We start from the raw sequence: 55374 nt of genomic DNA on the forward strand, positions 1-55374 counted from the left end.
ATCGCGAGCCGGCTGCTCGATGCGAAGGCATTGGCCATGGCCGAACCGGCATTGCGCGCCGGCCTCGCGGGCGCGCTCGAGGTGCCGGGCGACGGCATCCTCTATGCGCCCAACGCGGCGCGCTGGCTGCTCGCGGATGCGGGCGCCGCGGTCGAATTCGAGCAGGCCCAGGTCGCGGCCATCGAGGACGACGGCACGCTGCTTCTGGCCGACGGCGGCCGGCGCCGCGCCGCGCAGGTCGTGCTGGCCGCCGGCCTCGAGGCGGCCGCGCTGTGCCCCGAACTGCCGCTGCGGCCCAAGAAGGGCCACCTGCTGATCACCGACCGCTATCCGGGCACCGTGCGGCACCAATTGGTCGAGCTCGGCTACGTCACCAGTGCGCACCATGCCGAGGGCGACTCGGTCGCCTTCAACGTGCAGCCGCGGCCCACGGGGCAACTGCTGGTCGGCTCCTCGCGGCAGTTCGACACCACCGATCCCGCGGTCGAGTCCGCGATGCTCGCGCGCATGCTGCGGCGCGCGATCGACTACCTGCCGGGCCTGGGCGAACTCAATGCCATCCGCAGCTGGACCGGCCTGCGCGCTGCCACGCCCGACGGCCTGCCGCTGCTGGGCGCGCATCCATGGCGCGAGAAGCTGTGGCTCGCGCTCGGCCACGAAGGCTTGGGCGTGACCACCGCGCCGGGCAGCGCCGAGCTGCTGGTGGCGCTGATGACGGGCACTGCGCCGCCGTTCGATGCGCGGCCCTTCGCGCCCGGGCGGCTGCTGGAGACGGTGGCATGAACGCCGCGCCGCAGGTTCTGTTGCAGATCGACGGCCGTGAGGTGCGCGTCGCGGCCGGCAGCTCGGTCGCCGCCGCGCTGCGCATCGCCGACACGACCCCGGCCATGGGCGTCGCGCGCGTCTCCGTCACGGGCCAGCCGCGAGCGCCCCTCTGCGGCATGGGCATCTGCCAGGAATGCCGCGTCGCCATCGACGGCCGCCGCCGCCTCGCCTGCCAGACCGTCTGCGGGGAAGGCATGCGCGTGGAGACCCTGCGATGAGCACCGACGCCGTCGGCCTCGAGCACTGCGACCTGCTGATCGTCGGCGCCGGTCCCGCGGGCATGGCCGCCGCGCTGGCGGCCGCGCCCAGCGGCGCGTCCATCGTCGTGATCGACGACAACCCCGTGCCCGGCGGCCAGATCTGGCGCGACGGTCCCGGTGCCACCCTGCCGCCGGCCGCGCGCCGGCTGCGCGAGGCGCTGGCCGCCCGCGCCAACGTGCGCGTGCACAGCGGCACGCGCGTGGTGGCCGCCAGCGCGCCGCGCGAACTGCTGCTCGAGGAGGCAGAGCGCGCCTGGCGCCTGCGCTGGGGCAGGCTCGTGCTGTGCACCGGCGCGCGCGAACGCCTGCTGCCATTTCCGGGCTGGACCCTGCCGGGCGTGACCGGCGCGGGCGGCCTGCAGGCGCTGATCAAGGCCGGCCTGCCGGTGGCGAGCGAGCGCATCGTCGTCGCCGGCACCGGCCCGCTGCTGCTGGCAGCCGCGGCCACCGCGCGCCAGGCCGGCGCAAAAGTGCTGCGCATCGCCGAGCAGGCGGCCTTCGGCGCGGTCGCGGGCTTCGTGCTGGGGCTCGCGCGCTGGCCGGGCAAGGCGGTGCAGGCACTGACGCTGGCCGATGCGGCCTACCGCACGGGCTCGCACGTGGTCGAGGCACTGGGCACGACACGGCTCGAATCGGTGCGCCTGAACCAGGGCGGCCGCATGCGGGAGATGGCCTGCGAGCGCCTGGCCTGCGGCTTCGGCCTCGTGCCCAACACCCAGCTCGGCCAGATGCTCGGCTGCGCGCTCGCGCCCTTCGGCGACAGCGGCACGCTCGCGCTGGCCGTCGACGAGCGGCAGGCCACCAGCCTGGACGGCGTCTACGCGGCCGGCGAATGCACGGGCTTCGGCGGCAGCGAACGCGCGCTCGCGCAGGGCGCCATCGCGGGCCATGCGGCCGTCGGCGACGAAAAGGCCGCACGGTTGCAATACGCCGAGCGCGCGCGCTGGAACGCTTTCGCCACGCGCCTGCACCGCAGCTTCGCGCCCGGTCCCGCGATCCGCGCGCTGGCCCGGCCCGACACGCTGGTGTGCCGCTGCGAGGACGTGCCCCTCGCGGCGCTCGCCGGCTGCGGCGGCTGGACCGACGCCAAGCTGCACCAGCGCTGCGGCATGGGGCCGTGCCAGGGGCGCGTGTGCGGAGACGCCGCGCAGTTCCTGTTCGGCTGGACGCCGCCCGCGCCGCGGCCGCCGCTGTCGCCCGTGCGCATCGCGACGCTGGCCGGCCTGGGCGCGCGCGACCCGGACTGATCCACACTACGCAGATCCGCGTCCCCGAACCTCCATGGCTGCTCCGATTCCCGCCCCTGCCCCCGCGTCCGCCCCGAAGCGCCGCGCCGCCGACATGGCCTACGACGCCATCGAGACCCTGCTGTCCACGCTGCAGCTCGAGCCCGGCAGCCAGATCGTCGAGGCCGAGCTGGCCGAGCGCACCGGCCTGGGCCGCACGCCGGTGCGCGAGGCGCTGATGCGCATGGTGTCGATCGGCCTGGTGGTGCAGCAGGCGCGCCGCGGCCTGCTGGTGTCGACCATCGACCTCGCCGACCACCTCGACGTGGTGCAGACGCGCCGCGTGCTCGAGCAGCTGATCGCCACCTGCTCCGCGCGCCGCGCCACCGCGCCGCAGCGCAAGGAGATCGTGCGCTGCGCCGAGCAGATGGTGGAGGCGGCCACGCGCGGCGACCTCGACGGCTACATGCGCGCCGACCATGCGCTCGACCTGGTGAACCACCAGGCCAGCCACAACGACTCGGCCGTCAAGGCCGTCACGCCGCTGATCGTGCAGTGCCGCCGCTTCTGGTACGCCTACCAGCACCAGGGCGAGATCGTCGAGGGCGCCAATGCCCACCTCGAATTGGCGCAGGGCATCGCCACCGGCGACGAGGCCGCCGCCATCGCGGGCGCCGACCGGCTGATGGACTACCTCGAGCGCTTCGCGCGCAAGATCATCGACCGCTAGGCGTCTGCGGGGAAGTCCGCGTGCATCGCCCGAACCCGCGGCGCATACTGGCCCGATGGCCGCCGCACCCCGAGCCCGCCCCGAGGATTTCTTCAGCACCGACGAATGGCAGGCGCTGACCGCGCGCTCGTCGTGGAAGGGGTTGTGGCTGGTCGCGCACTGCTGGGGCGTCATCGGCCTCGCGATGCTGGTGGGCGTCGTCTGGCCATGGACCCTTCCGCTGATGGTGCCGATCGTCGGCGCGCGCCAGCTCGGCCTGTTCATCCTGATGCACGACGCGGCCCATGCGGGGCTGCACCGCAACCGGCGCGTCAACGACTGGGTCGGCCACTGGCTGTGCTCGTCCACCCTGCGCGACTACCGGCCCTACCACCTGCAGCATCACCGCTTCGTGCAGCAGACCGAGGACCCCGATCTCGTGCTGTCGGCGCCGTTCCCGATCTCGCGCGCCTCGATGTGGCGCAAGGTGGTGCGCGACCTCAGCGGCCAGACTTTCTACAAGCAGCGCTTCGGCCATGTCGCCGAAGGCATCCGCCAGCGCGCACCGGGCGAATCGGCGCTGAAGGCGTTCGGCCGCGAACTCGCGAAGGACCGCCGCTTCTTTCTCGCCAACGGCCTGGGGCTGCTGGCCTTCGCGCTGGCCGGCTACTGGTGGGCCTGGGTCCTGATGTGGCTGCTGCCCATGGCGACCTGGCTGCCGCTCGTGAGCCGGGTGCGCAACATCGCCGAGCATGCGCTCGTGGCGCAGAACGAGGCCGATCCGCTGCGCCAGGCGCGCACCACGCATGCCAATCTGGCCGAGCGCATCTTCATCGCGCCCTACTGGGTCAACTACCACTGCGAGCACCACATGTTCACCAGCCTGCCGTGCTGGAGCCTGCCGCAGGCGCACCGGCTGTTGCAGCGCGGTGGCACCACCGCGCGCATGGAGGTGCAGCCCGGCTACCTGAGCCTGTTGAAGCAGGCCACGGCGGCCTGATCCATCAGCGCGTCGCAGGTCGCGCCGCCGTGGGCAGCGCCCCGCGCTGCGCATGCTGGCTCAGCCATATGCTCGCGATCACGATGGCGATGCCCGCCACCTGCAGCGGCGACAGCCGCTGGCCCAGCAGCACCCAACCGAGGATCACGGCCGTCACCGGGCTCAGGAAGGCCAGCGAGGCGATGGCGGCCGGCTCCAGCCGCGCCACGCCACGAAACCACAGGATGTAGGTCAGCGCGGCGCCCACCAGGCCCAGCCAGCCGAAGCCCAGCCAGTTGGTGGCCGTGAGCGGGGGCAGCGCCGGTTCGAGCCACAGCGCCACCGGCAGCAGCAGCAGGCCGCCCGCGGTGAGCTGCCAGGCGGTGAAGGTCAGCGCCGAGACCGGCGGCTGCCAGCGCCGCGCCAGCACGGTGCCGAAGGCCATCGACACCGCGCCCGCGAGCGCCGCCGCGATGCCCACCGCGTCGAGCCTGGCCTGCGGCGTGAGCACCAGCAGCGCCACGCCGCCGAAGCCCACGGCGGCCGCCACCACCGACAGCGCGCGCACCCGCGTGCCGAGCAGCGCGCTCGCGAGGAACACCACCATCAGCGGCTGCAGCGAGGTGATCGTGGCCGCCACCCCGCCCGGCAGCCGGTAGGCCGCGATGAACAACATCGCCCACAGCAGCGAGAAATTGAGCGCGCCCAGCACCAGGATGCGGCCCCACCAGGCGCGTTCGGGCAACTGCCGCACGATGGCCAGCAGCAGCAGGCCCGCGGGCAGCGCGCGCAGCATCGCGACCGTGAGCGGGTAGTTCGCGGGCAGCAGCTCGGTGGTGACGATGTAGGTGCTGCCCCAGATCGCGGGCGCGGCGGCGGTCAGCAGGATGTCGGCGCCCCGGGCGGGAGGGCGGGCGCTGCGGTCGGTGGTATCGGTCATGGAGGCTTGAATCTATTTCAATTGACCGTTGGTTGTGAATGTCTGAATAATGAATTGATTCATTACCAATGGTTGTGGATCATGGACCATCTCACCGCCCTCCAGGTCTTCCGCACCGCCGCCACCAGCGGCAGTTTCGCGGGCGCGGCGCGCCAGCTCGGGCTGTCGGCCGCCGCGGTCAGCAAGAACATCGCCGAGCTCGAGGCGCACCTGAAGGTGCGGCTCATCAACCGCACCACGCGCAGCATGAGCCTCACCGAGGCCGGCGCCGCCTACCACCAGCGGCTCTCGCGCATCCTCGACGATCTGAGCGAGGCCGACGCCGCGCTCGCGCCGATGGGCAGCAGCCCGTCGGGCGTGCTGCGGGTCAGCGCGCCGCTGACCTTCGCGCTGACCTGCATCTCGCCCGGCATCCCGGCCTTCATGGAGCGCCATCCGAACCTCAGGCTCGAGCTCGACCTGCAGGACGCGCGCACCGACCTGATCGGCGGCGGATACGACCTCGCGATCCGCGGCAGCGACCGGCTCGAGGACTCGAGCCTGGTGGCGCGCGAGCTCACGACCATGACCCACGTGCTGTGCGGCGCGCCGGCCTATTTCGCCGCCCGTGGCCGGCCCGCGCGGCCCGAGGACCTGAAGGCCTTCGACTGCGTGCAGTTCACGCTCTCGGGCCATGCCCACAAGTGGACCTTCCGGCGCGCCGGCCGCAGCGTGGCGGTGCCGGTCGACGGGCGCTACAAGGTCAGCTCCAGCCTCGCCGTGCGCGACGCGCTGCTCGCGGGCTTCGGCCTGAGCCTGATCCCGCGCATCTACGTCGCGCACGAACTGGCCGCGGGCCGGCTCGAGGCGGTGCTGGATGACTGGGAGGCCGACCGCACGCCGGTCTATGCCGTCTATCCCTCGCGTCACCTGGCCGCGAAGACGCGCGCCTTCGTCGACTTCCTGCTCGAGCGCTTCGCCTCGCGCTGACCGTTGAGCAGCCGCCCGATGGGCGTGCGGCGCGCCAGCAGCTCGTAGCTCGCGAGCGCGGCGAGCGAGGTGGCGGCGATGTTGAGGCCCATCTTCGCGAGCGCGCCCAGCGGCGCATGGAACAGCAGCACGCCGAAGCCGACGGTGCCGAGCATGTGGACCAGGTAGACCCAGTACGAGCTGCGCGAGAGGTAGTCGAGCACGCCGTTGCGCCGCGGCAGCCAGCGCACGAAGGCGCCGATCAGCGCCAGGCTCCAGAGCCAGCCGGCGGTGCCGTAGGCGAAGGCGATCCAGAAGGCGGCATGCGGCAAGGGCGCCGTGCCGCGCGCGGCGCCCAGCAGCACGAGCGTCGCGCCGAAGAAGCCCAGGCCCGCGAGCGCCAGGAGCTGGCAGCGCGCGGCGAAGCGGGCGAGCAGTTCCTGCCGCCCGTGCAGGCACAGGCCGAACACGAAGAACAGGCCGCTGTGCACCCATTCGCCCCAGGGCGGCAGGAAGGAGCCGCTCTGCGGCGCCAGGCCCGTGGGATGGAAGGACCCGGCCACCGCCAGCGGCAGCGCCAGCACCAGGACGCCCCAGGGCTGGCGCGCCAGCAGTTCGAAGCCGCGCGAAAAGCCCGCGCGCAGCCGCGCCGGCACGAAGCGGCCCAGCTTCGCGCCGGCCCAGGCCAGCACGCAGAGCCAGAACAGCTGGTAGATGAACCACAGGTGCAGCGTGTTGAATGGCGAGCCGCCCGGCGGGCGCGGCGGCGCCAGCGCCGCGTCGAGCCCCGGCACGCCGCGCACCGTGAGGTGGATGTAGACCATCGCGAGCAGCGTGGTCAGCGCGAACAGCGGCGGCCAGAACAGCGCGAAGGGCAGGGCGAGCCGCAGCGCGCGGTGGCGCAGCATGGCGCCGGCGCCGCGCCGCTCGACCAGCAGCGCGACGAAGAAGCCCGCGAGCACGAAGAACACCGGCATGCGGAAGCCGTGGATGAACAGCAGCAGCAGGTCGGCGACGCGCGAAGTTTGCGGGTCGCGCCAGGGCAGCGGCGAGGCGACGGTGAGGTGGTTGAGGGCCACGTGCAGCACGATGCCCAGCCACATCATGAGGGCGCGCAGGTTGTCGAGCGCGTGCAGGCGTTGCGGGGCGGAAGGAGGGGTGTTGGCGTTGTTCATGCGGCCACTGTTGGGCCTCACGCAACGTCAGGGTCAAGCGGGGACGAGCGGGTTTTTTCAGGCCGCGCGCAGCGTCGCCATGGCGCGCAGCAGCAGCTCGCGCACCGGCGGCGCGGTCACCGCCGCGGCCTGCAGCACGGGCTCGGTGGCCATGGCCCGCATCAGCCGGGCCGCGATGCCCGGGTCGTGGTCGCAGAAGGCATCGAACAGCGCGGCCCATTCGCGCGCGATCGCCTGCACGGCCGGATCGCCGGGCGCCGCGCCCCGGGCCTGCAGGGCCTCGAGTTCGCCCGAGAGCCGGCGCCAGGCCGCGTCGGGCGGCGTGCCCAGGCGCGCGAAGTCCTCGGCGTCGAGGTGGCGCAGCAGCGCGGCCATGCGCAGGCCGATGGCCTCTTCGATGTAGCCGATCAGCGCGGCCGAGGGGCCGTCGTCGCGCCGCGCCACCGGCTCGCTGCGGTACATCTCGCCCCAGCGCTCGATCAGGTCGTAGTTGCCGTCCATCCACTGGCCCATCAGCGTCATCCAGCGCGCGGCCAGCGGCTGCAGCTCGAGCGCATCGGCCGGCACGCCGCGCGCCATGCGCTCGCTCACCTCGGCGATCAGCGGCGGCCACTGGTCGGCCACCGCCTTCCAGTTCGCCATCAGCGCACGGATCTCCTCCGGGCTGAAGTAGCGGCCGTAGGTGCTCATCTGCTCGAGCGTCGCGAGCCAGTCGCCGGTGTCGGGGCGGCCGCCCTCGGCCAGCCGCTGTTCGAGCAGCGCGAGCCGCTCGCGCAGCGCCGTGGCCTGCGCGATCTGCCGGTCGAGCGCGGCGATCTGGCGCTCGACGATCGCGGGCAGCGATTCGCCGCCGGCGCCCAGCAGCCCGCCGATCTCGGCCAGCGGCAGCCCGAGCAGCCGCAGCGCCTGGATCGCATGCAGCCGCGCGATGTCGTCGGCGCCGTAGAGCCGGTAGCCAGCCTCCGAGCGCGCCGAGGGCGCGAGCAGGCCGATGGCGTCGTAGTGATGGAGCGTGCGCACCGTGAGCCCGGTGCGCCGCGCGAGTTCGCCGACCTGGAGCAGCATGGCGGCGGCGCCGGGTTCAGTCCCCGGACGGCACCGGTTCGGGCCCGGGCCAGCCCAGCAGCTCGGCCAGCCGCTGCACCACCCAGTCGGCCTCGCCGGGCTGCAGGCCCGCCTCGGGCGCGGCCAGGCCGGCGTGGATGCGCGCCAGGATCTCGTTCTCGACCGGCACCTCGGTGTGGTGCTGGATCTGCGCATGGCCCACCAGGTGGCTGGCCAGGTCCTCGCAGATCTCGTAGCGCGCGCGCACCACGCCGATGGGCTCGCGCAGCCGCTGCCGCGCGTCGGTGTAGACGGCGAAGAACGAGGGCGGGATCAGGATCTGGTTGTCGTCGGACATCGAAGCCTCATAGCCCCGGCAGGGGGCCCTCAACGACGAAACGCGCCCGCGGGCGCGTTTGTCGGGGTTTCGCGCCACCGGCCCGGCGGGCCGTGGCGGCGAAGGCCGGATCAGCCGCCCTTCTTGGCGCGCTTGCCGGGGTTCTTCTTGCTGCGCGTCGCGGTGCCGCGCTCGAGGCTGACCTTCTGGCCGCCACCGTTGCGCGGCAGGGTGAAGCCGGGCAGGGGCACGGGCTTCGGGCTGGCGAGACGGTCGGCTTCGGTACGGATTTTCTTGGGCATGGAAAGCTCGGGTAAAAGTGAAGTTCGAAGGCGTAATTAGGCCACAGCGAGGATTTTGCATGCCAGAAAGCGCAATGGGGGGAGACATGGCCCGGCCGAGGTTCGTCACGGGCTCGCTGCTGCGGCATGTCTGCGTGATGGCGGGCACCGGCGCCATCGGCCTGATCGCGGTGTTCGCGGTCGACCTGATCAACCTGTTCTACATCTCGCTGCTCGGCGAGAAGGCCATCGCCGCGGCCGTGGGTTTCGCGGGGGTGGTCGGCTTCTTCCACACCTCGCTGTGCATCGGGCTGATGATCGGCATCGCCGCCGTGGTCTCGCGCACCGTGGGCGCGGGCCGCGCGCACGACGCGCGCCGCATCGCCACCGCGAGCCTGGTGCTGATGGCGGCGATCTCGCTGGTGGCCGGCAGCGGCACCGCCTTCTTCCTCGGCCCGGCCGTGCATGCGCTGGGCGCCGAGGGGGAGACCGCGCGCTTCGCGCAGCGCTACCTCGCGATCACGGTGCACACGCTGCCGCTGCTCGGCCTGGGCATGGCCTGCTCGGCGCTGCTGCGCGCGGTCGGCGACGCGCGGCGCGCGATGATGGTCACGCTGGTCGGCGCCTTCGTCACCGCGGTGCTCGACCCGATCCTGATCTTCGGCTTCGGCATGGGGCTCGACGGCGCCGCCGTGAGCGCCGTGTTCTCGCGGCTGGCGCTGGCCGCGGTCGGGTTGCACGGCGTGGCGGTGCGGCACCGCATGCTGGGCCGTTTCGAGCCGAAGCAGCTGGGCGCCGATGCCCGCGCGATGGCCGCGGTGGCCGGGCCGGCGGTGCTGACCAATCTCGCGACGCCGGTGAGCGCCGCCTTCGTCACCCACAGCATCGCGCAGTTCGGGCCGGCGGCCGTGGCCGGCGCCGCCACCATCGACCGCGTGAGCCCGGTGGCCTTCGGGCTGGTCTACGCGCTGAGCGGTGCGGTCGGGCCGATCCTGGCGCAGAACCTCGGCGCCGGGCAGTACCGGCGCGTGCGCCAGGGGCTGCGCGACAGCCTGCTGGTCATGGGCGTGTCGGTGGCGGTGGCCTGGGCGGTGCTGGCGCTGGGGCAGGACCTGCTGATCCGCGCCTTCTCGGCCGACGGCGTCTCGGCCGAGCTGATCGCGCTGTTCTGCAGCTGGCTGGCGGCCAGCTTCTTCTTCGCGGGCGGCCTGTTCGTGGCCAATGCCTCGTTCAACAACCTCGGCCATCCGCTGCTGTCGACGGTCTTCAACTGGGGCCGCGCGACCGTGGGCACGGTGCCCTTCGTCTGGTGGGGCGCGCAGTATGGCGCGGCCGGCGTGCTGATCGGGCAGGCGGTGGGCGCCTCGATCTTCGGCGTGCTCGCCGTGACGGTGGCGTTCCGGCTCGCGAACCGGCTGGCGCTGCGCGAGGATGTCGCGCCGGCGCCGCCCGAAGACGTGGTACCGGTGCTCGACGCGCCGGTCGCGCCGACCTCGGCGGCCGGCGGCGCCGCCGCGCTCGCGGGCGACCTCAGAGATCCAGCAGCCGGACCTTGACGCTCTTGCCCTTGATGCGGCCGTCGTTGAGCCGGCGCGTCGCCTCGGCGGCGATGCCGCGCTCGACCGCGACGTAGGTCGAGTATTCGTTGACGTTGATCTTGCCGACCTGCTCCTTCGCATAGCCGCAGTCGCCGGTCAGCGCGCCCAGCACGTCGCCGGCGCGGATCTTCTCCTTGCGTCCGCCCACGATCTGCAGCGTGGCCATCGGCGGCGCGAGCGGCGCGCCCTGGCCGGGCGTGAGCTCGGCGAGCGGGTGCCATTCGGACTCGCGGCCCTGCAGCTGCTCGATCTTCCCGACGAAGCCCATCTCGTCCATGCTCGCGAGGTTCAGCGCCAGGCCCTCGGCGCCGCCCTGCTGGCCGACGCGGCCGGTGCGGCCGATGCGGTGCACGTGCACCTCGGCATCGGGCGTCACGTCGACGTTGATCACGGCTTCGAGCTGCGCGATGTCCAGGCCGCGCGCCGCCACGTCGGTGGCCACCAGCACCGAGCAGCTGCGGTTGGCGAACTGCACCAGCACCTGGTCGCGTTCGCGCTGCTCGAGCTCGCCGAACAGCGCGAGCGCGCTGAAGCCCTGCGCCTTGAGCACCTCGACCAGGTCGCGGCACTGCTGCTTGGTGTTGCAGAAGGCCAGCGTGCTGGCCGGGCGGAAGTGGTCGAGCAGCCGGCTCACGGTGTGCAACCGCTCGTTGTCCTTGACCTGGTACCAGCGCTGGCGGATCGCGCTGCCCGTGTGCTGGGCCTGCACCGCGATCTGCTGCGGGTCCTTCATGAACTGCTGCGCGAGCTTGGCGATGCCTTCGGGATAGGTGGCCGAGAACAGCAGCGTCTGGCGCTCCTTCGGGCACTGGCGCGCCACGGTCACGATGTCGTCGAAGAAGCCCATGTCGAGCATGCGGTCGGCCTCGTCGAGCACCAGCGTGTTGAGCGCGTCGAGCGCGAGGTTCTCGCGCTCGAGGTGGTCCATGATCCGCCCCGGCGTGCCCACCACCACGTGGGCGCCATGCGCCAGGCTCGCGGTCTGCCCGCGCAGCGCGACGCCGCCGCACAGCGTGACCACCTTGATGTTCTCTTCCGCGCGCGCCAGACGTCGGATCTCGGTCGTGACCTGGTCGGCCAGCTCGCGCGTGGGGCACAGCACCATCGCCTGCACCGCGAAGCGGCGCGGATTGAGGTTGGCCAGCAGCGCCAGCGCGAAGGCGGCGGTCTTGCCGCTGCCGGTCTTGGCCTGGGCGATCAGGTCCTTGCCGAGCAGCGCGACCGGCAGGCTCGCGGCCTGGATCGGCGTCATGCGCGCGTAGCCGAGCTGCGCGAGGTTGGCCAGCACCTGCGGCGCGAGCGGCAGGGTGGCGAAGTCGTCGGGGGAGGTGGTGGTCATGGCGTGGCCGCCAGCAGGCCCGGCGGAAGCTTGGAGAAGAGTCGGAGGAGCAAAAAAATCAGGGCCTTGCAGCCCGCCGCCAGGGCGACAGTGCTGCAAGGCCCTCGGGGGCTGCGACGGTCGGCGCTTGCCGGTCGTTCAGCGGCGCTGGGCGCCGCCGTTGTTGCCGCCGGGACCCGTCGGCGGAGGACCGCGGCGTTCCAGGTGGCGGAAGGTGATGCGGCCCTTGGTCAGGTCGTAGGGCGAGAGCTCCAGCGACACCTTGTCGCCCGCCAGGATGCGGATGTGGTGCTTGCGCATCTTGCCGCCGCTGTAGGCGATCAGCTGGTGACCGTTGTCGAGCGTGACGCGGTAGCGCGAATCGGGCAGGACTTCGGTCACTGCGCCGTTCATTTCGATCAGTTCTTCCTTCGGCATGCTTTATTACCTCGAATCTTCGTTGTCTGTTGGATATGAATGAAATCCGTCGTGTTTGGTTTCAGGCGCGACGGCCGGCCGACACACACGGCGCAGCGGGGACGCGCTCTGCTCGCTTCAACATGAACGAAGACCGTGGTGGCAATCATGGGCGCCGGAACTGGCGCTCCAACACACGGCAAGAACCGGCGTGCCTGGCGGGGGAGGTGCGGAACCCGGGGATTTCAAATCGGGTTCAGGGGGCCTCGGTGCCAATCGGCCAGCCGGTGGGGTGACGAGAAAAGACTTCGTCGTAGTATCGAAACGAACCCGGCATTGTAACCGGACTGGCATGACTGTTGCTCAGGTTTCGGTCGGGACTGGCGCGAACGCGCGACAAATCGGCCGATATTGCTATTAAAAGAGGAGCTGAAAGCCCTCAGGCCGTCGCAGGCTCCCCGACCCGCGCGAGCGCACCGCCGCGCTGGCGGCCCCGGGCCAGCAGCAGCACGCCGGCCAGCTGGCAGGCCGCGCCCACCCAGCCGACGGCGCTCACGCCGAACCACGCGATCGCCACGCCACCGAACAGCGAGCCGGCCGCGATCCCGAGGTAGATCGCCGAGGCGTTGAGCGACAGCGTCATCGGCGCGCGCTCGGGCGCCAGCCGGATCAGCCGCACCGCCTGCGCCGGCCCGAAGCCCCAGCCCGCGAAACCCCACAGCGCCGCCAGGCCCACCACGGCCGGCAGCGCCAGGCCGCCGGGCAGCGCCTGGGCCGCGAGCGACAGCCCGCCGAGGACCGCCACCAGCAGCAGCGCGAAGCCGCGCGCCACCCGGTCGGCGCCGAAGCGGTCGGTGGCCCAGCCGCCGGCCGCGGTGCCGAGCGCCGCCGCCACGCCGATGGCGACGAACACCGCGCCGATACCTTCGGGGCCGATGCCCACCGTGCGCGAGAGGAAGAGGGCGATGTAGGTGTAGAAGCTGAAGCCGCCCGTGGTCCAGAGCACGCTGGCGCCGAGTCCGGCCAGCACGCCCGGCGCGCGCAGCACGGCGAAGGCCGCGCCGCCCGATGCGGCGGGCGCCGCCACCGCGAGCCGGCGCGGCAGCCCGGCCGCCAGTCCCACGGTCGCGACCAGGCCCAGCGCGGCGATCAGCAGGTAGGCCGTGCGCCAGCCGCCCCAGCCCGCGATCCAGGCGCCCAGCGGCACGCCGAGCGCCACCGCCAGCGTGCCGCCGCCGGTGACGATCGCCAGCGCACGGCCGCGCAAGGCGGGCGACACCAGCGAAGCCGCCACCGCGCTCGCGGTCGGCACGAACACGCCCGCCACCAGGCCCAGCGCCAGCCGCGCCAGCGCGAGCTGGCCGAAGCCCTGCGCCATCGACGCCAGCAGCGTGAGGCCGCTGAAGGCCGCGAGGCTCGCGACCAGCAGCGGCCGGCGGCCGAAGCGCGCGCAGGCCGCGGCCATCAGCGGCGAGCCGATCGCATAGCTGAGCGCGAACAGCAGCACGAGCTGGCCCGCGTGCGTGGGGCTGATTCGCAGGTCGGCCGCGAGCACTGGCAGCAGGCCGGCGACGATGAAGCTCTCGGTGCCGATCGCGAAGGCGCCGAGCGCGAGCCAGGCGAGGCTCGGCGGCAGGCGTTCCGGCGTGGCGGGAGCGGTGGAAGAGGGGGCGGGATCGTGGTGCATGGCGGGTTCTCCATCGAGCATTCCAAGGACTCCAGCGTAGGCTTGCGATTGGTTCCTCAAAAGAACCACAATCTGCCAATTCCATGGAGCCACTTTTCGAGCTGTCCCTGCAGCTGCCCGCGACCGGCTCGCGCGAACTGCTGCGCGAGCTGCACCGGCAGCTGCACGCCGCCATCCTCGACGGCCGGCTGCGGCCCGGTGCCCGCCTGCCCGCCACGCGCGCGCTCGCGCAGCGCCTGGGCGTGTCGCGCAACACCATGCTGGCGGCCTACGACCTGCTGCTCAGCGAGGGCTACCTGGTCGCCCGCCCCGGGGCCGGCACCTACGTGGCCGACACCCTGCCGGCCTCGCGCCGCGGCCGGTCGCCACGGGTCGAGGCCGGCACGCCGCGCCGCGACCCGCGCCTGGCCCCGCCGCGCGTGCCCGGCGCCAACTTGCCGCCCACGCTGCAGCAGCGCCCGGCGCGCGACGATTTCCGCATCGGCCTGCCCGATGCGAGCGCGCTGCCCTTCGACATCTGGCGCCGGTTGTCCGACCGCGCGCTGCGCCGCATCGCGCGCGGCGGCGGCGAAGCGGCGCAGTACGCCGATCCACGCGGCCAGCCGGCGCTGCGCGAGGCGATCGCGCGCCACGTGTCCTTCACGCGCGCGGTCGGTTGCGGTGCCGACGACATCGTCGTCACCGCCGGCGCGCAGCAGGCCTTCGGGCTGCTCGCGCGCATCCTCGTCGTGCCGGGGCGCACGGTGGTGGCGGTCGAGCAGCTGTCCTATCCCTCGCTGCGCGAGGCCTTGTCGGCCGCGGGCGCGAAGGTGGTGCCCGTGCCCACCGACGCCGAGGGCCTGTGCGTCGAGCGGCTGCCGGCCGAGGCGCGCGTGATCTGCGTGACGCCCTCGCACCAGTTCCCCACCGGCGTGGCCATGTCGACGCCGCGGCGCGCCGCGCTGCTGGCCTTCGCGCGCGAGCGCCAGGCGGTGGTGATCGAGGACGACTACGACAGCGAATTTCGCTTCGCCGGCCGCCCGCTCGACGCGCTGCAGACGCTGGACCGCGCCGACTCGGTCTGCTACGTGGGCACCTTCTCGAAGAGCCTCTTTCCCGCGTTGCGCCTGGGCTTCGTGGTGGCGCCGCCGTGGGCGCGCGCGGCGCTGGTGCGCATGCGCGAGCTGGCCGACTGGCACAGCCCGGTGCTGGGCCAGGACGCGCTGGCCGACTTCATCGCCGAGGGCCACCTGGCGCGCCACATCCGCAGGATGCGCAAGGTCTACGGCGAGCGCCGCCGCCTGCTGCTCGAGGCGCTGGTGCGCCATGGCGCGGACCTGTTCGAGGCCATTCCCTCGCAGGCCGGCCTGCACCTGTCGGCCTGGCTGCATGCGCCGCTGCGCGCCGAGGCGCTGGCGCGGCGCGCGGCCGAGGCCGGCATCGCGCTGGCGCCGCTGTCGCGCTATGCCTTCGACCCGCGCGTGGCCGACGCGCCCGAGGGCCTGGCCTTCGGCTACGGGCTGATCGAGGCCGCGCGCATCGACGACGCGATCCGGCGCGTGGCGCAGCTCGCCCGCGCCGGCTGACGCAGCCTCTCGTGCAGGCGGTCGAGCGCAGCCACGGGAGCCGACGGCCTACATCGCGCGCCGGTCGTGCCGCGCTCAATGGCTCGGCCCACGATGCCCAAGGAGCCTCGACCATGAACGACACCGCCACGCCCACATCCACGCTTGCCCCCGTGCGTTTCGATCCCTCCGTGGAGACCGAACGCGAGGACGAGGCCCAGACGCAGATCGAGCTGGTCGCCACCTTGCGCGAGATGGCGCAGACCATGGCCGAGCACACCGGCCATGCCATGCGCGCCGTGCACGCCAAGAGCCACGGCCTGCTGCATGCCGAACTCGTCGTGCCCGAAGGCCTGCCGCCCGCCTACGCGCAGGGCCTGTTCGCCAGGCCGGGGCGCCATCGCGCGGCGATGCGGTTGTCGACGCCGCCGGCCGAGGTGCTCGACGACCGCATCTCGCTGCCGCGCGGCATGGCGCTCAAGGTGTTCGACGTCGAGGGCGAGCGCGTCGAGGGCTCCGAGGGCCACACCACGCAGGACTTCCTGTTCGTCGACGGCCCGGTGTTCGTCGCGCCCGACGCGCGCGGCTTCCTGCGCAGCCTCAAGCTGCTCGCGGCCACCACCGACCGCGCGCCGACCGGCAAGCTGCTGCTGTCGGGCGTGCTGCAGAGCATCGAGAAGCTGATCGAGGTTGCGGGCGGCTCGAGCGCGAAGCTGGTCGCGCTGGGCGCGCATCCGCTGACCCATCCGCTGGGTGCCACCTTCTTCACGCAGGTGCCGATCCGCTTCGGCGATCACATCGCCAAGCTGCAACTCGCGCCGGTGTCCGAGGCGCTCGTGGCGCTCGAGAAGGCCGAACTGCATCTGGACGGCAAGCCCGACGGCACGCGCGAGGCGGTGATGGACTTCCTGCGCACGCACGGCGGCGAGTGGGAGCTGCGGGCCCAGCTGTGCGTCGACCTTGAGCGCATGCCGGTCGAGGACGCCTCGGTCGAATGGCCGCAGGAACTCAGTCCCTACGTGACGGTCGCGCGCGTGCTGGCGCCGCCGCAAGCAGGCTGGAGCGAGGAGCTGTCGCGCGAGATGGACGACGGCATTGCCTTCAGCCCCTGGCAGGCGCTCGCGGCGCACCGGCCGCTGGGCGGAGTGATGCGCGCGCGCAAGGCGGCCTACGCGGCCTCGTCGGAATTTCGCGGCGAGCGCAACGGCTGCCCGCTGCATCGCTGAGCGGCTGCGTCAGTCGAGGCCGAGCACGCGCCGGTTGGCCGCCACGTCGACACCGCCGGCTGCGAAGTCGTCGAAGGCGCGGTCGGCCACGCGGATGATGTGGTCGGCGATGAACTTCGCGCCCTCGCGCGCGCCGTCCTCGGGGTGCTTGATGCAGCACTCCCACTCGAGCACCGCCCAGCCCGGGAAGTCGTACTGCGCCATCTTTGAGAAGATGGCCTTGAAGTCGACCTGCCCGTCGCCCAGCGAGCGGAAGCGCCCGGCGCGGTCGATCCACTTCTGGAAGCCGCCGTACACGCCCTGCTTGCCGGTCGGGTTGAACTCGGCGTCCTTCACGTGAAAGATCTTGATGCGCTCGTGGAAGTGGTCGATGTAGGCCAGGTAGTCGAGCTGCTGCAGCACGAAGTGGCTCGGGTCGTAGAGCAGGCAGGCGCGCGGATGGTTGTTCACGCGCTCGAGGAACATCTCGTAGCTCACGCCGTCGTGCAGGTCCTCGCCCGGATGGATCTCGTAGCCCACGTCCACGCCCGCGGCGTCGAAGGCGTCGAGGATCGGGCGCCAGCGCCGCGCGAGCTCGTCGAAGGCCTCCTCGATCAGTCCCGGCGGGCGCGGCGGCCACGAGTACAGGTAGGGCCAGGCCAGCGCGCCCGAGAAGGTCGCGTGCGCCGTGAGGCCTAGGTTCGCCGAGGCCTTCGCCGCGTAGTGCAGCTGCTGCACCGCCCACTGCTGGCGCGCCGCCGGATTGCCGCGCACCTCGGGCGCTGCGAAGCCGTCGAAGCCCGCGTCGTAGGCCGGGTGCACCGCCACCAGCTGGCCCTGCAGATGGGTCGAGAGCTCGGTGATCGAGAGGCCGTGCGCGGCGAGCGTGCCCTGGATCTCCTCGCAGTAGGTCCTGCTCTCGGCGGCCTGCTTCAGGTCGATCAGCCGCGCGTCCCAGCTCGGGATCTGCACGCCCTTGTAGCCCAGGCCCGCGGCCCAGCCCGCGATCGCGTCGAGCGAGTTGAAGGGCGCGGTATCGCCCGCGAACTGGGCCAGGAAGATGGCGGGCCCCTTGATCGTCTGCATGCGGTGTCTCCTTGTGGGCCCGACAGGATACTTCGCGGGTTCGGCTGACACACGACCGAAGTTCGGTGGGCGCAGAATGAATTTCGCTCACAGGGAACCCATCGAGATGCCCCAGCCCGTCTCCGCCCGACTCAAGATCGGTTTGTCCGCCTGCTTCTCGCACGCCGATCCGGCGCGCTCGCTGTTCACCAACAAGACCCTGCAGTACGTCGAGCAGTCGATCGCCCACTGGCTGATGTCGGCCGGTGCGATGGTGGTGATGGTGCCCTGCCCCACGGGCGAGACCGCGCGCGGCGACACCAAGCTCTCGCACTACGCCGAGTGGCTCGACGGCGTGGTGATGCACGGCGGCGCCGACGTCTGGCCCGGCAGCTATGGCGAGGTGCCGCTGAAGGACGCCTGGATCGGCGACCGCATCCGCGACCTCTACGACCTCGCGCTGGTCGAGGCCTTCGAGCAGGCCGGCAAGCCGATCTTCGGCGTGTGCCGCGGGCTGCAGCTCATCAACGTGGCCTTCGGCGGCACGCTCTACCAGGACATCGAGGAGCAGCACGGCCATCCCGAGACGCTGCGCCACCGCGACCCGGTGACCTACGACCAGAACTTCCACCAGATCGGGATCGTGCCGGGCACGCGGCTCGCGAAGCTCTATCCCGAGGTGCAGACCGCGCGCGTCAACAGCATCCATCACCAGGGCGTGAAGGACCTCGCGCCGGGTTTCGAGGTCGAGGCCTGGAGCCTGCCCGACCGCGTGCCCGAGGCGATCCGCCGCCGGCCCGACCGTGGCCGCAGCTACATCGCGGCCACGCAGTGGCACCCCGAATTCCACAAGTACGGCAGCACCGAGACCGTGGACGACACGCCGATCCTGCACGACTTCCTGTGGGCCTGCGCCACCGCCAAGGTGGCGCCGAAGACCACGCTGCGCGGCGCGCCCGGCAAGATCCGCGACCGCGCGGCGCGCGTGCTGCAGCAGGCGCTGCTGCGGCGGCGCCGCTGAGCGCCGCGCCGGTTCAGCGGCGCTCGGACTTGGTCGAGTAGCCGCTGACGCCGGCGTCGATGGTGCCGAACACCGTCACGCCGCTGCCCGAGGAGGCGGTGCCGCCGGCATCGGCGGTGCGCGAGGACGAGGCACAGCCCGCGAGCGAGAAGCCCATGGCGAGGGCGAAGGCGGTGGCAATCAATGACTTCATGGAATCTGTCCCAGGGTGGATCGAACGACTATAGGCCGCGGGCCGTGGCGGCCTGTAACAAGACCCTGGAGATCGTGCCGGGTTCCCGTGGCGACTATTCGGGCTTCGCGCCCGAGGCCTTGACGGCCGCGCCCCAGAGCCCGATCTCGCTCGCGACGAAGCGGTCGAACTCGGGCCCGGTGGTGGGCGCCGGCTCCGAGCCGCGCTCGCGCATGAAGCGCGCCATCTGCTCGCTCTTGAGGATCTCGGTCACCTCGCGGTTCAGGCGCGTCACCACCTCGGCGGGCGTGCCGCGCGGCGCCATCAGGCCGAGCCAGCCCACGGCCTCGAAGTCGCGCGTGCCGGCCACGCCGCTCTCGCGCACGGTGGGCACCTCGGGCAGCTGCGAGGAGCGCGTGGCCGAGGTCACGGCCAGCGGGATCGCCTTGCCGGCCTTGATGTGCGGCAGCGCGGCGGTCACCGAATCGATCATCAGCGGCACCTGGTTGCCGAGGAAGTCGGCCTGCGCGGGCCCGCTGCCCCGGTACGGAATGTGCGTGACGAACACATGCGCCGCCGACTTGTACATCTCGCCCGACAGATGCTGCGTGCCGCCGATGCCGGCGCTCGCGTAGCTGAGCCGGCCGGGCTCGGCCTTCGCGCGCGCGGTGAGCTCGCCCAGCGTGCGGATGCCGCTCTCGGGCGTGGCGAGGAACACCAGCGGCACCTTGGCGATCAGGGAAATGCCCACGAGGTCGCGGCGCGGGTCGAAGCCGGGCTTGGCGTAGAGCGTCTGGTTGACCGCCATCGCGCTGCCGGCCACCACCAGCGTGTAGCCGTCGGGCTGCGAGCGCACCACGAACTCGGTGCCGATGTTGCTGCCGGCGCCGGCCTTGTTGTCGACGATCACCGGCTGGCCCAGCCGGCGGCCGAGCTGCTCGGCGAGCGCGCGCGCGAAGATGTCGGTGGCCTGCCCGGGCGGGAAGGGCACCACCAGCTTGACGGGCTTGTCGGGCCAGTCGGCAGCCCGGGCCGGAGCCCAGGCGGAAAGCAGCGCCAATGCAAGGGTGCCGGCCGTGCCCGCGAAGCGTCTGCGCCGCATGGCTCAGGGCGCCGTGAGGTGCTTGCCCACGATGCCCGCGAGCTCGAACATCGTCACCTGGTCCTTGCCGAACACCGGCTTGAGCTTGGCGTCGGCATTGATCGAGCGCTTGTCCTTCGCGTCCTGCAGGCCGTTGGCCTTGATGTAGTCCCAGAGCTTCTTGACCACCTCGGTGCGCGCCACCGGCTCGTTGCCGATCACCGCGGCGAGCGCGTCGCTGGGCTTGAGGCCGGCGCCGGTCTTGCGCGGCGTCTTCTTCTCGGCCGGTGCCTTCTTGGCCGCGGGCGCCTTCTTCGCCGCCACCTTCTTGGCGGCCGCGGTCTTGCCGGCCGGCGCGGCCTTGCCGAAGGTCTTGCGCGGCGGGAATTTGCTGCCGCCCTCGCGTGGCGCGAACTCGAAGGTCACCTTGCCTTCTTCGGCGTTCCAGGTCAGGAAGGCCTTGAAGGCGCGGCGAGTGCGCATCGAGACGAACTTGTCGAGCAGGTCGGTCTTGCCGGTGGCCAGCAGCTTCTCCATCTGCGCGCGTTCCACCGGCTGCTGCAGGATGATCTTGCCGGTCTTGAAGGTGCAGCTCGGCGTGGGCTGGGCCTGGGTCGGCACCGACTTCTCGCAGACGTAGTTGCTGCCGTGCTCGAACACGGGCGCGCCGCAGATCGGGCAGGGTCCGACCGTGTCCTGCTCGCTGAAATCGATGATCTCGCCGCTGTCCTCGTTCTTGTCGTCGCCGAAGTCGAACTCCAGCTTCCAGTTCTTCGCCTCCTCGTCGTACTTGAGCACGATCTCGGAGGTGAAGGGCCAGCCGGCCTTGGAGCGGAAGCCCTCGAGCGGGCCGATGTGCTTGTCGCGCAGCAGCGCCTCGGCCTCGGCGACCTCGAAGGTGCGTCCGGCCGGCGACTTGCCGAACGAGAAGCCGCAGGCGTCCTCGCCGGTGCCGCTCTTGCCGGTGCAGCCGTAGCGGCGGTAGTTCTCCTTCACCACGCCGCCGCAGTTGGGGCAGGGCGTGGCCAGCGTCGTGTAGTCGCCCGGCACCGTGTCGCGGTCGTACTCCTTGGCCTTCTTGACGATGTGCTCGGTCATCGCCGCGATCTCGCGCATGAAGGCGTCGCGGCTGAGCGACCCCTTCTCCATCTGCGCGAGCTTGTATTCCCATTCGCCGGTGAGCTCGGCCTTGGAGAGTTCCTCCACGCCGAGGCCGCGCAGCAGCGTCATGAGCTGGAAGGCCTTGGCGGTCGGGATCAGCTCGCGGCCCTCGCGCAGCATGTACTTCTCGGCGATCAGGCCTTCGATGGTGGCCGCGCGCGTGGCTGGCGTGCCCAGGCCCTTCTCCTGCATCGCCTCGCGCAGTTCCTCGTCGTCGATGGTCTTGCCCGCGCCTTCCATGGCGCCGAGCAGCGTGGCTTCGGAGTAGCGCGCCGGCGGGCGGGTCTTCAGGCCCTTGGTGTCGACGCTCTCGGCCAGCACCATCTCGCCGGGCTTGACCGGCACCAGGTTCTTGCCGTCCTTCTCGTCGTCGTCGCTGACGGCTTCCTTGCCGTAGATCGCGAGCCAGCCCGGCTTGACCAGCACCTTGCCGTCGGAGCGGAAGGCGTAGTTCTTGCCGGCCTGCGCCACCGTGCTGACGCGGGTCGTGACCTGGTATTCGGCGCTCGGGAAGAACACCGACAGGAAGCGGCGCACCACGAAGTCGTAGAGGCGCTGCTCGGCTTCCGACAGGCCGCTGGGCGCCTGCAGGGTCGGGATGATCGCGAAGTGGTCCGACACCTTCGCGTTGTCGAAGATGCGCTTGCTCGGCTTGACGTAGTTGTTGTCGATCGCCTGCTGCGCGAACGGCGCGAGGTGGCGCATGCCGCTGGTGGCGAGCATGCCCAGGGTCTGCTTGACCACCGGCAGGTAGTCCTCGGGCAGGGCGCGCGAGTCGGTCCGCGGATAGGTCAGCGCCTTGTGGCGTTCGTACAGGCTCTGCGCCAGCGCCAGCGTGGTCTTGGCCGAGTAGCCGAAGCGGCTGTTGGCCTCGCGCTGCAGCGAGGTCAGGTCGAACAGCAGCGGCGAGGCCTGGGTGGTGGGCTTGCTTTCCTCCGTGACGCTGGCGGGCTTGCCGCGCGCGGCCTCGGCGATGGCCAGCGCGTCGCGCTCGTTCCAGACCCGGTCGGCGCGTTGCTCGGGGTCGGGCTCGCCGTTGGGCAGCAGCGGCGCGTTGGCCTTCTTCCAGGCCGGGTCGAACCACTTGCCCGGGTAGTGGCCGGCTTCGGCCAGGAAGCTGGCGTGCACTTCCCAGTAGTCGCGCGAGACGAACTTGCGGATCTGCTCCTCGCGCTCGACCACCACCGACAGCGTGGGCGTCTGCACCCGGCCCACGGTGGTCAGGAAGAAGCCGCCGTCGCGCGAATTGAAGGCCGTCATCGCGCGCGTGCCGTTGATGCCCACCAGCCAGTCGGCCTCGGAGCGCGAGCGCGCGGCGTCGGCCAGGCCCTGCATCTGCTTCTCGGTGCGCAGCGAGTCGAAGCCGTCGCGGATCGCCTGCGGCGTCATCGACTGCAGCCACAGCCGGCGCACCGGCTTGTTCAGGCCCGTCTTGCCGCCGGCGTACTGTTCGATCAGGCGGAAGATCAGCTCGCCCTCGCGGCCCGCGTCGCAGGCGTTCACGAGCTGGGTCACGTCCTTGCGCTTGGCCTGCTTGACCACCGCGTTGAGGCGGGTCTTGGTCTTGTCGACCGGCTTGAGGTCGAAGTGCGGCGGGATCACCGGCAGGTTGGCGAAGCTCCACTTGCCGCGCTTGACGTCGAACTCCTCGGGCGCCTGGATTTCCACCAGGTGGCCGACGGCACTGGTCACGACGTACTGGTCGTTCTCGAAGTGCTCGTCGTGCTTGTCGAACTTGCCGGCCACCGGCGTGAGCGCACGCACGATGTCCTGCGCCACCGACGGTTTTTCTGCAATAACCAATGTCTTCGTCATCTGTGCTCTCTCAACTGTTTCGCCAAGCCGGCTCGCGGGCCATGCGCGCAGCGCCATGGGCTCTCTCTATACTCGGCGGCTTCTCGCGTGCGCACACGCGCACGCGCATGTGTGCATATTCAAACTAACAGACTTCGGCGATGCCTTCCAAATCCCCACTTTCCAACGCCCGCCGAATCCAGACGCGGCGTTCCTCCGTTCATGGGAACGGCGTGTTCGCGGTGCAGGACCTGGCCGAAGGCGAGCGGATCATCGAATACAAGGGCGAGATCATCACGTGGAAGGAGGCCCTGCGCCGCCATCCGCACGATCCGGCCCAGCCGAATCACACTTTCTACTTCCACATCGACGACGGGCGCGTGATCGACGGCAACGTCGACGGCAATGCGGCCCGCTGGATCAACCACTCGTGCGAGCCCAACTGCGAAGCCGACGAGGTCGATGGGCGCGTTTATATCAAGGCGCTGCGCAACATCGCGGCCGGCGAGGAACTCAACTACGACTACGGTCTGATCATCGACGAGCCGTACACCGAGAAGCTGCTGTCCGAGTTCCCGTGCTACTGCGGCTCCGAGCAATGCCGCGGCACGCTGCTCACGCCGAAGGACGACGACGAGGACGACAAGAAGAAAAAGAAGAAGGCGAAGAAGAAGGAAGCGAAGAAGGCCGAAAAGAAGAAGGCCGACAAGAAGGCGGAGAAGAAAGCCGAAAAGAAGGCCGACAAGAAGTCGGACAAGAAGAAGGACGGCAAGAAGAAGGACGGCAAGAAGAAGGACAAGGAAGCGAAGGCCGACAAGCCGGCCAAGCCGAAGAAGGCCGAGGCGGTCGCCGAGACCGCCCCCGTCGCGGCCGGCAACGGCGGGCTCTGAGCATGGCCGCCGGCGGCAGCGCCCTGCGGTGGCACGAGGAGCGGATCGCCGCCGCGGTCGCCCCGCTGCTGCCGGGCTTCGCGGCCGAGGTGGTCGCCGAGGTCGATTCCACCAACACCGAACTCATGCGGCGCGCGCGCGCCGGGCGGACCGAGCCCGTGCTGCTGGTCGCCGAGCGCCAGACCGCGGGCCGCGGCCGGCTCGGCCGGCCCTGGCAGAGCGCGCAGCAGCCCGGCGACGATGTCGCGCCGTCGCTGACCTTCTCGCTGGGCCTGCCGCTCGCGCCGGCCGACTGGTCGGGCCTCTCGCTCGCGGTCGGCGTGAGCCTGGCCGAGAACCTCGATCCCACGGGCGCGGCCAGGGTCGGGCTCAAGTGGCCCAACGACCTCTGGGTCGACGAGCGCAAGCTCGTGGGCATCCTGATCGAGACCGCGCTGCCGCATGCCGGCGGTGCCGCACCGGCGCCGCGCTACGTGGTGATCGGCATCGGCGTGAACATCGGCACGCGCGAGGCCGAGGGCATGCGCACGCCGCCCGCCTGGATGCGCCAGTGGCGCCCCGACGCCACGTCTCCCGCGGTGCTGGCCGAGCTGATCCCGCCGCTGGTGCGCGACGTGCTCGCCTTCGGCGCGCGCGGCTTCGCGCCGTTCGCCGAGCGCTTCGCGGCGCGCGACGTGCTGCGCGGGCGCGAGGTGGTGCTCAGCGACGGCCGCGCGGGTCTGTGCGAAGGCGTCTCGTGGACCGGCGAGCTGCAGGTGCGCACGGCCGAGGGCCTGCAGGCCATCGTCAGCGACGAAGTCAGCGTGCGGCCGCGCGGCATGGCCCTCTGAGACCGGACGCCGCGATGCCGCTGCGCCTGCTCGTGATCGCCCTGCTGGTCCTCAACGGCGGCTACTGGCTGTGGTCGCGCGGCGACCTCGCGGGCATCGGCCTCGCGCCGGCGGGGCTCGACGAGCGCGATCCGCAGCGCCTCACGCGGCAGATCCATCCCGAGTACTTGCAGATCCGCGCCGAGCCGCCGAAGGCCGGCGCGTCGGACGCCAGCGCCCGATAGGCCAGCCGTTCAGGCCGGCGCGCTCTCGAAGCGCACCGTGAAGCGCGCGCCCGGCGGCTGCCGCTCGGGATGCGCGTCCTCGAGCGTCACCTGCGCATGGTGCTGGTTCGCGATCTCGCGCACGATCGGCAGTCCCAGGCCCGAGCCGTCGGCCTCGTTGCCGAGCACGCGGTAGAAGGGTTCGAACACGAGCTCGCGGTCGGCTTCGGAAATGCCCGGGCCGTTGTCCTCCACCTGCAGCAGCAGCACCCGGCCGAAGGGATCGGCCAGCACCCGCGCGGTGATCACGCCGGCGCGTTCGGGCCGCGAGGGCGTGTAGTTGATCGCGTTGTCGACCAGGTTGCGCACCAGCTCCTTGAGCAGGGTCGGGTTGCCCTCGAGCACCACGCCGCGCGAGCCGGGATCGACACCGTCGTAGCCGAGGTCGATGCGCTTCTCGATCGCGCGCGGCACCGCCTCGCGCACCACCTCGATCGTGAGCCGCGCCAGGTCGCAGGGCTGGCGATGGACGCCGGCGCTGTTGCCCTCGGCGCGTGCCAGCGACAGCAGCTGGTTCACCGTGTGGGTGGCGCGCACGCTGGCGCGGCCGATCTGCTTGAGCGACTGCTTGAGCTCGTCGGCGTTGGCGTTCTCGCGCTGCGCCAGGTCGGCCTGCATGCGCAGGCCCGCGAGCGGCGTCTTGAGCTGGTGCGCCGCGTCGGCCAGGAAGCGCTTCTGCGTGTCGATGGAATCGTTGAGCTTGTCGAGCAGCTCGTTGACCGAGGACACCAGCGGCACCACCTCCAGCGGCACCGAGGATTCGTCGAGCGGGCTCAGGTCGCCCGGGCGGCGCTCGCGGATGCGCGCCTCCACCACCGACAGCGGCTTGATGCCGCGCACCAGCGCCAGCCAGATCAGCAGCACCGCGAGCGGCAGGATCGCGAACTGCGGCAGCAGCACGCCCTTGATGATCTCGGCCGCCAGCAGCGACTGCTTCTGGCGCGTCTCGGCCATCTGCAGCAGCGCGGGCGGCGCGTCGGGATGCTCGCCGGCCAGCCAGACCGAGGCCACGCGCACCGGCTTGCCGTTCATCTCGCCGTCGCGCAGCGAGACCTGGCCGATCACCGGCGGCTCGTCGAGGCTGGGATGCGGCACGTCGCGCTCGCCGCTGAGCAGCGCGCCGTGGCTGTCGAGCACCTGGTAGTACACGCGGTCGGCATCGTCGCCGCGCAGGATCTCGCGCGCCGACTGCGGCAGTTCGAAGCGCGGGCCGCCCTTCTGCGTCGTGACCATGCGCGCCAGCGTCTCGACGTTGTGCTCGAGCGCGCGGTCGAAGGGCGCGTTGGCGATGCCCTGCGCCACCAGCCAGGTCACGCCGATGCTGACCGGCACCAGCAGCAGCAGCGGCGTGAGCATCCAGTCGAGGATCTCGCCGAACAGGGAGCGCTGCGCGCGCTGGAAGAGTTTCATGGGGCCGGACCCGCCGCGCCTGGCGGCCGCGCGGGCGTCACTGGATCTTTTCGAGGCAGTAGCCGAGCCCGCGCACCGTGGCGATGCGCACCGGGCCCTTCTCGATCTTCTTGCGCAGGCGGTGGATGTAGACCTCGATCGCGTTGAGGCTCACCTCCTCGCCCCATTCGCACAGCCGCTCCACCAGCTGGTCCTTGCTGACCAGCCGGCCCGCGCGCTGCAGCAGCACCTCGAGCAGGCCCAGCTCGCGCGCCGACAGCTCGACCATCTTGCCGTCGAGCGTGGCGACGCGGCCGGCCTGGTCGTAGACCAGCGGGCCGTGCTTGATCGCGTTGCTGGTGGTGCCCATGCCGCGGCGCGTGAGGGCGCGCACGCGCGCCTCGAGCTCCTGCAGGCTGAAGGGCTTGGCCATGTAGTCGTCGGCGCCGTTGTCCAGGCCCTTGACGCGCTCCTCCACGCTGTCGGCCGCCGTCAGCACCAGCACCGGCAGCTGCGAGCCGCGCGCGCGCAGGCGCTTGAGGATCTCGATGCCGTGCAGGCTCGGCAGGCCGAGGTCGAGGATCAGCAGGTCGAACTCGCTGTGGGTCATGAGCGCGGTGTCGGCCTCGGAGCCGTTGGCCACGTGGTCGACCGCGGCGCCCGAGGTGCGCAGGCTGCGCAGCAGGGCGTCGGCCAGCACCTGGTCGTCCTCGGCAATCAGAATCCGCATAGCCCACCTCCAGCCCGGTTCGCGCCGCGGGGCGGCGCCGTTGCACGTTCGTTGTCTCCGCTCGGCAGGGAGTCTAGCCCGCCGTATAGGCTTCCAGACCGATGGTTACCACGGTGGCGACCTCGTCGCCCACGCTGGCGCGGAACTCGCGCTCGGCCTGCGTCACCGCCTGGCGGAAGGCCTCGAGCCAGGCCAGGCCGTCGGCCGTGAACAGCACGCGCCGCGCGCGCGCATCGAGCGGATCGGGCCCGCGCGTGACCAGCCCCCAGGCCTCGCACTGGTCGACCAGCGCGCCCATGGCCTGCTTGGTCATGCCGGCGCGCTCGGCGAGCTCGGTCAGGCGCGAGCCCTCGCGCGCGAGGTGGCGCGTGATGTGGACGTGGGCCGCGCTGACCTGCGCGCGCGCCGCCAGGTTCGACAGCGCGAGCGGCACGTCGACGTCGTGCGCCATCAGCGCGAGCACGCGCTCGTCGAAGCGCCGCATCGCGTGGCCGAGCAGCCGGCCCAGGTGGGTCTGGCGCCAGGCATCGGGGTCGAGGGGAAAAGGGGTGTCGCTCACGGCGTCAAATGGTAAAGCAAACTGACCAAAAAATGGGTTTACTCGAATCCATCTGCCCCTACACTACTGTTCAAGCATCCAGGCTGTAATTAAAAGCAGATGGATCCGGCAATACACAACCCGTTGATCTTCAAGGAGTTTTTCACATGGACGCAGTCGTCAAGGGCTCGAGCATCGCAGGCGCCAACAGCGAAAAGGCCAAGGCCCTCCAGGCCGCGCTGGCCCAGATCGAGAAGCAGTTCGGCAAGGGCACGATCATGCGGCTCGGCGAAGGCGAGGCGCTCGAGGACATCCAGGTGGTCTCCACCGGCTCGCTGGGCCTCGACATCGCCCTGGGCGTCGGCGGCCTGCCGCGCGGCCGGGTGGTCGAGATCTACGGTCCTGAATCCTCGGGCAAGACCACGCTCACGCTGCAGGTCATCGCCGCCATGCAGAAGCAGGCCGGCACCTGCGCCTTCGTCGACGCCGAGCACGCGCTCGACGTGCAGTACGCCCAGAAGCTCGGCGTGAACCTGTCCGACCTGCTGATCAGCCAACCCGACACCGGCGAGCAGGCGCTCGAGATCGTCGACTCGCTGGTGCGCTCGGGCGCCGTCGACCTGATCGTGGTCGACTCGGTCGCCGCGCTCACGCCCAAGGCCGAAATCGAAGGCGAGATGGGCGACTCGCTGCCCGGCCTGCAGGCCCGCCTGATGAGCCAGGCGCTGCGCAAGCTCACGGCCACGATCAAGAAGACCAACTGCATGGTCATCTTCATCAACCAGATCCGCATGAAGATCGGCGTGATGTTCGGTTCGCCCGAAACCACCACCGGCGGCAACGCGCTGAAGTTCTACGCCTCGGTGCGCCTGGACATCCGCCGCATCGGCACCATCAAGAAGGGCGACGAGGCCATCGGCAACGAAACCAAGGTCAAGGTGGTGAAGAACAAGGTCTCGCCGCCGTTCAAGACGGCCGAGTTCGACATCCTGTTCGGCGAGGGCATCAGCCGCGAGGGCGAGATCATCGACATGGGCGTGACCGCCAAGATCATCGACAAGTCGGGCGCCTGGTACGCCTACAACGGCGAGAAGATCGGCCAGGGCCGCGACAACGCGCGCGAGTTCCTGCGCGAGAACCCCGAGCTGTCGCGCGAGATCGAGAACAAGGTGCGCGAGTCGCTGGGCATCCCGCTGCTGGCGGCGGACGCGGCCGGCGCGGCCGAATAACCGGCCGATGCCTGCGAGCGGGGCGCCTGCGGCCGCCCCGCTTTCCTTTTCCGCCCCTGCATTTCCGATGGCATTCGATGCTCCTTCCCTGAAAGGCCGCGCGCTGCGTCTGCTGAGCCAGCGCGAGCATTCCCGTGGCGAGCTCGAGCGCAAGCTGGCGCGCTACGAGGAAGAGCCGGGCACGCTCAAGGCCGCGCTCGACGAGCTCGCGGCCAAGGACTTCATCAGCGAGGAGCGCGTGGTCGCCTCGGTGCTGCACCAGCGCGCGGGCCGGCTCGGCGCGGCGCGCGTGCGGCAGGAACTGCAGGCCAAGGGCATCGGCGCCGAGGCCATCTCGCAGGCGGTGGCCGGGCTGCAGGGCAGCGAGCTCGAACGCGCGGCCGCGCTCTGGCGCCGCCGCTTCGACGCCCCGCCCGCCGATCCCAAGGAGCGCGCGCGGCAGGCCCGCTTCCTGATGGCGCGGGGCTTTTCGGCCGCGGTGGCGGCCAAGGTGCTGAGGAGCGACATCGATGAACTCGAATGAACTCTCGCGCGTGATCACGCAGCGCGTGGCCTGCGATTGGCGCGCGGCCTATGCGCTGGCGGCCGATCCCGCGCGCCTGCCCGAATGGGCCAGCGGCCTGGCCGACGGCGCGCTGGCGCGCGAGGGCGAGGGCGAGGGCGAGCGTTGGGTCGCGACCACGCCCGGCGGTCGCGCGGTGCTGCGCTTCGCGCCGGCCAACGAATTCGGCGTGCTCGACCACTGGGTGGCGCCCGAGGGCGTGCCCGAGGTCTACGTGCCGTTTCGTGTCGTCGGCGTGGCGCCCGGCGCCTGCGAGCTGCAGTTCACGCTGCTGCGCCAGCCGCACATGGACGACGCCGCCTTCGCGCACGACGCCGAATGGATCGCGCGCGACCTGCGCGCGCTGCGGGCGCTGCTCGAGGCGCCGGCCCGCTGAGCGGCCGGGCGGCCGGGGCCGCGCCAGACCGCTGGCATGATCCGCGGCTTCGAACAACGAGGAGGAGCCGCGCCATGTCATCGAACCCCGCCAACCCATCCGAGCCTCCCTCGTTGATACGCACCGGCGCCCGCGCCGGCGCGGCCTTCGTCGCTTCGGTCGCGAAGGGCATCTTCTTCGGCGCGCTGCTCGGCGGCGGCGCCTTCTTCTACTACCTGGGCCAGCTGAGCGGGCCCGGCTATCCCGGCGCACGCGCGGGCGGCGTCGGCGCGGCGCTCGCGCTGCTGACCTCGCCGCCGCTGCTGGTGGCCGTGCTGCTGGCGCTCTTCATGGGCGTGTACGTGATCCTCGGCGTGTCGCAAGGCCGCACGCGCGCGATGCAGCACCTGGTGGCCGCGCGCGGCGAAGCGGTGGCGCAGCGCCTGGGCGATGCCATCGCCGGGCGCATCGAATCGATGCCGCGCACCCACGGGGCACTGCGGCGCGCGAGCGACTGGCTCTCGGTCGATGCGCTGAGCGCGCAGCTCGCGCCGGTGCTCGGCGACGGCAAGGCGGTGCGGGCGGTGATCGCCTTCGTGCTCGACCGGCTGCCGCTCAACGAGATGCTGGCCGAGTGGCAGCAGGACCGCGCCGCGCAGGGCGAGCCGCCGTTGCCCGTGGCGCCGCGCGGCGCGGCGCCCGCGCAGGATCCGGCCTTGCGCGCGCTGATCGCGCGACGCATCCACGAGACGCTGCAGGAGATGTCGACGCCCTCGCGCATGCCGTTCTGGATCGTGCTCGCGCTGCATGCGGCGCTGTTCGGCACGGGGCTCTGGCTGGTGGGCTGAAAACGAAAAAGGCGCCGGGGCCGGCGCCTTTTGAGCGGGGAAGCCGCGCCTCAGAGCGACAGCATCAGCTTGAGGTTCTGTACCGCGGCGCCGCTCGCGCCCTTGCCGAGGTTGTCGAGGCGCGCGATCACCACGGCATGGCGGTGGTCCTCGTTCGGGAACACGCGGATCTCGAGCTGGTTGGTGTCGTTGAGCGCCAAAGCGTCGAGCTTGCCGTCCTCGGTGGGCGGCAGCACCTTCACGAACTGCTCGGGCGTGTTGCTCTTCGCATAGTGCGCGGCCAGCGCCTCGTGCAGGTCGCCGGCCTTCGGCTTGCCGGGCAGCAGGTCGAGATGCAGCGGCAACTGCACCAGCATGCCTTGCTTGAAATTGCCGACCGAGGGGATGAACACCGGGCGCTGCGTGAGGCCGGTGTATTTCATGATCTCGGGGATGTGCTTGTGCTTGAGGCCCAGCGCGTAGGTCTCGAACAGCGGCGCCTCGCCCTTCTCGTAGGCCTCGATCATGGTCCGGCCGCCGCCCGAGTAGCCGCTGACCGAGGGCAGCGCGATCGGGAAGTCGGCCGGCAGCAGGCCCGCATCGACCAGCGGACGCACCATGGCGATCGCGCCGGTGGCGTAGCAGCCGGGGTTGCCCACGCGGTCGGCCCGGGCCACGGCCTGCCAGTGTCCTTCGACCAGTTCGGGGAAGCCGAACACCCAGCCCGGCGCCACGCGGTGCGCGGTCGAGGCATCGATGATCTTGGGCTTGCTGCCCGACAGCTGGTCGATCAGCGCGACCGATTCGCGCGCCGCGTCGTCGTGCAGGCACAGCACGACGAGGTCGACGCCGGCCATGAGTTCACGCTTGGCGTTCACGTCCTTGCGCAGCTCGGGCGCGATGCTCACGAGCTCGATCTGCGGCATGTTCTGCAGCCGCTCGCGAATCTGGAGGCCGGTGGTGCCGGCTTCGCCGTCGATAAAGACCTTGGCCATGGTGGGGTTGCCTGATAGAGAGGGGCCTAGAAGAAAGTACGTATTGACCGCACACGCCCGTCAGTATTGATGCGGCGCACCATGATACAGTCCGCGATTGTCCGCCGCCCCCAGCCGTCAGGCTGCCGTCGCCTGTGGACAACAGAGCCAACACCAGCCTGCCTCGATCTCCCGTTTTTCAACCTCTTCCTTCCGAGAGACATCCCTCATGAAGATTCACGAGTACCAAGGCAAGGAAATCCTTGCCAAGTTCGGCGTGCCGGTGCCGCGCGGCATTCCGGCCTACACGGTCCAGGAGGCGGTCGAAGCCGCCCAGAAGCTGGGCGGCCCGGTCTGGGTGGTCAAGGCCCAGATCCACGCGGGTGGCCGCGGCAAGGGCGGCGGCGTGAAGGTCGCCAAGACCATCGAGGACGTGAAGAAGCTGGCCGGCGAGATCCTCGGCATGCAGCTCAAGACGCACCAGACCGGCCCCGAAGGCCAGAAGGTCCGCCGCCTCTACATCGAAGACGGCGCCGACATCCAGAAGGAATACTACGTTTCGGCCGTGACCGACCGCGCCACCCAGAAGGTGGCCTTCATCGCCTCGAGCGAAGGCGGCATGGACATCGAGGAAGTGGCCCACTCCTCGCCCGAGAAGATCATCACCGTGTTCGCAGACCCGCAAAAGGGCCTGACCGACGAACAGGCCAAGCAGATCGCCGACGGCATCGGCATGCCGGCCGATTCGACCGCGCAAACGGTCGACATCCTCAAGAAGCTCTACACCTGCTACATGGAGACGGATGCCTCGCTGGTCGAGATCAACCCGCTCAACCGTGACAGCAAGGGCAACGTCATGGCGCTGGACGCGAAGTTCAACTTCGACAGCAACGCGCTGTTCCGCCACCCCGAGATCGTCGCGCTGCGCGACCTCGACGAGGAAGATCCGGCCGAAGTCGAAGCCTCGAAGTTCGATCTCGCCTACATCTCGCTCGACGGCAACATCGGCTGCCTGGTGAACGGCGCCGGCCTCGCGATGGCCACGATGGACACCATCAAGCTGTTCGGCGGCGAGCCGGCCAACTTCCTCGACGTGGGCGGCGGCGCCACCCCCGAGAAGGTCACCGAGGCCTTCAAGATCATGCTGAAGAACAAGAACGTGGAAGCCATCCTCGTCAACATCTTCGGCGGCATCATGAAGTGCGACACCATCGCCACCGGCGTGATCGCGGCCTGCAAGGCCGTGAACCTGCAAGTGCCGCTGGTCGTTCGCATGAAGGGCACCAACGAAGCCGAAGGCAAGAAGCTGCTGGCCGATTCGGGCCTGCCGATCATCAGCGCCGACACCATGGCGGAAGCGGCCCAGAAGGTCGTGGCAGCAGTCAAGAAGGCCTAAGGAACAGAGTCATGTCGATCTACATCAACAAAGACACCAAAGTCATCACCCAAGGCATCACCGGCAAGACGGGCCAGTTCCACACCGAGAAGTGCCAGGAATACGCGAACGGCAAGAACGCCTTCGTGGCCGGTGTGAACCCCAAGAAGGCCGGCGAGTCGATCTTCAACATCCCGATCTTCGGTTCGGTGAAGGAAGCCGCCACGCAGACCGGCGCCACCGTGTCGGTGATCTACGTGCCGCCGGCAGGCGCGGCGGCCGCGATCTGGGAGGCCGTCGAGGCCGACCTGGACATGGCCATCTGCATCACCGAAGGCATTCCGGTTCGCGACATGCTCGAAGTGCGCAACAAGATGAAGGCCAAGGAAGCCGCCGGCGGCAAGAAGACGCTGCTGCTCGGCCCGAACTGCCCCGGCCTGATCACGCCCGACGAGATCAAGATCGGCATCATGCCCGGCCACATCCATCGCAAGGGCCGCATCGGCGTCGTGAGCCGCTCGGGCACGCTGACCTATGAAGCCGTGGCGCAACTGACCGAGATCGGCCTGGGCCAATCGTCGGCGGTCGGCATCGGCGGCGACCCGATCAACGGCCTCAAGCACATCGACGTGATGAAGGCCTTCAACGAAGACCCCGACACCGACGCCGTGATCATGATCGGCGAAATCGGCGGTCCCGACGAAGCCGACGCCGCCCGCTGGTGCAAGGACAACATGAAGAAGCCGGTCGTCGGCTTCATCGCCGGCGTGACGGCGCCTCCCGGCAAGCGCATGGGCCATGCCGGCGCGCTGATCTCGGGCGGTGCCGACACGGCCGAGGCCAAGCTCTCCATCATGGAAGAGTGCGGCTTCACCGTGACGCGCAACTTCTCGGAACTGGCCAAGCTGCTCAAGGGCAAGCTGTAAGCCTAGGCGTTCGCGCCCGGCAAGGTCCGCAAAGAGACCTCACGCGCAAGAAAGAACAAGACGCCCGCAATCCGATTGCGGGCGTTTTTTTCACAAAAACAAAGCGGGATCAGAGACATGGAACTTCTTCAAAGCACGGACTTCTGGATCGGCCTGATCAAGATCGTCTGGATCAACATCATCCTGTCGGGCGACAACGCCGTGGTGATCGCCATGGCGGCGCGTTCGCTGCCGCCCGAGCAGCAGAAAAAGGCGGTGCTGTTCGGCTCCGGCGCGGCCGTCGTGCTGCGCATCGTGCTGACGGTGGTGGCGGCCAAGCTGCTGGCGCTGCCTTACCTGCAGATCATCGGTGGCCTGCTGCTGCTGTGGATCGGCCTGCAGCTGCTCGGCGAGGACGACGAGGGCGAAGGCGACTCCAAGGAGTACGGCAGCATGATGGCGGCCGTGCGCACCATCCTGCTGGCCGACCTCGTGATGAGCCTGGACAACGTGATCGCCGTGGCGGCCGCCGCGCAGGGCAGCATGGTGCTGCTGGTGCTGGGCTTGGCGATCAGCATTCCGCTGGTGATCTTCGGCAGCACGCTGATGATCAAGCTGATGGAGCGCTTCCCCATCATCGTGATGCTGGGTGCCGCGCTGATCGGCTGGGTCGGCGGAGAGACCATCGTGAGCGACGTGTCGCTGCGCGAGGTGCTGGCGGCCAACCCCTGGCTGCACTACGCCGCTGCCGCGGCCGGCGCGCTGTTCGTGGTGGCGGTGGGCAAGCTGCTCCAGCGGCGCGCTCACGCGGCCGCGGCGCAGCACTGACGGCGGAAGCCACCACCGGGCAGCCGCTTCGCCGACACTTGCGACCATGGTAGGTGTCGGCACTTCCCTCTTCTCGACCCGTCCCCCGCTCTCGTGGGAGTTCGCGGCGCTGACCGACGTCGGCCGCGTGCGCGCCCACAACGAGGACGCGGTCCATGTCGATCCCGTGCTCGGGCTGGCGGTGCTGGCCGACGGCATGGGCGGCTACAAGGGCGGCGAGGTCGCCAGCGCGATGGCGGTGTCGCTGGTGCACGCGAACTTCCGGCGCTGGTACGTGCAGGCCGGTCCGCAGGCACCGGCCCGCGTCGTGCGGCGCGCGCTGCAGGCCGCGACCGACGAGGCCAATGCCGCCATCCTCGACGGCAGCCTGACCAATCCCCACCTGCAGGGCATGGGGACCACGCTGGTCCTGGCGGCCTTCGGGCCGCACCGCGTGATGGTGGGCCACATCGGCGACTCGCGCTGCTACCGGCTGCGCAACGACAAGCTCGAGCAGCTCACGCGCGACCATTCGCTGCGCCAGCAGCAGCTCGACGCGGGCGCCATCACGGCCGAGGAAGCGCTGTCCTCGCCCAACCGCAACCTCGTGACCCGCGCCGTCGGCGTCGAGGCCCAAGTCTTGCTGGAAATGCATGAACACACGGCCAGGCCCGACGATCTCTATATGCTGTGCTCGGACGGGCTCAGCGAAATGGTCCCGGACGCCCAGCTTTTCACGCTTCTGACGAGACAAGACGGTGGTATTGAGTCCAAGGTATCACTTTTGGCAAACATCGCCAACGAAAATGGCGGACGGGATAACATTTCTGTCATCCTGGCCCGGGCCAGCCTGCCTCGCACGGCAGCCTGACGAAATCGGCGGGGTGGCAAGTCCATCCGCCATGTCGTTTCGGGTCTCGCGACAATTGCAATCAGGGAGTCGGCAGTGCCGAGAATGAGTATCTCGATCGATGGTGTCGTCATCCGGGAAGTGACGCTCGCGAAGGACCGTACCACCCTCGGGCGGCGCGCCTACAACGACATCGTGGTCGACAATCTCGCGGTGAGCGGCGAGCATGCCGTCCTGACCTTGCGCGGTGGCGATGTCCAGATCGAAGACCTCAACAGCACCAACGGCACCTACGTCAACGCAGTGGCGGTGCAGAAGCGCACGCTCAAGGACAACGACGTCATCGAGGTCGGCGGCTGCCGCATCCACTACCGCGCGCGCAGCGTCGCGCCCGCGGCCGGCGTGCCGGTCCACGTCGCTGTCGCCAGCGAATCTTCCGCACCCATTCCCCTGTCGGCCGCGCCCACCGAATCGGGGGCGCTGGTCGAGCTCGGCGTGCCGGTGCTGCGCGTGCTGGCCGGCGAGAACGCCGGGCGCGACCTGCCGCTGCAGAAGGTCGTCACCACCGTCGGCAAGCCCGGCGTCGCGGTGGCGGTCGTCACGCGCCGGCGCCAGGGCTACGTGGCCGCGAGCGTCATGGGCGCCGTCCTGCTCAACGGCGAGCCGCTGGGCGCCGAGGCCGTGGCGCTGCACGAGAACGACCTGCTCGAACTCGGCACCCTGCGCCTGCAGTTCCAGCGGGTCTGAGCCGCGGGGCTTCCGTCGGCGAACCGGCTTCGATTCCCGTCCCGGTTCCGGTCGATCATGAGTGCACTGCGGCGCCATTGGGCGCGCATCGCCGTCACCCTGCTGCCCGTGCTGCTGGCGCTGGCGCACGCCACCGGGCTCTGGCATGCCGGCATGCTCGAGCGCCTCGACCACCTGATCTACGACGTGCGCCTGCGCGCCACCATGCCGGGCACCTTCGATCCGCGCATCGTGATCGTCGACGTCGACGACGCGAGCCTCGCGCGCCAGGGGCAATGGCCGTGGCCGCGCGACAAGGTGGCGCGGCTCGCGAGTGAGTTGCTGTCGCACCAGCAGGCCAGGGTCGTCGGTTTCGACGTCATGTTCGTCGAGCCCGACCGCAGCTCGAGCGTGGACCGCCTGCGCGAGCTGGCGAGCGGTCCGCTGCGCGGCATCCCCGGCTTCGCCGCCGAAGTCGAGAAGCTCGCGCCTTTGCTCGACAACGATGCCGTGCTGGCGCGCACGCTCGCGGGCCAGCCCGTGGCGCTCGGCTACTACTTCACGCAGGCCGAGACGCCGCGCGCCCGCGGCGCCTTGCCCGCCACGCCGCTGTGGCCCGCCGGTGCCCTGCCCGCGAAGGAGGGCTATACCACGCACTGGAACGGCTTCGGCGCCAGCCTGCCGGTGCTCGCGCAGGCCGCGCCCCGCGGGGGTTTCCTCAACACCCTGGTCGGCGAGAGCGACGACGGCGTGATCCGCAGCGTGCCGCTGATCGCGCGCTACGACGGCGACCGCGCCCAGCCCGGCTACTACGAGTCGCTCGCGCTGGCCGTCTACCGGCTCGCCAACGGTTCGCCGCCGGTGCTGCCCGCGCTGGTGCCCGGCAGTCCGGTCGCGCAGCTCGAGTCGCTGCGCATCGGCGAACTGCGCGTGCCGGTCGACCGCAATGCCAGCGTGCAGGTGCCGTTCCGCGGCCCGGGCGGCAGCCGCGGCGGCTCGTTCCGCTACGTGGCGGCCGCCGACGTGCTCGAGGGCCGGCTCGCGCCCGAGGAGCTCAAGGACAAGATCGTGCTCGTCGGCGCCACCGCGCCCGGCCTGCAGGACCTGCGCGCCACGCCCGCGGCCCCGTCCTTCGCCGGCGTCGAGGTGCATGCCAACATCGTCTCGGCGCTGCTCGACGACCGCCTGCTCGCCGTGCCCGACTACGCGCCCGGCTACGAAGTATTGAGCGTGTTCGTCGCCGGCGTCGTGCTGGCCATTGGCCTGTCGCTGCTGCCCGCGCTGCGCGCCGTGGCCTTCATGCTCGCCGTGGCCGCGGCGCTGGTCGGACTCAACACCTGGCTCTACGTCGCGCATGGCCTGGTGCTGCCGCTGGCCTCGGCGCTCGCGATGGTTGCGCTCGCCTTCCTGCTCAACATGAGCTGGGGCTACCTGGTCGAATCGCGCGCGCGCCGCGGCCTGGTGCAGCTCTTCGGCACCTACGTGCCGCCGCAGCTCGTCGACGAGATGCTGGAGCGCCCGGGCCGCTACAGCATGCGTGCCGAGAGCAAGACCATGACCGTCATGTTCTGCGACATGCGCGACTTCACGCGCTTCTCGGAGCAGATGTCGCCGGCCGAACTGCAGGCCTTCCTCAACACCGTGTTCAGCCGCCTCACCGACGTCATCACCGCGCACCGCGGCACCGTCGACAAGTACATGGGCGATTGCGTCATGGCCTTCTGGGGCGCCCCGCTCGAGACGCCCGAGCACGCCAGCCTCGCCGTGAATGCCGCGCTCGACATGGCCGAGGCGGTGCACGACATCAACCGCATCCACCGCGCCACCGGCCGGCCCGAGATCAGCATCGGCATCGGCATCAACAGCGGCGTCATGAGCGTGGGCGACATGGGTTCGGCCGCGCGGCGCAGCTACACCGTGGTCGGCGACGCGGTCAATCTGGCCTCGCGCCTCGAGGGGCTCAGCGGCCACTACGGCGTCGAGATCGTCGCCAGCGGCGCCACGCGGGAGCTCGCGCCGGCCTATGTCTGGCAGGAGCTCGACAGCGTCTTCGTCAAGGGCCGGGCCCAGGCCGTCGCCGTGTTCACGCCGCTGGCCGTCGCCTGGGACGAGGCGGCCGTCATCGCCGTGCGCGAGGCGCACCGGCTCGAGCGCTGGGCCGAGGTACTGGCCGCCTACCGGCGCCAGGACTGGGCCTTGGGCCGAAACTTGCTGGACCCCCTCCTCGTGGCCGATGCCAAAAAAGTCCTTTACCAGCTCTACGCGCAGAGATTAGCCTCGATGGCCTTGCGCCCGCACGACCCGTCGTGGGACGGTGCAACCCGGTTCGAAACCAAATGACAGACACAGACAAGGGGTCTCTCACAATGCAGGTTCGTGTGCTGGGTTGCTCGGGCGCTATCGCCAAAGACTGCCGCACCACCTCTTTCCTGGTCGACACCGACCTGCTCGTCGATGCCGGCACCGGCGTCGGCGACCTCACCCTCGACGAAATGGCCGGCGTCGACGACATGGTGCTCACGCACTGCCACCTCGATCACATCGCCGCCCTCCCCCTGATGCTCGACGCCGTCGGCGGCCGCCGCACCCGGCCGCTGCGCGTGCATGCGCTGCGCGCCACCATCGAGGCGCTGCGCGCCCACGTCTTCAACAACATCATCTGGCCCGACTTCGAGAGCATCCCGAGTCCCGAGACCCCCTTCGTCACCTTCCACGACATCGCCGTCGGCCAGACGCTGCTGCTCGGCAGCGCCACGCCCAAGCGCATCGAGGTGCTGCCGGCCGTGCACACCGTGCCCGCCTGCGGCTTCGCCGTGAGCCGTGCCGATGGCGGCGCCCATTGGGTCTTCAGCGGCGATACCGAGCGCAACGCGCCGTTCTGGGACCGGGTCAATGCCCTTGAGGTCGCGATGCTCGTCATCGAGACGGCCTTCAGCAACCGGGAGCAGGCGCTGGCGGAGCGCAGCCTGCATCTGTCGCCGACTATGCTGGCCGACGAACTGGCCCACATCGATCCGGGCAAGGACTATCCGATCTACATCACGCACACCAAGCCGGCCGAGACCGAGGAGATCATGAGCCAGATCGAAACCTTGGCGGGGCGGAAGGTGCGGGGATTGGCGCAGCGGGACATCCGCTGGCTGAAGGCGGATGGGATCCTGACCTTCTGAGTTCGGACGTTGCGCGACGCGGGTGACATGACAAATTTGTCGCCATGTGTCGCATCTTGATACACCTTCTGTCACATGCAGTAACGCGAATGTGGTCTGGGGTGACGCGTTAGGTCGCCGATGGGGCGGGAAATCGGGTGGCACGGATGCTGCGGAAGCTTCCTCGCTCCGGGGGGAGGACTCCCGGGAGTGACAACCAACCCAACCAACCTGGAGTTAGTGAAATGAACCGTCGTTCCATCGCACGCAAAGCGCAGAAGGGTTTCACCCTTATTGAATTGATGATCGTTGTGGCGATCATTGGCATCTTGGCTGCAATTGCTATTCCTCAGTATTCGAACTACACCTCGCGTACGCGTTCCGCGGCGCTGGTGGCAGAACTCGCTGCTTACAAAACAGCTGTTTCCGTTTGCTATAACGATACCCTTACCTTGACGGGTTGCAGCGCTGGTACAAATGGAATTCCGCCTGCAATTGCTGCTGGTGGCGCGGGTGCAACTAAGAATCTCTTGACTGTCGGTGTAACCGATGGCGTTATTTCGGGTACTGGCGGCGGTACGACTGCTGCGGGTGCGGCAATGGGCTTCACTGATACGCCCACCATCACTGCTGGTGCATCAGCAATGACATGGTCTATGGGCACGTCGACTATTTGCGATGCCACTCGCGGTCTGAAGCCTGGCCAGGGCGATTGCCCCTAATCTTTTCTTCATCAGAAAGCCGCCTTCGGGCGGCTTTTTCAATGAAGTCATCGTGAATCGCTACTTTCAAGTCATATGTCGCGGATTCACCTTGGTCGAGTTAATTGTGGTGATCGCTGTTATTGGGATTCTCACTTCCATAGCGGCGGCTCAGTATTCCAACTACGTATCAAGGACTCGGGCAAGTTCGGCTGCCATCGAATTGAAAAAAATGAAACAGGCGGTGAGTCTATGTGCCATGGAGACCGATATTTCAAATTGTGATGGTGGTAGCTTTGGCATTCCCTTGGCTGCTAGCTTTGCTACGACCAAAAATGTGCTGTCGCTCGATAGCATCGTTGGAGGAGTCATCACTGCGACCATTGGGGCAACGGATTCGGCTGGAGCGCCGTTAACAGTCATTTTGACTGGCAGTATAAACCCAGTAGGTGCGAATATCCTTTGGGTTAATAGTGGAACCAGTTGCGAATCTCCTCGTGGATTTCGTTCTGGAACTGGCGACTGTTCGTGAGTGGTGCAAATTAAATGATTGATTTTCGCCGAAATGTAATTTACTAGGGCAAAAAGAGATGAGAGAACTCTGAGGGGGAAATTCGAGAAATGGCCCGAGAGCAATTTTGAGCATCTGAGGAGAGCGCTCGCTAGCTCGAAGAACTGTCATGGAAGGGGAGCTACGGTTCGGATCCAGATGAACCTGCGAGTAGACGACGTTCATTCCGAACGCTTTCGGACGAACGGCTACTTAAAGGTGCGTGAATGGTGTCGTTAGGAGGAGGACAAACGTTACCATCGGAAACATTCATCACTTACGCGAACCACTGTGGACCAATGGTTTCTCGCTCGCCCTACGAGCGCACGTATTTCCCCAAAAAGAGCCTATCAAGGCTTTTCCCTGATCGAAGCCATTGTTGTTGTGGCTTTGGTAGCCATTCTCGCTTCGTTGGCCGCCCCCATGTTCACTGGCGCAATCGCCAATCAGCGCGTGAGATCTGCTGCCCAGGAACTGCAGACGTTGCTCCAGTTTGCCAGAGCTGAGGCAGTCTACAAACGCAAACAGATCACTGTCGTGCCTAGCGCTAGTCAGAAGTGGCAGGCGAGAGACAGCATCGCCGTTCTTCGGGAGGTCGCTTTGCCCGAAGTTGTCAGCGTCGAGCCTGTCTCTGACAACGGGGTAGTGTTCTCTGTTGAAGGCCAAGCCAAGCCCGTCTCGGGTACCGCCCCCTACAAGATTTCGATCTCTGCCACCAATGCCTCACGCATGCAGTGTCTTAGCGTGATCGGCACCGGCTTGGTTCGGCTGGAGAGCATTGCAAGCGGGCAAACCTGCTCTTGAAGTCTCCAGGCTTTCTCGGATTTGCCCATGCGTACCCATCAGCTTCAATCGTCTTCGTTCCAACAGTCCGGCCTAAGCCTTATCGAGGTCCTGGTCGCCGTCCTGCTGGTCAGCATCGGCCTGCTCGGTGCCGCTGGCATGCATGTGCGCGCCATTGGTTTTACCGCCGACACCGAACGACGACAGATGGCGGCCATGGTCGCTTCCGAGCTGATGGAGACCATGCGCGGCGACACGCTCACGGTGCTGGACGTCACCGGAACGCCGAAGGCGGATCTCGGCGGTTACCTGAAAGCGGGAGGGACCGAGTTGGCGGTCGTCACAGCGGCGGACTGCAAGCCGCTGGCGGCGGAACCCGCCAAACGGTTGGGCTGCTGGGGTGCGCGCGCCAAGCAACTCATGCCCGAGTTGCCGAATGCCCTCATTACAAGCAATTTCATTGTCGGCTTGACCTCGGGCACTGGCGTGATCTCGGTCACCGTGGCCTGGCCGGCCAAGAAGGGTCAATGTCTGGATGGAACCGACAATGAGTTTTGCTCCTACACGCTGCGGTCGAGGCTCTGAGGCCATGGCACGCACATGTCCGCAGACGCGTGGCCGCGCCATCCGTCGGCCTCGAATGGCTGAGCGTGGACTTTCGCTGGTGGAGGTCATGGTGGCGATGGCCGTCGGGCTCATCATCGTGCTGATCGCCACCACGATCTACGTCGAAGGACTGCGAAACTTCGGCTTCCGTACCGGCCAGAGCGAGAACCTCGGCAATAGCCGCTATGCGCTGGGTACGTTGGACAGCGAATTCACCAAGGCAGGTTACCGCCGCGACCCGACGCAGCCGATGGATGAGGCCTTTCCGGCCGATGCGGCCGCGCTCGCCAATGGCTGCCAGTTCGCGGTGGGCCAAGCCATGTATGCGGTCGACGCAAGCACTTTGTGCATCCGCTATCAGCCGCGCGACAACAACGAAAAGGACTGCGCTGGCTCGGCCGCTGGCATTGGCGGTCTCAAGGCTTATGAAGCGCCGCCCGCGCCGGCCTTGGGCGCAGGAATGTTTGCCGAAAAATTCTTTCTCGATGGCGGCAAGCTGGTTTGCCAGGCCGGTAGCCAGTCCACGGACAAGCAGGAAGTCGCCGACGGCGTGCGCGGGGTGCACTTCGAATTCGGTGTCGGCAAAGGCAGCGATTCTTTCGCCGAGCGACGAGTCGAGGAATACAAGACAGGCACGCTTGCGACCGACGACGTCATCCGCTCGCTGCGCTACGCGATCCTGCTGGCGAGCACCGCCGAGAAGCTGACGGGGGGCATGGACTCCTCCGCCTGCGCCAGTTGGGAAAGCGTGGGCGGTGCCGCCGCCAACTGCGACACCAGCAAGGGCCAGCTTTATCAGCTTGCCAGCGGCTCCCTTACGTTGAGAAACCTGATGCCATGAGCGCACCACGTCACTTCCTGCTCACTTCACCACGGAAGCGCCAACGTGGGGCTGCATTGTTCGTTGCCATGATCATGGTGCTGCTGGTGCTGATCCTCGCCGTGGTCGGCATGCGCACCATCACGCTGGAGTCGCGCATCGCCGGCAACATGCTCGAAAGTCAGCGCCTGCAGGAAACGGCGGACGGCGCGTTGCGCGAAGGCGAGCGCATTATCCAGAAGTACGGAATTTCGTTGTCCAAGTGCGCCACTGGCACGACGAATCCCGTTGACGTTGCCAAGCCTTGCTATGTGGGCGAGGCGCGTACCGACACGCTGGGCCTGAACACCTCGTTCACCGTCAAGAAGGCGGCCGATGGTTTTGCCGATCCTTATGGCTTCTGGTACCCGCGTTATGTCTCCACGGTCTGTCCTCCGGGATCGAGTGCAACGTCGGCGCTGGAGTCCGCAACCACCGGCTGCACCGAGTTCTACGAGCTCAATGCGCAAGCTACCGCCAGTACCTCCGTGCAGGCTTGTGGGCCGGATGCTTATTGCCTGCGTTCCACGGTCAACCTTTTCGTCAAATAAATCCTCGAGGAGGGCTGTGATGGCTCGTTCCACCCGTACCGATCGCTCGCCTTTTCGCGTTTTCCACACCGTTGGCCTGTTGACGGCGGGCGTAGCCATGCTGTTCGGCCAGCACCTCGCCACCGCGCAGGATGCCGGCGACACGGGCCTGGCGCAGACGCCGCTGTTCGTGAGCGAAAGCAATCCGCCGCTCAACATGCTGGTGATGGGGCGCGACCACAAGCTCTATTACGAGGCCTACAACGATGCTTCCGACCTCAACGGCGACGGCGTGATCGACGTGGGCTACAAGCCCAACCAGATCGACTACTACGGGTATTTCAACAACAACGTCTGCTACCAGTACAGCACCGACAAGTTCACGCCATCCGCGGCCGCCACCGGAGCCAAGAGCAAGATCTGCAACGGCACCACCTGGAGCGGTGACTTCCTCAACTACCTGGCCACGTCGCGCATGGACGCCATCCGCCGGGTACTCTATGGCGGCACGCGTGTGGTCGACACCACGACCAGCACCGTGCTGCAGGGAGCCTACGTACCGCGGGACGCGCACTCTTGGGGCAAGGCTTACGATCCCGCACGCGACGGCACGGTCTACAACATCAGCGACTACGCGCCGCTGACCCAACCGGCGCGCGGGACCCGCCACCTCTTTGCAGTGACCACCTTGGGGGAGAGCGACGACAACGCGATCCCGCGACTGCGGGTCCTCAACGATTCGAAGTTCCAGATCTGGGACTGGGTTTCCAAGGAGGGCACGGCGGGGCAGGACCTTTGTTCCGGCGGGGTGGCGTGCGCCGCGAATGCCGGTTCGTCGTTCGACATGGTGCCCAGCACCTCGTTCCGCAATCTGACCATCACGACCTGGAGAAGGACATCCGGAGCGTCGATGCCGGGCGATGTGACCCAGATGAACACCGCATTCAACAGCAGCAATACGCCTGACAGCCGAAAGTGCGGGACGGGGTCCATTGCCGCGATCAACATCACGGGCGGCAACAACAATCCCTTCGCCGGAACCAACAGTTGCACGCATGAGAACTATCAGACCCTGATCACGGGGGAGATCTACATTCCCGCGGCAGGGGCATACACATTTGGCGTCGATGGCGACGACGCGGTGGATGTGACTTTTGGAGACGGGGCGACCGCCCCGGACAACACCTCGAGCAACAGCGCAGGCTGGTATGGCGGTCATGGCAGCAATCGAAGCCAGGACAACCTGCAGACCTACTCTCGACAGTACAACTTCAGCTCAGCGGGCTGGAAGGCCGTCAAGTTTCGGCATGTGGAAGGCTCAGGGGACGACAACTGGGGCCTGGCACTGAAGGCCACCTGGCCCGCCAGCGCCATCACGACCTACAAGGTCCGGGTGGAAGCCTGCTCCAGCACCAACGCGGCCCTGCGCGAGGCCAGCTGCAAGTCCTACCCGAACAGCGGTGGCACGGCCATCTTCAAGCCCACCGGCCTACTGCACGACTTCGGCGAGAACAACAAGATGTACTTCGGCCTGCTCACGGGCTCGTACCAGAAGAACATCGCGGGCGGCATTTTGCGGCGCAATGTGAGCAGCTTCGCCGACGAGGTGAATCCGCAGACGGGGCAGTACAAGACCGACGTCGCAGGCGTCGTGACCAACATCGACCGCCTGCGCCTGATCGGCTTCAACGGCAGCACCTACGACAATTGTGGGTGGATCACCGACGGCCCCATCAGCGCCAAGACGGATCCTTCGATCTGCGCAATGTGGGGCAATCCGGTGGGCGAGATGATGTTCGAGACGCTGCGCTACTTCGGTGGGGCGTCCGGCGCTCACAGCGTCTACGACTACGGCAGCGGTGCCAAGGACAGCGCGAGTCCGTTGAACCTGTCGAAGCCCGCCTGGATCTCGCCCTACGCGGCCAAACCCAACGGCGGCGGCTACCAGCGTTGCGCCAAGCCCGTGATGACGGTCATCAGCGACATCAACCCTTCCTACGACACCAAGATCCCGGGCAGCCGCTTCTCGACCGTCGACGTCAATGCGAACGCGCTGACCAACTTCAATGTCGCGAACGAGGTGCAGGCCATCGGCACTGCCGAAGGCATCAACGGCAAGAACTTCTTCATCGGACAGTCGAACGCGTCCAACGCGAACGGCGCGCCTTCGGTGAAGACCATCGCCGACCTTTCCTGGGCGCGCGGCCTGTCGCCGCAGGAGCCCAGCAAGGAGGGTAGCTACTACGCCGCGGGGGTGGCGCGCTATGCCGCCACGAACTCCGTCTTTGGCGTGGCGACGGAAAAGAACCGCCTGATGACCTATTCGGTGGCGATCGCCTCACCGCTGCCTGAAATCCGCTTTCCCGTGGGCGGCGACAAGTACGTGACGATCTCTCCGTTCGCCAAGTCGGTGACCGGCTCCAGCATCAATCCCGCGACCTTCGCTCCGACCGACCAGATCGTGGACTACTACGTGGACCGCATCGCCAACACCGGCGCGGCGGACCAGGACGCGACCATCAACGGTGGGCGGCCCTATGCGGAGTTCCGCATCAACTACGAGGACGTGGAGCAGGGCGCTGACCATGACATGGATGCGATCTCGCGCTATACCGTTTCCAAGCAGGCGGACGGCACCGTGAAGGTCGACATGGTGTCGGAATACGCGGCGGGCAGCATCGGCCAGCACATGGGCTACGTGATCTCGGGCACTACTGCGGACGGCATGTACCTGGAAGTGCGCGACAAGGACACGAACTCGGTCTACTACGCGCTCAACACGCCTCCGGGCAAAGCTCCCGGCTATTGCGCCAACAATTCTTCCGACGCCGCATGCGCCAATCTGCCGCTCACGGCCAGCCGTACCTTCACGCCGAGTGACAGCACTACCTCGGGCAGCTTCCTCAAGGGCCCGTTGTGGTATGCCGCCAAGTACGGGATGCCGGGACGCGCTCCCGAATCGGTCACGGGCGATCCGGACAACTACTTCCTGGTCACCAATGCGACGACCCTGAAGGCGCAGATGACCAAAGCCTTCAACGATATCGTGCAGAACACCAATTCCGTGACGGCCGTATCCGTGGATGCGCCTAACGGCACGATTACTGCGGGCGCGGACCTTTACCGCACGCGCTTCGAGGCCGATGGCTGGGTCGGCGACGTGATTCGTGAGCGACTCACCGAGAACTCTTCGGGTGGCTTGAACTACGAGCGGCAGTGGAGCGCGGCGGAGAAGCTGTCCACGCGCTCGTCCACCTCCTTGGCGGCACGCAAGATTCTGTATGCCGCCGCCGGCACCACCACGCCGACGCTGCGGCCCTTCACCTTTACCGACATCAGCGCCCAGACGGCCGACGCGGCGTGGATCACCGCGCTCAACAAGAATCCCGCCAGCAGCACCGGCCAGTCCGACAGCAAGGCCGCGCAGCGCATCGCCTTCCTCCGCGGCGAGAACAACACGCTGCGTGTGCGCAAGTACCTGCCCAACAGCACCACGACCTTCAATCTGCTGGGCGATATCGTGAATTCCTCGCCGCTGCGCGTGAAGGGCGCGCTCTACCGGGCCGCGGCCGCCGATGCGCTCGAAGGCACGGGCAGTGATTACACGGCCTTTACCACCGGTCAGGCCAGCCAGCCCGAAATGATTTACGTGGGCGCCAATGACGGCATGTTCCATGCCTTCCGCGCCGCGACCGGGGAGGAGGAGTTCGCCTTCGTTCCCACGGCCGTGCGCGACACCCTGAATACGCTCACCGCGCCCGATTACGGCAAGAAGGACGGCACGCCCCATCGCTACTACGTCGACGGTACGCCCGTGGCTTCCGACGTGTTCTTCGGTGGAGCGTGGCACAAGGTGTTGATCGGCAGCCTCGGTGCGGGCGGCAGGGGAGTCTTCGCGCTGGACGTCACCAATCCCACGTCGCCTCAGTTGCTGTGGGAGTTCAACGGATCCAACAGCGATGCCGACCGGCAGAACATGGGCTATTCGCTGCCGCAGCCAACCATTGCGCGCCTCAACGATCCCGCCTCTGGCAAGGGCAAGTGGGTCGCACTGGTGCCTGGCGGCTATCAGGCAGGCAATAGCACTGCGGGCGGTGGCGGCGCCAGCATGTTCGTGTTGGACATCGCCAACGGCACCATCTTGCGTCGCTTTGACATGGATGGTGGCATGACTGCCAGCGAGATGACGGCGTCGATGCCCTTGGGCAATGGCCTCTCGCGCGTGTCCGCGGTGGACAGCAACCGCGACGGCAAGGTGGACGTGGCCTATGCAGGCGATCTGGCAGGCAATGTCTGGCGCTTCGACATGAGGAGTGCCGACATCTCGGCATGGACGGTGTCGAGGTTCTTCACGGCCAAGGATGCCAGTAGCACGCGCCAGGCCATCACGGCGGCGCCCTACGTGGTGCGGCATCCCACGGGCAAGGGCGATCTGGTGATCTTCGGTACCGGCCGTCTGCTCACTTCCAGCGACAAGAGCAGCACGCAGAAGCAGACCGTGTATGGCATCTGGGACCGCTACAGCGGCGTGGCGCCGCCCTCGACCTTGCCGACGGCGGACAAGGGCCGCAGCAACCTGCAGAGCCAGACCTTCACGGAACTGGTTGCCGACTCCGGGAGCTTTGGGCTGAGCAACAACACCGTGCAGTGGTATGCGACCAATGCCAGTGGCACGAGAGACCAGGACGTCCTGAAGTGGGGCTGGGTGCTGGATTTGCCGCGCAACGGGGAGAAGGTCGTCTACGACATGACGTTGTATGGCAATGGGCTGTTCCTGTCGTCGGTGCGGACCAATGACGACCCGTGCGCGGCCGGCATGGGGGGCACGCTCTATGCGGTCGATCCGAACGGCGGTGGCAGCACCAAGTACATCGTGTTCGACATGAACGGCGATGGGGTTTTCAACAACTCCGACTACGTGGGCGGTCGCCAGCCCAACGGCATCGAAACCGGGGCTGGCAAGCAGACCATACGTGGGGGGTACACCTTCGATCCGGGCGGCGGCGGGAAGCAGGTCAACCACGGCCTGCAGTTCGGTCGCCAGAGCTGGCGCAGGCAGCCGCCGAATTGATGGATCAGGCCCGCGACGCGCGAGGAACGGCAGCCGGCATCGAGGCCGATGCTCTTGCACGTCGCGAGCCCGGAAGCAAGATGCAAGGAGAACGCAGTGCGCAATGCTGAAAAGGGGTTCACGCTGATCGAGTTGATGATCACCGTGGCGATCGTCGCCATCCTGGCGGCGATTGCCTATCCGTCATATACGGAGTACGTGAGGCGCTCCCGGCGCGTCGAAGCCCAGAACCTGCTCAATGATGCGGCTGCGCGGCAAGAGCGGTACAGAGCGCAGAACGGGAGCTACGTCACCAATGCCGACGACCTGGGCAAGCTCAAACTTCCCAACGGGACCACGTCGCCGGGCGGGTACTACACGCTCACAGTGGCCACGGACGACAGCGGCTATCTGATGACGGCTACGCGTGCAGGTGCTCAAACCTCGGATCCTAAATGCGGAAACTTTACGCTCACTGCAACAGGTGTTCGGGACATGGCTGCAGGTACACCTGGCACGACAGCGCTGTGTTGGCGCTAAGCGCTTTGCAACGGTAGCTCGGCGCTTCGAAACAGAACACGGGTAACAATCGGCGCTGGAATGACATCCAGCGCTGCCTTCATCGACCGATCCCTTCTTCGCGACCGCTCCGCTCTCTGCGCGTGCCTCGTCACGCTGTCGTTTCTCTGTCCGCTGGTCGCGGGCCCGTCCGCCAACCTCTGGCAACTGCTCTGCGCCGGGATGTGCGCCGCGCTTTTCATGCTGGTCGCGTCGAGCGGCGGACGTAGCGCCATCGCGCGCGCAACAGTCTGGGGCCTGCTCGTTGCGGGCGCCCTCAACGCCGTCCTCGGCTTGCTCCAGTACTACGACCTCGCCGAATTCCTCTTCCCCTGGATCACATCTCCCGGTCCAGGCCGTGCCTGGGGCACGCTGCGCCAGCGCAACCAGTTCGCCACGCTGATCAACCTGGCGCTGGTTGCGTCTCTGTGGGTGTATGCGACCAGTGGCTCGCGACGCATGCGGATCGGCCTGGCGGCGGCGATGGTGCTGCTGATCGCCGCGAACGCCGCTTCGGGCTCCCGCACGGGCTTGCTCCAACTCGCGCTGATTGCCGGCACGGTGGCCTGGATGGCATGGCAGGAGCGCCGTCGAGGGCCGCCAATCAATCGCCTGCCCCCGGCCTCGGCGTTACTGGCAATGCTTCCTCTTTATTTCGCCCTGAACTGGCTGCTCTCCCATCTCGCGGCCGCAGGCACCACCGGCAAGGCCCTCACCTCCGCCGGCGCCCTCGTCCAACGTCTCCAACCCACCGCCCTCTGCAACGAAAGCCGCCTCACCCTCTGGCACAACGTCCTCTCCCTGATCGCCGAGCGCCCGCTGACGGGCTGGGGCTGGGGCGAACTCAGTTACGCCCACTTCATGGCCGTCTACCCGGGCCCGCGCTTCCCGGTGCTCCTGGACAACGCCCACAACCTCCCCCTGCACCTCGCGGTCGAACTCGGCATCCCCGCCGCCGTGCTGATCTGCGGTGGCTTCCTCTGGCTGGTGATTTCTGCCCGTCCCTGGCGCGAGCGCGACCCGAACCGACTCATGGCCTGGGGCCTGCTGGCCGTCATCCTCGTGCACAGCCTGCTCGAGTACCCGCTGTGGTACGGCCCCTTCCAGCTGGTCTTCGGCCTGTGCCTGGGCATGCTGTGGCCCGCGCGCCGAACCGAGGAATCGTCACCGCGATCGATCAGGAAGTGGCTCCCCGATCGCCGAAGATTCCAGGCGCTGGCAGGCATCGCCCTGCTCTCGTTCGTCGTCTACGCCGCCTGGGACTACACGCGCATCAGCCAGATCTACCTGTCGCGCGATGCGCGCCTGCCACCCTGGCAGGACGACACGCTTGCGAAGGTCCGCAGTTCCTGGCTGTTCGCGCGCCAGGTCGATTTCGCCGAGCTGACGTTGACGCCGGTCACGCACGAGAACGCGGCCCGGATGCATGCACTCGCGCAGCGAACACTGCATTTCTCGCCGGAGCCGCGCGTGATCGTGAAGCTGATCGAGAGCGCGGAGCTCTCGGGCCATGAAGACGAGGCGCGTCTGATCGCCGAGCGCTTCAGGGAGGCCTATCCGAGCGCCTACGTCCACTGGCTCGGGCACAACCCGGGCGACAAGGCCCCGGCTCCCTAGGCTGCAGGCGCAGTCCAGCTCCCCGACTTCCCGCCGTGCTTCTCCACCACATGCACCCCGGTGACGGTCATGCCGCGGTCCACCGCCTTGCACATGTCGTACACGGTCAGGAGCGCGATCTGCACGGCGGTCAGCGCCTCCATCTCCACGCCGGTCGGCCCGACGGTCTCGACGGTGGCGGTGCACCGCACGTGCGGGGTCGCGTCGCCGGCCTCGGAGAGCGCCAGGTCGACCGCCACCCGGGTGATGGCCAGCGGATGGCACAGCGGGATCAGGTCGCTGGTCTTCTTGGCCGCCTGGATGCCGGCGATGCGCGCGATGCCGAGCACGTCGCCCTTCTTCGCGCTGCCCGAGGCGATCAGCGCCAGGGTCTCGGCCCGCATCTCGATGCGGCCGGTGGCCACGGCCACGCGATGGGTGGCGGGCTTGGCGGCGACATCGACCATGTGGGCCTGGCCCTGGACGTCGAAATGGGTGAGTGAGCTCATGGTGAACGTTCAAGAGGGAGGTGCATCATACGAGCCCGAGTTCTGGACAAGCCATGCCACGCTGGACCCCACCCCCTCGCAAGAAACGCCTCTTCGCGCCCGCCATGCGGACGGTTTGCGCTAGTGTTTTGATAGCTTCGCAGGTGCTGATGCCGCCATTGGCGCGCGCCCAGCTGCTGCCGGGGCTCGGCGACGGCGGCGAGATGACGGCGACCGCCGAGCGCCACCTTGGCGACCAGATCGCGCGCGAGCTCTACCGCGACACGGACTACATCGACGATCCGGTGATCGCCGACTACGTGCAGGAGATCTGGCAGCGCCTGCTGGCGGCGGCGCGGGTGCGCGGCGAACTCACGCCCGAACTCGACGAGCGCTATGCCTGGGTGGTGATGCTGGGGCGCGACCGCAACATCAATGCCTTCGCGCTGCCGGGCGGCTACCTCGGGCTCAACCTGGGGCTGGTGGCGGCGGTGGGCAGCCGCGACGAGCTGGCGACGGTGCTCGGGCACGAGCTGTCGCACGTCACGCAGCGCCACATCGCCCGCATGATGGACAAGCAGAGCAAGCAGTTCCCGCTGATGCTCGCGGGCCTGATCCTCGGCATGATCGCCGCGGGCAAGAGCCGCAGCGGCGGCGACGCGGGCCAGGCGATGGTCATGGGCAGCCAGGCGGCGTTCATGCAGAACCAGCTGAACTTCTCGCGCGACATGGAGCGCGAGGCCGACCGCGTGGGCTTCGGCGTGATGACGCAGGCCGGCTTCGCGCCGCAGGGCGCGGCGACGATGTTCGAGAAGCTGCAGTATGCCTCGCGGCTCAACGACAACGGTTCCTTCCCCTACCTGCGCAGCCATCCGCTGACGAGCGAGCGGATCTCCGACATGCAGGGCCGCTTCCAGTTCCGCATGGACACGGTGCCGGCGCCGGTACTCGTGATGGACCACGCGATGGTCTCCTCGCGCGCGCGCGTGCTGACGCGGCCCGGCGTCGACGTGCTGCGTCAGTGGGTCGACGCGGCCGCCAGCGGCGAGTTCGCCAGGAGCTCGCCGGCCCAGCAGGCCGGCACGCTCTACGCGGCGGCGCTGTCGGCCAAGGAATTGCGCGACTACAAGGCGGCGCGCGCGCTGGCGCAGCGGCTGGTCGAGCGCACGGCGGACGATGTCCCGGCCGCGCGCCAGGCGCGCTGGCTGCAGGCCGAGATCGAACTGGCGGCGGGCGGCGCGGGCGTGGCCAAGGCGGCCTCGCTGCTCGATGGCAAGGCGAAGTCGCGGCCCGAGATGCTCTTGGCGGCGGACGCCGCGGTGGCGGCCCGGCAGCCGGCGCCGATGATCCCGGTGCTGCGCGACTGGGTGGCGACGAACCCGCGCGATGCCACCGCCTGGCGCACGCTGGCCAATCTCTATGGCGCGCAGGGCGACACGCTGCACGCGATCCGCGCGGACGCCGAGTCGAACGTGGCGATCCTCGACTATCCGGCCGCGCGCGACCGCTTCAAGGCGGCGCAGGAACTGATCCGCCAGAGCCAGAGCGGCCGTCCGGGCGCGGTGCCGGTCGACCACTTCGAGGCGTCGATCGTCGACACCCGCGCGCGCGAGATCGAGGTGCTGGTGAAGCGGCAGGCCGAGGAGCCGGCGCTGCGTTGAGCCGGCGGCAGGCCGATCAGCGGCGCGTCAGCAGCCCGCCGAGCGCGCTCTCGATCAGCAGGCCGAGCACCGAGTAGAGCAGCGAGCCCACGAGCGCGGCCAGGAAGCCGTTGACGTGGAAGCCTGACAGCAGGCCGGAGGCGGCCCAGAACATCAGCGCGTTGATCACGAACAGGAACAGCCCGAGCGTGACGATGGTGACCGGCAGCGTGAGCACCACCAGCACCGGGCGCACGATCATGTTGAGCAGGCCGATGACCACGGCCGCGATCAGTGCCGCGCCGAAACTGCTGACCTGGACGCCGCTGTAGAGGTAGGCCACCGCGAGCAGCGCCACCGCGCTGAGCAGCCATTTGAGGAGGATGCGCATGCGGCCCAGGATACCGCAGCGCCGGGGCGGCGGCGAGACGGACATGCCCGCGAATCCGCGTGGGACGGGGCGTTGGCAAGGCCAAAAAAAACGGCTCCCGAAGGAGCCGTCGCCTGAGCGGGATGGCGCGGCCCCAAGGCCGCGGCTCCCTTATTCCGCCAGTTCGTTCGCCAGCACCAGCAGCGCGCCCATGCCCATCACGGCACCGGGAAAAGCCCAGCCCTGCTGGCCGGCCGGCTTCTGCTCGGGCGTGACCGGCTCGAGGTCCACGCCGACCTTCGGACGGCGGGCATCGACCACGTGCGATGCCATGTGCTCGCGCTTGAGCTGTTGCGTGAGCTCGGCCAGCGGACCCTTGGCCAGCACCGCCGTGACCTGCCCGCCATTGCGCTCCAGCAGCGGCAGCAGCTGCGCCTGCAGCTTGCTGAACCACTTCGCGCGCCAGTTCTCGCGCGCGCTGTGGCTCACCCACTTGCTGATGCGATGCGTCATGCGTGGCGCGCAGGCCACGAGCACCCAGTGACGCGCCACGACCGCATCGGCATCCGGCGCCAGTTCGGCGAACTGTTCGCAGGCGTAGACGGCGTCGTCGACGTAAAGAATGATCTTTTCCATAGGGTGCTCCTTCAGGTAGTTAGAGTGGCAGAGACGGGTCGAAATGGATAGGGGACTTTCGTGGGGCGGGCAGCGGGCTCAGCTCGCGGTGGCCGGCGTGGAAGCCTTGGCGCGGGCCTGGCGCGCGGCCACCCACTTGCCGATGGCCAGCACGAGCAGCGCACCGATGATGCCGGAGGCGTACTTCACGACATCGGTCTGCGGCAGCTTCGGCACCCAGGTCCAGGCGGCGGGGTTGACCACGGCGGGGTCGGACACGGCCATGGTGCCGGCGATCCAGCCCAGCAGCATGCCCCCGAGCGTGATGATCATCGGGAAGCGGTCCATCAGCTTGATCACGAGCTGGCTGCCCCAGACGATGATCGGGATGCTCACGAGCAGGCCGAAGATCACGAGCGGCATCTGGTGGCCTTCGCCGGCGCCTTGGGCGGCACCCGCGATGGCGATCACGTTGTCGACGCTCATCACGAGGTCGGCAATGATCACGGTCTTGACGGCACCCCAGAGCCTGTCGCTGCCGGCGATGTTGCCGTGCGCGTCGTCATGCTCGGGCGCCAGCAGCTTGACGCCGATCCACAGCAGCAGGATCGCGCCCACGAGCTTCAGGAACGGAATGGCCAGCAGGGTCAGCGCGAAGAAGATCAGGATCACGCGCAGCAGGATGGCGCCGGCGGTGCCCCACAGGATGCCCTGCGTGCGCTGGGCCGGCGGCAGCTTGCGGCAGGCCAGCGCGATCACGACGGCGTTGTCGCCGCCAAGAAGGATGTCGATCATGATGATCTGACCGACGGCGACCCAGAATTCCGGGGTCATGAACTGTTCCATAGTTTCCTCTGTTCCTCGTGCCCGGTCCGCTGCGCCGGTACGTGGCGGCCGCGGGCAAGGCACATCGATGCGTTTCGATTCATCCCGGGCGGGCTGATCGATGCGAGGAAATGAAACCGGGTGACACCGGGGACTTCAACGACGCTTCGACCAAACCTGCACAGGTTCAAATCGAAGGTCTGGCTCGGCATGCGCATGGCCGCTCGGCGACATGCGCGATGCCCGACAGGCCGGAAGTGTTGTGCTTCGTATTGACGACCTGGCGATGTCCGCCGCGTATGCGACGGCCGGGAGCTACTCCCCTTCGTGGGCGCGATTAGAGCATCGGCGCTCGCGCGCTGGCAACCGAAAGTTTCAAGCTTTCAAACGGAAGGCGTTCAAAACCTGCATCGCCGCAAGGTCTATTGCTACAAGTTTGGTAGCGTCTATAACCTTCGGAGGTCCCGGGACATTGGCGGACTATGATCGCCCGCCCTGCCATCTTTCTGCGTTTCATGGCCGCCATTCACATCACCGACATCGAGGCCGCCATCAATCACTGGCGCGAGAAGAGCCCCTCGCCCGATGGCGTCACGCTCGCGCCCGAGCTGCGCGCGCTGGCCGAGGTCTATGCGCTCATGGTCTACCACCACGAGGACGAGGTCGACGAGGTCGGCTTCCCGGCCAAGGCCTGGGCCGCCTGGCTGGACTGGTACCAGAGCACGCCCGACACCCCCTGCATCGCGATCTGCTCCACCAGCCAGGGCGACGACCAGTGCAAGGGCTGCGGGCGCAGCTTCGACGAGGTGCAGCACTGGCCCGCGATGACGCCGGCCGAGAAGCGCGTCACCTGGCGCCGCATCACCATGGAGGATTCGGCCTGGCGCTTCAACCGCTATGCCGAGCGCGCGCGCGAGGCCGAGCCGCCGCAGTGGCCCGATGACGATCCCGCCGTGCCCACCGGGCCCGAAGACGCGAGCTGAGCGGCCGACCCGATGCGTCGCCTCGCGCAAGCGC

General features: G+C 68.7%; 56 protein-coding genes (2 of these 56 running past the window's edge). 36 read left to right on the forward strand and 20 right to left on the reverse strand.

Going from position 1 to position 55374, the window contains the following annotated elements; genetic code table 11:
* The 5 genes in view from KV106_RS08220 to KV106_RS08240 are tightly spaced (at most 55 nt apart) and all read left to right on the forward strand, a layout consistent with a single transcriptional unit that may run on beyond the window.
* Positions 1-783: the 3' portion of an NAD(P)/FAD-dependent oxidoreductase gene (locus tag KV106_RS08220; RefSeq protein ID WP_261208856.1), read on the forward strand. It extends 327 nt beyond the left edge of the window; the window shows 783 of its 1110 coding nt (coding positions 328-1110); the start codon falls outside the window, past its left edge; the stop codon is at positions 781-783.
* Positions 780-1043: a (2Fe-2S)-binding protein gene (locus KV106_RS08225; protein ID WP_261208857.1), complete on the forward strand. Its 264-nt coding sequence runs from the start codon at positions 780-782 to the stop codon at positions 1041-1043. The genes KV106_RS08220 and KV106_RS08225 overlap by 4 nt, the downstream gene beginning before the upstream one ends.
* Positions 1040-2332, forward strand: coding sequence for an NAD(P)/FAD-dependent oxidoreductase (locus KV106_RS08230; RefSeq protein ID WP_261208861.1), 1293 nt, complete (start codon positions 1040-1042; stop codon positions 2330-2332). Before KV106_RS08225 ends, KV106_RS08230 begins: the two co-directional genes overlap by 4 nt.
* Before the next feature lie 34 nt (positions 2333-2366).
* Entirely contained in the window at positions 2367-3041 is a 675-nt protein-coding gene (locus KV106_RS08235; protein WP_261208863.1) for a GntR family transcriptional regulator, read from the forward strand.
* Positions 3042-3096: 55 nt separating this feature from the next.
* On the forward strand, positions 3097-4020 hold the full coding sequence (locus KV106_RS08240; protein WP_261208865.1) for a fatty acid desaturase family protein: 924 nt from the start codon (positions 3097-3099) through the stop codon (positions 4018-4020).
* A 4-nt stretch (positions 4021-4024) separates the two neighbouring features.
* On the opposite strand, the gene KV106_RS08245 is transcribed toward KV106_RS08240, so the two are convergent.
* Complete coding sequence (locus KV106_RS08245) at positions 4025-4939, reverse strand: EamA family transporter (RefSeq protein ID WP_208513064.1); 915 nt, start codon at positions 4937-4939, stop codon at positions 4025-4027.
* 81 nt (positions 4940-5020) lie between these two features.
* Here KV106_RS08245 and KV106_RS08250 point away from each other — a divergent pair, with 81 nt between their 5' ends.
* On the forward strand, positions 5021-5908 hold the full coding sequence (locus tag KV106_RS08250; RefSeq protein ID WP_261208871.1) for a LysR family transcriptional regulator: 888 nt from the start codon (positions 5021-5023) through the stop codon (positions 5906-5908).
* Here KV106_RS08250 and KV106_RS08255 read toward each other — a convergent pair.
* The 4 genes from KV106_RS08255 to KV106_RS08270 all read right to left on the reverse strand — a co-directional run bounded on the left by KV106_RS08255 (position 5845) and on the right by KV106_RS08270 (position 8745).
* Positions 5845-7062 carry an acyltransferase family protein gene (locus KV106_RS08255; protein WP_261208873.1) on the reverse strand — a complete coding sequence of 406 codons (1218 nt, stop codon included), beginning with the start codon at positions 7060-7062 and terminating at the stop codon, positions 5845-5847. The two genes, KV106_RS08250 and KV106_RS08255, sit on opposite strands and share 64 nt — an antisense overlap.
* Before the next feature lie 57 nt (positions 7063-7119).
* Positions 7120-8127: a MerR family transcriptional regulator gene (locus KV106_RS08260; protein WP_261208875.1), complete on the reverse strand. Its 1008-nt coding sequence runs from the start codon at positions 8125-8127 to the stop codon at positions 7120-7122.
* A 16-nt stretch (positions 8128-8143) separates the two neighbouring features.
* A complete protein-coding gene (locus tag KV106_RS08265) occupies positions 8144-8464 on the reverse strand; it encodes a hypothetical protein (RefSeq protein ID WP_057597681.1) in 321 nt (106 codons plus the stop codon).
* Between the two features lie 110 nt (positions 8465-8574).
* Positions 8575-8745, reverse strand: coding sequence for a hypothetical protein (locus tag KV106_RS08270; protein WP_172705803.1), 171 nt, complete (start codon positions 8743-8745; stop codon positions 8575-8577).
* 86 nt (positions 8746-8831) lie between these two features.
* Between KV106_RS08270 and KV106_RS08275 the strand changes: the two genes are divergently transcribed.
* Complete coding sequence (locus tag KV106_RS08275; RefSeq protein WP_261208878.1) at positions 8832-10280, forward strand: MATE family efflux transporter; 1449 nt, start codon at positions 8832-8834, stop codon at positions 10278-10280.
* On the opposite strand, the gene dbpA is transcribed toward KV106_RS08275, so the two are convergent.
* From dbpA to KV106_RS08290, 3 genes are all read right to left on the reverse strand, one after another.
* Positions 10255-11661: an ATP-dependent RNA helicase DbpA gene (gene dbpA, locus KV106_RS08280; RefSeq protein ID WP_261208880.1), complete on the reverse strand. Its 1407-nt coding sequence runs from the start codon at positions 11659-11661 to the stop codon at positions 10255-10257. The genes KV106_RS08275 and dbpA overlap by 26 nt on opposite strands.
* 138 nt (positions 11662-11799) lie before the next feature.
* Entirely contained in the window at positions 11800-12078 is a 279-nt protein-coding gene (infA, locus tag KV106_RS08285; RefSeq protein WP_057597684.1) for a translation initiation factor IF-1, read from the reverse strand.
* A 418-nt stretch (positions 12079-12496) separates the two neighbouring features.
* Positions 12497-13744, reverse strand: coding sequence for an MFS transporter (locus KV106_RS08290; protein ID WP_261208881.1), 1248 nt, complete (start codon positions 13742-13744; stop codon positions 12497-12499).
* Positions 13745-13827: 83 nt separating this feature from the next.
* Here KV106_RS08290 and pdxR point away from each other — a divergent pair, with 83 nt between their 5' ends.
* Together pdxR and KV106_RS08300 are read left to right on the forward strand one after the other, a co-directional pair.
* Complete coding sequence (gene pdxR, locus KV106_RS08295; RefSeq protein ID WP_057593718.1) at positions 13828-15309, forward strand: MocR-like pyridoxine biosynthesis transcription factor PdxR; 1482 nt, start codon at positions 13828-13830, stop codon at positions 15307-15309.
* 113 nt (positions 15310-15422) lie between these two features.
* On the forward strand, positions 15423-16514 hold the full coding sequence (locus tag KV106_RS08300; RefSeq protein ID WP_261208884.1) for a catalase family protein: 1092 nt from the start codon (positions 15423-15425) through the stop codon (positions 16512-16514).
* 9 nt (positions 16515-16523) lie between these two features.
* On the opposite strand, the gene KV106_RS08305 is transcribed toward KV106_RS08300, so the two are convergent.
* Positions 16524-17579, reverse strand: coding sequence for a sugar phosphate isomerase/epimerase family protein (locus KV106_RS08305; RefSeq protein WP_057593716.1), 1056 nt, complete (start codon positions 17577-17579; stop codon positions 16524-16526).
* 106 nt (positions 17580-17685) lie between these two features.
* Here KV106_RS08305 and KV106_RS08310 point away from each other — a divergent pair, with 106 nt between their 5' ends.
* Positions 17686-18579: a gamma-glutamyl-gamma-aminobutyrate hydrolase family protein gene (locus KV106_RS08310; RefSeq protein ID WP_057593715.1), complete on the forward strand. Its 894-nt coding sequence runs from the start codon at positions 17686-17688 to the stop codon at positions 18577-18579.
* Between the two features lie 13 nt (positions 18580-18592).
* Here the strand turns inward: KV106_RS08310 and KV106_RS08315 are convergent, their stop codons facing one another.
* From KV106_RS08315 to KV106_RS08325, 3 genes are all read right to left on the reverse strand, one after another.
* Positions 18593-18772, reverse strand: a complete 180-nt coding sequence (locus KV106_RS08315) for a hypothetical protein (RefSeq protein WP_057593714.1) — start codon at positions 18770-18772, stop codon at positions 18593-18595.
* 94 nt (positions 18773-18866) lie between these two features.
* Positions 18867-19853, reverse strand: coding sequence for a tripartite tricarboxylate transporter substrate binding protein (locus tag KV106_RS08320; RefSeq protein ID WP_261208890.1), 987 nt, complete (start codon positions 19851-19853; stop codon positions 18867-18869).
* Between the two features lie 3 nt (positions 19854-19856).
* A complete protein-coding gene (locus KV106_RS08325; protein ID WP_261208894.1) occupies positions 19857-22808 on the reverse strand; it encodes a DNA topoisomerase III in 2952 nt (983 codons plus the stop codon).
* A 140-nt stretch (positions 22809-22948) separates the two neighbouring features.
* Here KV106_RS08325 and KV106_RS08330 point away from each other — a divergent pair, with 140 nt between their 5' ends.
* From KV106_RS08330 to KV106_RS08340, 3 genes are read left to right on the forward strand one after another with little or no spacing between them, the layout of a single operon-like run.
* Positions 22949-23677 carry an SET domain-containing protein gene (locus tag KV106_RS08330; protein WP_409976495.1) on the forward strand — a complete coding sequence of 243 codons (729 nt, stop codon included), beginning with the start codon at positions 22949-22951 and terminating at the stop codon, positions 23675-23677.
* Positions 23678-23679: 2 nt separating this feature from the next.
* Positions 23680-24507, forward strand: coding sequence for a biotin--[acetyl-CoA-carboxylase] ligase (locus KV106_RS08335; protein ID WP_261208897.1), 828 nt, complete (start codon positions 23680-23682; stop codon positions 24505-24507).
* A 14-nt stretch (positions 24508-24521) separates the two neighbouring features.
* Complete coding sequence (locus KV106_RS08340; protein ID WP_261208899.1) at positions 24522-24731, forward strand: sporulation protein; 210 nt, start codon at positions 24522-24524, stop codon at positions 24729-24731.
* A gap of 9 nt (positions 24732-24740) precedes the next feature.
* On the opposite strand, the gene KV106_RS08345 is transcribed toward KV106_RS08340, so the two are convergent.
* From KV106_RS08345 to KV106_RS08355, 3 genes are all read right to left on the reverse strand, one after another.
* On the reverse strand, positions 24741-26180 hold the full coding sequence (locus KV106_RS08345) for a sensor histidine kinase (protein WP_261208901.1): 1440 nt from the start codon (positions 26178-26180) through the stop codon (positions 24741-24743).
* Between the two features lie 37 nt (positions 26181-26217).
* Entirely contained in the window at positions 26218-26889 is a 672-nt protein-coding gene (locus KV106_RS08350) for a response regulator (RefSeq protein WP_057593707.1), read from the reverse strand.
* Between the two features lie 73 nt (positions 26890-26962).
* Positions 26963-27448, reverse strand: a complete 486-nt coding sequence (locus tag KV106_RS08355) for a MarR family winged helix-turn-helix transcriptional regulator (RefSeq protein WP_057593706.1) — start codon at positions 27446-27448, stop codon at positions 26963-26965.
* Between the two features lie 146 nt (positions 27449-27594).
* Between KV106_RS08355 and recA the strand changes: the two genes are divergently transcribed.
* From recA to KV106_RS08375, 4 genes are all read left to right on the forward strand, one after another.
* On the forward strand, positions 27595-28656 hold the full coding sequence (recA, locus tag KV106_RS08360; protein WP_057593705.1) for a recombinase RecA: 1062 nt from the start codon (positions 27595-27597) through the stop codon (positions 28654-28656).
* A 67-nt stretch (positions 28657-28723) separates the two neighbouring features.
* Positions 28724-29179 carry a recombination regulator RecX gene (gene recX, locus KV106_RS08365; protein WP_057593704.1) on the forward strand — a complete coding sequence of 152 codons (456 nt, stop codon included), beginning with the start codon at positions 28724-28726 and terminating at the stop codon, positions 29177-29179.
* Complete coding sequence (locus tag KV106_RS08370) at positions 29166-29594, forward strand: SRPBCC family protein (RefSeq protein WP_261208903.1); 429 nt, start codon at positions 29166-29168, stop codon at positions 29592-29594. Before recX ends, KV106_RS08370 begins: the two co-directional genes overlap by 14 nt.
* A 74-nt stretch (positions 29595-29668) precedes the next feature.
* Positions 29669-30421: a hypothetical protein gene (locus KV106_RS08375; RefSeq protein ID WP_261208904.1), complete on the forward strand. Its 753-nt coding sequence runs from the start codon at positions 29669-29671 to the stop codon at positions 30419-30421.
* 50 nt (positions 30422-30471) lie between these two features.
* On the opposite strand, the gene argC is transcribed toward KV106_RS08375, so the two are convergent.
* On the reverse strand, positions 30472-31395 hold the full coding sequence (argC, locus tag KV106_RS08380) for an N-acetyl-gamma-glutamyl-phosphate reductase (protein ID WP_057593701.1): 924 nt from the start codon (positions 31393-31395) through the stop codon (positions 30472-30474).
* A gap of 208 nt (positions 31396-31603) precedes the next feature.
* On the opposite strand from argC, the gene sucC reads away from it, so the two are divergent.
* The 16 genes from sucC (at position 31604) to KV106_RS08460 (ending at position 50440) form a co-directional block, all read left to right on the forward strand.
* Complete coding sequence (gene sucC, locus KV106_RS08385; RefSeq protein ID WP_057593700.1) at positions 31604-32770, forward strand: ADP-forming succinate--CoA ligase subunit beta; 1167 nt, start codon at positions 31604-31606, stop codon at positions 32768-32770.
* Between the two features lie 11 nt (positions 32771-32781).
* A complete protein-coding gene (gene sucD, locus KV106_RS08390; RefSeq protein WP_057593699.1) occupies positions 32782-33675 on the forward strand; it encodes a succinate--CoA ligase subunit alpha in 894 nt (297 codons plus the stop codon).
* A 117-nt stretch (positions 33676-33792) separates the two neighbouring features.
* The gene (locus KV106_RS08395) at positions 33793-34482 is read left to right on the forward strand and encodes a TerC family protein (protein WP_261208908.1); all 690 of its coding nucleotides are present in this window, start codon (positions 33793-33795) and stop codon (positions 34480-34482) included.
* 46 nt (positions 34483-34528) lie between these two features.
* On the forward strand, positions 34529-35332 hold the full coding sequence (locus KV106_RS08400; RefSeq protein ID WP_261208909.1) for a Stp1/IreP family PP2C-type Ser/Thr phosphatase: 804 nt from the start codon (positions 34529-34531) through the stop codon (positions 35330-35332).
* 75 nt (positions 35333-35407) lie between these two features.
* Positions 35408-36058, forward strand: coding sequence for an FHA domain-containing protein (locus KV106_RS08405; RefSeq protein WP_057593696.1), 651 nt, complete (start codon positions 35408-35410; stop codon positions 36056-36058).
* Positions 36059-36115: 57 nt separating this feature from the next.
* Positions 36116-38377 (forward strand): CHASE2 domain-containing protein, encoded by a 2262-nt coding sequence (locus KV106_RS08410; protein WP_261208912.1) that lies wholly within the window; start codon positions 36116-36118, stop codon positions 38375-38377.
* Positions 38378-38403: 26 nt separating this feature from the next.
* Entirely contained in the window at positions 38404-39207 is an 804-nt protein-coding gene (locus KV106_RS08415) for a 3',5'-cyclic-nucleotide phosphodiesterase (protein ID WP_057593694.1), read from the forward strand.
* Between the two features lie 224 nt (positions 39208-39431).
* Positions 39432-39908 carry a pilin gene (locus KV106_RS08420; protein WP_261208918.1) on the forward strand — a complete coding sequence of 159 codons (477 nt, stop codon included), beginning with the start codon at positions 39432-39434 and terminating at the stop codon, positions 39906-39908.
* A 52-nt stretch (positions 39909-39960) separates the two neighbouring features.
* Complete coding sequence (locus KV106_RS40005; protein ID WP_314733634.1) at positions 39961-40419, forward strand: pilin; 459 nt, start codon at positions 39961-39963, stop codon at positions 40417-40419.
* Between the two features lie 309 nt (positions 40420-40728).
* The gene (locus tag KV106_RS08430) at positions 40729-41241 is read left to right on the forward strand and encodes a GspH/FimT family pseudopilin (RefSeq protein WP_261208919.1); all 513 of its coding nucleotides are present in this window, start codon (positions 40729-40731) and stop codon (positions 41239-41241) included.
* Between the two features lie 27 nt (positions 41242-41268).
* Entirely contained in the window at positions 41269-41805 is a 537-nt protein-coding gene (pilV, locus tag KV106_RS08435) for a type IV pilus modification protein PilV (RefSeq protein ID WP_261208921.1), read from the forward strand.
* A 55-nt stretch (positions 41806-41860) separates the two neighbouring features.
* Positions 41861-42667 carry a PilW family protein gene (locus tag KV106_RS08440; protein ID WP_261208923.1) on the forward strand — a complete coding sequence of 269 codons (807 nt, stop codon included), beginning with the start codon at positions 41861-41863 and terminating at the stop codon, positions 42665-42667.
* The gene (locus KV106_RS08445; RefSeq protein ID WP_261208932.1) at positions 42664-43236 is read left to right on the forward strand and encodes a pilus assembly PilX family protein; all 573 of its coding nucleotides are present in this window, start codon (positions 42664-42666) and stop codon (positions 43234-43236) included. Before KV106_RS08440 ends, KV106_RS08445 begins: the two co-directional genes overlap by 4 nt.
* 19 nt (positions 43237-43255) lie before the next feature.
* On the forward strand, positions 43256-48286 hold the full coding sequence (locus tag KV106_RS08450; protein ID WP_261208935.1) for a pilus assembly protein: 5031 nt from the start codon (positions 43256-43258) through the stop codon (positions 48284-48286).
* A 96-nt stretch (positions 48287-48382) separates the two neighbouring features.
* Positions 48383-48805 carry a type IV pilin protein gene (locus tag KV106_RS08455; protein WP_314733635.1) on the forward strand — a complete coding sequence of 141 codons (423 nt, stop codon included), beginning with the start codon at positions 48383-48385 and terminating at the stop codon, positions 48803-48805.
* A gap of 60 nt (positions 48806-48865) precedes the next feature.
* Entirely contained in the window at positions 48866-50440 is a 1575-nt protein-coding gene (locus KV106_RS08460) for a PglL family O-oligosaccharyltransferase (protein WP_261208940.1), read from the forward strand.
* Here the strand turns inward: KV106_RS08460 and moaC are convergent.
* Entirely contained in the window at positions 50437-50928 is a 492-nt protein-coding gene (gene moaC / locus KV106_RS08465) for a cyclic pyranopterin monophosphate synthase MoaC (protein ID WP_261208942.1), read from the reverse strand. The genes KV106_RS08460 and moaC overlap by 4 nt on opposite strands.
* Before the next feature lie 53 nt (positions 50929-50981).
* Between moaC and KV106_RS08470 the strand changes: the two genes are divergently transcribed.
* Positions 50982-52568 (forward strand): M48 family metalloprotease, encoded by a 1587-nt coding sequence (locus tag KV106_RS08470; RefSeq protein ID WP_261208944.1) that lies wholly within the window; start codon positions 50982-50984, stop codon positions 52566-52568.
* 16 nt (positions 52569-52584) lie between these two features.
* Here the strand turns inward: KV106_RS08470 and KV106_RS08475 are convergent, their stop codons facing one another.
* The 3 genes from KV106_RS08475 to KV106_RS08485 form a co-directional block, all read right to left on the reverse strand.
* On the reverse strand, positions 52585-52938 hold the full coding sequence (locus KV106_RS08475) for a phage holin family protein (RefSeq protein WP_057593684.1): 354 nt from the start codon (positions 52936-52938) through the stop codon (positions 52585-52587).
* A 150-nt stretch (positions 52939-53088) separates the two neighbouring features.
* Positions 53089-53553 (reverse strand): hypothetical protein, encoded by a 465-nt coding sequence (locus KV106_RS08480; RefSeq protein ID WP_057593683.1) that lies wholly within the window; start codon positions 53551-53553, stop codon positions 53089-53091.
* A gap of 78 nt (positions 53554-53631) precedes the next feature.
* The gene (locus KV106_RS08485; protein WP_057593682.1) at positions 53632-54378 is read right to left on the reverse strand and encodes a TerC family protein; all 747 of its coding nucleotides are present in this window, start codon (positions 54376-54378) and stop codon (positions 53632-53634) included.
* A 494-nt stretch (positions 54379-54872) separates the two neighbouring features.
* On the opposite strand from KV106_RS08485, the gene KV106_RS08490 reads away from it, so the two are divergent.
* Both KV106_RS08490 and KV106_RS08495 read left to right on the forward strand, forming a co-directional pair.
* Positions 54873-55340, forward strand: a complete 468-nt coding sequence (locus tag KV106_RS08490) for a DUF3717 domain-containing protein (RefSeq protein ID WP_057593719.1) — start codon at positions 54873-54875, stop codon at positions 55338-55340.
* Positions 55341-55352: 12 nt separating this feature from the next.
* A protein-coding gene (locus KV106_RS08495; protein ID WP_057593681.1) for a hypothetical protein crosses the window boundary here: on the forward strand, positions 55353-55374 show its 5' end (the start). It continues 281 nt past the right edge of the window; the window shows 22 of its 303 coding nt (coding positions 1-22); its start codon is at positions 55353-55355; the stop codon falls past the right edge of the window.

The sequence above is a fragment of the Variovorax endophyticus genome (assembly GCF_025376855.1).
Classification (GTDB): domain Bacteria; phylum Pseudomonadota; class Gammaproteobacteria; order Burkholderiales; family Burkholderiaceae_C; genus Variovorax.

Bases quoted from the DNA above. Each gene is read 5' to 3' on its own strand.
- KV106_RS08225 (WP_261208857.1), top strand. From the start codon at position 780: ATGAACGCCGCGCCGCAGGTTCTGTTGCAGATCGACGGCCGTGAGGTG.
- KV106_RS08230 (WP_261208861.1), top strand. From the start codon at position 1,040: ATGAGCACCGACGCCGTCGGCCTCGAGCACTGCGACCTGCTGATCGTC.
- KV106_RS08235 (WP_261208863.1), top strand. From the start codon at position 2,367: ATGGCTGCTCCGATTCCCGCCCCTGCCCCCGCGTCCGCCCCGAAGCGC.
- KV106_RS08240 (WP_261208865.1), top strand. From the start codon at position 3,097: ATGGCCGCCGCACCCCGAGCCCGCCCCGAGGATTTCTTCAGCACCGAC.
- KV106_RS08245 (WP_208513064.1), bottom strand. From the start codon at position 4,939: ATGACCGATACCACCGACCGCAGCGCCCGCCCTCCCGCCCGGGGCGCC.
- KV106_RS08250 (WP_261208871.1), top strand. From the start codon at position 5,021: ATGGACCATCTCACCGCCCTCCAGGTCTTCCGCACCGCCGCCACCAGC.
- KV106_RS08255 (WP_261208873.1), bottom strand. From the start codon at position 7,062: ATGAACAACGCCAACACCCCTCCTTCCGCCCCGCAACGCCTGCACGCG.
- KV106_RS08260 (WP_261208875.1), bottom strand. From the start codon at position 8,127: ATGCTGCTCCAGGTCGGCGAACTCGCGCGGCGCACCGGGCTCACGGTG.
- KV106_RS08265 (WP_057597681.1), bottom strand. From the start codon at position 8,464: ATGTCCGACGACAACCAGATCCTGATCCCGCCCTCGTTCTTCGCCGTC.
- KV106_RS08270 (WP_172705803.1), bottom strand. From the start codon at position 8,745: ATGCCCAAGAAAATCCGTACCGAAGCCGACCGTCTCGCCAGCCCGAAG.
- KV106_RS08275 (WP_261208878.1), top strand. From the start codon at position 8,832: ATGGCCCGGCCGAGGTTCGTCACGGGCTCGCTGCTGCGGCATGTCTGC.
- dbpA (WP_261208880.1), bottom strand. From the start codon at position 11,661: ATGACCACCACCTCCCCCGACGACTTCGCCACCCTGCCGCTCGCGCCG.
- infA (WP_057597684.1), bottom strand. From the start codon at position 12,078: ATGCCGAAGGAAGAACTGATCGAAATGAACGGCGCAGTGACCGAAGTC.
- KV106_RS08290 (WP_261208881.1), bottom strand. From the start codon at position 13,744: ATGCACCACGATCCCGCCCCCTCTTCCACCGCTCCCGCCACGCCGGAA.
- pdxR (WP_057593718.1), top strand. From the start codon at position 13,828: ATGGAGCCACTTTTCGAGCTGTCCCTGCAGCTGCCCGCGACCGGCTCG.
- KV106_RS08300 (WP_261208884.1), top strand. From the start codon at position 15,423: ATGAACGACACCGCCACGCCCACATCCACGCTTGCCCCCGTGCGTTTC.
- KV106_RS08305 (WP_057593716.1), bottom strand. From the start codon at position 17,579: ATGCAGACGATCAAGGGGCCCGCCATCTTCCTGGCCCAGTTCGCGGGC.
- KV106_RS08310 (WP_057593715.1), top strand. From the start codon at position 17,686: ATGCCCCAGCCCGTCTCCGCCCGACTCAAGATCGGTTTGTCCGCCTGC.
- KV106_RS08315 (WP_057593714.1), bottom strand. From the start codon at position 18,772: ATGAAGTCATTGATTGCCACCGCCTTCGCCCTCGCCATGGGCTTCTCG.
- KV106_RS08320 (WP_261208890.1), bottom strand. From the start codon at position 19,853: ATGCGGCGCAGACGCTTCGCGGGCACGGCCGGCACCCTTGCATTGGCG.
- KV106_RS08325 (WP_261208894.1), bottom strand. From the start codon at position 22,808: ATGACGAAGACATTGGTTATTGCAGAAAAACCGTCGGTGGCGCAGGAC.
- KV106_RS08330 (WP_409976495.1), top strand. From the start codon at position 22,949: ATGCCTTCCAAATCCCCACTTTCCAACGCCCGCCGAATCCAGACGCGG.
- KV106_RS08335 (WP_261208897.1), top strand. From the start codon at position 23,680: ATGGCCGCCGGCGGCAGCGCCCTGCGGTGGCACGAGGAGCGGATCGCC.
- KV106_RS08340 (WP_261208899.1), top strand. From the start codon at position 24,522: ATGCCGCTGCGCCTGCTCGTGATCGCCCTGCTGGTCCTCAACGGCGGC.
- KV106_RS08345 (WP_261208901.1), bottom strand. From the start codon at position 26,180: ATGAAACTCTTCCAGCGCGCGCAGCGCTCCCTGTTCGGCGAGATCCTC.
- KV106_RS08350 (WP_057593707.1), bottom strand. From the start codon at position 26,889: ATGCGGATTCTGATTGCCGAGGACGACCAGGTGCTGGCCGACGCCCTG.
- recA (WP_057593705.1), top strand. From the start codon at position 27,595: ATGGACGCAGTCGTCAAGGGCTCGAGCATCGCAGGCGCCAACAGCGAA.
- recX (WP_057593704.1), top strand. From the start codon at position 28,724: ATGGCATTCGATGCTCCTTCCCTGAAAGGCCGCGCGCTGCGTCTGCTG.
- KV106_RS08370 (WP_261208903.1), top strand. From the start codon at position 29,166: ATGAACTCGAATGAACTCTCGCGCGTGATCACGCAGCGCGTGGCCTGC.
- KV106_RS08375 (WP_261208904.1), top strand. From the start codon at position 29,669: ATGTCATCGAACCCCGCCAACCCATCCGAGCCTCCCTCGTTGATACGC.
- argC (WP_057593701.1), bottom strand. From the start codon at position 31,395: ATGGCCAAGGTCTTTATCGACGGCGAAGCCGGCACCACCGGCCTCCAG.
- sucC (WP_057593700.1), top strand. From the start codon at position 31,604: ATGAAGATTCACGAGTACCAAGGCAAGGAAATCCTTGCCAAGTTCGGC.
- sucD (WP_057593699.1), top strand. From the start codon at position 32,782: ATGTCGATCTACATCAACAAAGACACCAAAGTCATCACCCAAGGCATC.
- KV106_RS08395 (WP_261208908.1), top strand. From the start codon at position 33,793: ATGGAACTTCTTCAAAGCACGGACTTCTGGATCGGCCTGATCAAGATC.
- KV106_RS08400 (WP_261208909.1), top strand. From the start codon at position 34,529: ATGGTAGGTGTCGGCACTTCCCTCTTCTCGACCCGTCCCCCGCTCTCG.
- KV106_RS08410 (WP_261208912.1), top strand. From the start codon at position 36,116: ATGAGTGCACTGCGGCGCCATTGGGCGCGCATCGCCGTCACCCTGCTG.
- KV106_RS08415 (WP_057593694.1), top strand. From the start codon at position 38,404: ATGCAGGTTCGTGTGCTGGGTTGCTCGGGCGCTATCGCCAAAGACTGC.
- KV106_RS08420 (WP_261208918.1), top strand. From the start codon at position 39,432: ATGAACCGTCGTTCCATCGCACGCAAAGCGCAGAAGGGTTTCACCCTT.
- pilV (WP_261208921.1), top strand. From the start codon at position 41,269: ATGCGTACCCATCAGCTTCAATCGTCTTCGTTCCAACAGTCCGGCCTA.
- KV106_RS08440 (WP_261208923.1), top strand. From the start codon at position 41,861: ATGGCTGAGCGTGGACTTTCGCTGGTGGAGGTCATGGTGGCGATGGCC.
- KV106_RS08445 (WP_261208932.1), top strand. From the start codon at position 42,664: ATGAGCGCACCACGTCACTTCCTGCTCACTTCACCACGGAAGCGCCAA.
- KV106_RS08450 (WP_261208935.1), top strand. From the start codon at position 43,256: ATGGCTCGTTCCACCCGTACCGATCGCTCGCCTTTTCGCGTTTTCCAC.
- KV106_RS08460 (WP_261208940.1), top strand. From the start codon at position 48,866: ATGACATCCAGCGCTGCCTTCATCGACCGATCCCTTCTTCGCGACCGC.
- moaC (WP_261208942.1), bottom strand. From the start codon at position 50,928: ATGAGCTCACTCACCCATTTCGACGTCCAGGGCCAGGCCCACATGGTC.
- KV106_RS08470 (WP_261208944.1), top strand. From the start codon at position 50,982: ATGCCACGCTGGACCCCACCCCCTCGCAAGAAACGCCTCTTCGCGCCC.
- KV106_RS08475 (WP_057593684.1), bottom strand. From the start codon at position 52,938: ATGCGCATCCTCCTCAAATGGCTGCTCAGCGCGGTGGCGCTGCTCGCG.
- KV106_RS08480 (WP_057593683.1), bottom strand. From the start codon at position 53,553: ATGGAAAAGATCATTCTTTACGTCGACGACGCCGTCTACGCCTGCGAA.
- KV106_RS08485 (WP_057593682.1), bottom strand. From the start codon at position 54,378: ATGGAACAGTTCATGACCCCGGAATTCTGGGTCGCCGTCGGTCAGATC.
- KV106_RS08490 (WP_057593719.1), top strand. From the start codon at position 54,873: ATGGCCGCCATTCACATCACCGACATCGAGGCCGCCATCAATCACTGG.